We start from the raw sequence: 52,706 nt of genomic DNA on the forward strand, positions 1-52,706 counted from the left end.
CGGACTCTTCCTGTTCCTTCGCCGTCGTCAATGGCGGTGGCCTCGTTGGCCCGCTGGGCTTTCGACGATGCGGGACTCTTCCGGCTGGAGCTTGGGCACCGGGTGAACAATCCCGCCTCATGCGGAGTGGCTCGCGCTGCCGGCTTCGCGGTGGAGGGACAGCAACGACAGAAGCTCGAATACGACGGTGTCCGCGTCGACGTGGAACTCCATGCCGGCCTGGCAACGGATACGGAGCCCGTGTCGTGGTGAGGCTGGCTCTCTCCTGCGGCACCTGTTTGGTGGGGCTTAGACCGTGTCCTACACGGTCTAAGGGCGATGCCGATGCCGCAAACCGTCCATCACCACGGCCAGCAGTTGATCGGCCTGCTGTTCGCCGTCGGATTCGCCTTCGGCGACGAAGGCCACGGCGTTGACGAGCTTGAGTACCTGGCCCACTGTGACGTCGGTGCGGATCGTCTCGGCCTGCTGGGCCCGGTCGAGCAGGGCCGCCGCAGCGGCGTACATCCTCTCCCGGCACCAGGACACGTCGGAACCCTCATCGCGCAAGGCAATCACCAGTGCCGTGGCCAGGCTGCGTGACGTGCTCCCCTGCTTGACGAGTTCCCGAAGCCAGGTCGCCAGCCCCTCATCCGGGGACCGTGCGGCGAGCAGTTCTTGCGACCGTGCGTACAGGGCCTCGATCTGGTCTCGGTGCACGGCCTGCAGCAACGCCTCTCGGGTGGGGAAGCGGCGGTAGAGAGTGGCGTTCCCGACGCCAGCGTGGCGGGCGATGTCGTCCATGGGGACGTCGACTCCCCGCGCGGCGAAGACTTCACGAGCGGCGCTGACCAGTCGTTCGTAGTTGCGCCGTGCGTCGGCTCGTAGCGCGGGCTGGGGCGGAGGTGTGGTCATGGCACCCTCTGTTTACGAACTGGGGAGACTCCCCATATAGTACCAACACGTAACTGGGGAGACTCCCCAGTTGAAGCGGCTCTCGCTTCCGAGCCTGGCAACGCCCGGCGCTCTTCCGGAGGTAGAAGTGACGACATCGAATCCCACAGTGCTGGTGACCGGGGCTACCGGCCTGCAGGGCGGCGCTACGGCGCGGCAATTGCTGGCCGCCGGCTGGCAGGTGCGAGCCCTCGTCCGCGACCCGGCCGCCCCCCGGGCCCAGGCGCTGGTGCAGGCTGGCGCCGAGATCGTCCCGGGGGACATGGGAAACCGCCCTTCGCTCGATTCAGCGATGCGGGGCGTGCACGGGGTCTTCAGCGTTCAACCGACCGCCGGCTATCCCGGCACCCCGGCCGGCTTCACTGTGGAAGATGAGATCCATTTGGGCATGAATGTGATCGAAGCGGCAATCGACGCTGACGTCCGGCACCTCGTCTACTCCTCGGTCGCCGGCGCCGAGCGCTCAACGGGTATCCGCCGCTGGGAGAGTAAATGGCACATCGAGGGGCGCATCGGTGCCCTGGGCCTGCCCGCCACCATCCTGCGTCCCGTCCGGTTCATGGAAAACCACTCCGACCCGACTCTGGGGATTCGCGATGGCGTACTCACCGATGTGATCAAGCCGGAGGTGCCCGTCCAACTCATCGCCAGCACGGATATCGGTGCCTTCGCGGCCCTCGCATTCACCCACCCTGACCAGTACATCGGCCAGGCACTCGAGATCGCCGGCGATGAACTGACGCTCCCGCAGGTCGTCGACGCGATCAGCCGCACTACCGGAGTCGCCATCACTTACCGGGCGATCCCTCGCGAGGCCCTCACGGGGCTCGATCCGGACGCCCGCGCCGGCTACGACTTCACCAATTGCAGGGGCGGCTGGCAGGCTGACATTCCCAAGCTGCGAAGCCTGCACCCGGCCCTGATGGACTTCGACACCTGGCTGCGCAAGGAAGGCAAGACGCAGTTCGACGTGCTGTTGCGTGATCGGCCCGCCTGATGTGACCTGCTGCCGCCGAACGGCCTTCCATCTTCACGCACCGATGATCAGCGGCTCTGCGTACTGGGCACTGACGGCCGTTGCCGACCCGGGAGTTGAGCGCTGACACCGTGTCCTACATGGTCAGTTTGAGGAGGCGCTTGCAGCGGCAGAGGGCGGCGGCGAGGCCGAGGAAGGCCAGGTAGTTGCGGGGATGTCGCTCGTAGCGAGGTGGCAGACGCCGGTAACCAGTCAGCCAGGAGATCGTGCGCTCGATGCCCCCCGACGACGGCCCAACCGTATCGGCTTCAGCCCGAGGCTCTCGTGGGTGTTGGCGGCGGAGACTCCGACGCGAAGGGGCAGTCCGTTCGCGTCGGACAGTACGTGCATCTTGGAACCCGGCTTGCCCCGGTCCACGGGCGACGGACCTGCAAGTTCGCCCCCTTTTTTCTTGACGCGGACGTGGGCGGAGTCGAGTACCGCCCGGGACAGGTCGACCAGGCCCTGGCCGGCGAGCGTCTCAAGCACCTTCTGGTGCAGCCGTCCCCAGACGCCCGCCCGGGACCAGATCAGGAACCGTCGGTGCACTGTTGACTTCGATTCCTCGAAACAGAGCGGCAGAGCCCGCCAGGCACAGCGGCTGACCAGCACGTAGACGATCGCTGCGAACACCGCCTCGTCATCGATGTCGGCCACCCCGCCACCCTGCGGCCGCACCCGCGCCGGCGACCGCTACGACTCCTGGCCGGGCCGGGACGGTGAGAGCGCCAACGACGGGCCCCTGGGCGCTGACCCCGCTGCATTCCTGGACTTCGCTGCCGGGCCCGTGGACAGCCAGCGTTTGGCCTGCGCGCTCGCGGACGCCCCGGTCGACGCACAGGACATGGACGTCGACGGCGAACCGGGCTACGTCTGGGCCCAGGCCCTGCACTGGGACGTGCTGCGCGCGCTCAGTCACCCGGAGCAAGCGATCCGCCGCGCGCACTGGGACTACTTCCACATGAGCGGTGCGCCGCAGGTGCTCACGGAGGTGCTGGGCAGCACCGAACTCGTCGTCCTGGGCACGCCGGATCACCCGTTCTGAAGCCCCACCGATCCGCGCACGCCAAAGGCTCTCACCAGGCATCACGTACGCTGTCAGCCAGCCGGGGTCAGAGGCGGGACGGATTCTCCAAGGTGGCCGGAGACCGGCGTGGAGCGCCACCGCAGGCGCCCGGCGCTGGCTGAAACCCCCGCCCCGGCGCCGGCCTGGGCCGCCCGTGCGACCACCCGGATACCGCCGTGTCCCCAGATCCGCGCGTCGGCTCCCGTCAGCAGCCGCCGCTGCCGCTCTTGAATCTCTGCGAGCCCTGAGCCCTTCATCTACCACGGGGCGGCCCTCACACAAACGGTGGCTCGAAGGTGAGTACGGACGGGACGTGCGTCCGTGCCGCGAGCCGGAGCAGCCCGTGACCGATTCCGGCGATGCCGGTCAGCAAACCTGGGGTGCTCAGTCCCTCGGGAACGCCACAGACCGGGCCCCGTTCGTCGAGCGTCGCGCAGACGGCGTGGGCCATGCGGTCGGCCAGACTGCGTCCGGCCGCGCTGTCCAGGATGCCCGCGGCCGTGGCCACGAACTCCAGGTTGCCGAGTTCGCCGTGGCAGAGCGACAGGTTGCGCACTGTCATGCTCTCGGAGACCGGGTAGGCGGCCCGGGTGTCGTCCAGGGCAGTGGCCAGGTCGTCGAGAGCGGGTTCGGACAAGCGGAGATGGTCCACAGCGGACAGCACTGCACGGGCCAGGCCGATGCCCGGGGCTCCGTGGCACCAAGCCGTCATCGTGGTATTGCGGCTGCGCGGTCGCAGGTCGGGCCAGCGCCGCAGCTCGGGGTCATGGAGAGCTGCTTCGTAGCGGAGGGCTTCACGGAGGGTTTCGCGGTACCGCAACGTGTGCAGGGCCTGCGAACACCGTGCGAGCGCGAGGACGATACCGGATGCGCCGTGTGCCATCCCGCACAGCGGGCGGTCCCCACCGGCGGGCGAATGCCACCCCACGCCCGTGTCCTGTGGAATCCCTGCGGACGCGATGGCGTCGGCACAGCGAGTCATCAGCTCGGCGAGTGTGCCGCTGCCCAGTACGCTGTGCGCGCTGGTCAGGCCGAGCAGCGTGCCGGCGAGTCCGTCGACGAGGTCTGGGTCGCTCGTCTGGTCGATGGTGCTCTCCAGGCGCGGGGCGAGGTCGGTGAGCAGCTGAGTGAGGTCATCGTGCTCTCCGGTGGCGGCGGCCCAGTGTGCGGCGAAGTAGAGCCCTCCGCCGACCTCGCCGGACAGCCCGAGCGCGGGGACACCGGGAGGGGGCGGCGGGAGACGACGGCCCAGTCCGGCCCGGTGGGCGAGCGAGCGCGCCACGAGAGCGGCCGCCTCCTGATATCGGGCCGTGCCGGTCACGAGGCCGAGCTGGAGGAGGAACAGCGCGATGCCGGGCGCGCCCGAGTACAGGCCGCTGGCTGTCGGCGTCAGTCGCCATGCCGATGTTCCGACCGGTGTGATGCCCAGCCAGCCGATCTCGTCACCGGCCCTCAGTGCGGTGGCCAGGAGCTTGTCCCCGATCGCCCGGGCATGGTCGATGGCGGTGTGCGGGGCCGGGGCGCCGTCGCGGCCGGCAACGAGGTGAACGGGCCAGGAGGCGTTGAGGTCGTCGGTGGCCGCACAGGCGAAGGCCGATTCGATCACCCATCGCTGGTGCAGCAGATCGGCGGTCGAGAGCGCGTGCAACCGGTCGCGGGCGGCCTCAAGGCCACTGGCCTCCAGGGCGTCTCCGATCACCGTGCCGTCCGCGCCCCGCAGTTCGCACCCGCCGACCCGGCTGGTAAACAGGGGGATATCGCCATCGGCCAGCTGGCGTCGCTCGCTGACCGCGATGTCGTGACCGCGATGGTAGTTCCGGTAACGGCCCAGCGTGCGGTCGAGGTAGCAGTCACGGTGGACGGCGTTGCGCAGGAGCTTGGGATGGTAACTGTCCCACAACACCGTGCCGTACGTCTGGGTCGCCTCCAGCACGCGCCGCACGGTGTCGTTCTCGAAGCGCTCCAACAGCCCTCGTTTTCCGGTGAGTTCCGCCTTCCGGTCGAGCAGGATGCGGTAGAGGTCGGTGAAGCCGTCAACGATCTCGGACACGAAGTGGGCAGGGTCGATCGGACTGCCCTTCAGCAGGGGTGCGTTGGGAGACGCCCCCATCGGCACGCGCCGGTGCACGATCCGCATCGTGTCCGAGCCGGGATCGGCCCACGTCGGCACCTGGTCGGAGGACAGCTGACCGGCACGGTAACTGATTCCGGACAGGTCCGTGGTGCTGTGTTCGGCTGCGTGGAACCGGACGACCGGATTCGGCAGCAGGCCGGTGGCGAGCACGGTGGACATCATCAGCCGTCCGGCCACCTCGTCGTCCGCCCCCGCAGCGCGGCGCAATTCCGCTCCGAACAGCGCTTCGAGATCGACCAGGTACGGGTGTTCGCCTGCGGCGATGACGTTCTCGAAGTGGAGGTCGGTAGCGCGGAGCACGTACGCCAGGGCGAGGTACCCGCCATGGCGGCGGTAGAAGCGGGCTGCCTGGCCGCGGTCCGAGCAGCCCGACGACGCCACGAACTGTGACCATCCATGATCGTCGCGGCTGACGATGTCCAACGTCGCGAAGCCCGGCTCGAAACCGGCGGCGTTCGCCCACCGCAGCAACTGCTGGAAATGCCGGTCGACATGGAGCGAGCGTGGCTTGTAGACGACCCGGTGCCCTCCGGCGAATGTGACGATACCGACCGAGCGACCGCCGCGATGCCCATCCCCCGCATCGAACCGCACAGCGGTCGGTTGCCGGTCCGCCGCCTCCGGCACGAGGTGGCCGATCGCGGACAGATCGGCGCACAGGTGGGCGCAGAACTCCAGCCGGGCAGCAACCCAGTTGTCCAGGAGCACCGCGCATTCCCGGAGCAGGACTGGGTACGCCCGCCACAGCGCCGACGCGTGCCGGGGATTGGACAACCTGGCTGCGAAGTCAGCGAAGCGTCCGGCACTGTCCGCTCCGGCGAGGGTGCCGCGCAGGCGCGCGATGTTCAGTTCGAGCAGGAGCACCCGGATCACCAAGCGGGTCAGCGCTCGCCGCGGCCAAGTCCCGGCCAGTAGCAAGCCCAGATGCTCGCCGTCCAGCGATGAGCCCGTCGATCGAACAGTGTCCAACACCCCTGCGACCAGGGCATCGGTTGCACGGTCGAGGAACGGCCGGATGAAGTCCAGCAGCCCCTCCAACTGCTGCTGCCGCGGGTCCCGCGGCAACTCCGGCCGTTCGGACGCCCCGGCCGCGCGAGCGGCGCCCGGGCCGCCGGCCAGCGGCAGGCCGTGCAAGTGTTGCAACCACCCGGGCGGACTCGTGAAACGCTCGCGGACCTGCTCCGCCTCCTCCTCGCACAGGCGGGTGAACTCGTCGGACGTCAGCTGCCGCCGGTGCAGGATCTCCGCGAACAGCTCGTCGTCCGAGTAGGGGTAACGGGCCCGCCACCTGGCCGTGGTCGATCCAGATCGCGCCGTCGAGCGCGTCGGCTCGCTGGCCGGCACCGGTTTTCCAGCGGCGATCCGCTCGTCCAGGTAGGCGGCCAGGAACCAGATACTGGCGTTGCTGTCGACATGAACGGCCGAGTAGGGGTGGGTTTCGAGAGTCATCGAAGTGTCCCTGTAGCTGCGACGATGTGTACGGCGGTGCGGGGGATGTGCCGTGCTGTGCGGGGGACGTGCCGTGCGGTCCGCCGACGGCAGGCGGGCCGCACGGCCACGGTCTGTCCCTAGGCGCAGCAGGCGTCGGAGCTGTCCCCGAATGTGAAGAAGCACGAGCCGATGCAGACGACCGAGACGGTGCTCGCCTCGATGGCGTGGGTGCCGTTGAACGCGATGATCTCCTGGAACTCCCCGGCCGGGTTGGCGGGGATCTGCTGCAGCTGCTCCTCGGACAGCGAGTCGTGGAACGTCTCGTCGGTCCAAGCTCGGATTATGATGTCGGTAGAGATGGGCATGATGCTCCTCTTTTGTTTACTTGAATTACCTTTTCGGGCTTTACGAGCGCCGGCACTCCGGCATTCCCTGGTGAACGAGTGCCTGCGGCCCCGACTCACCGGTTGATCGACCGCAAACGGGGTCAGTTGACCAGTGCGAGCCAGGTGTTGCGCCCCACGGTGCCGTCCGGGGTCAACCGGTTGCGGGTCTGGAAGGCGACCACGGCGTCATGCGTGGCCGCACCGAAAGAGCCGTCGACCGACAGGGCCGCGCCATGGGCCTTCAGTTCCGCCTGCACCGCGCTGACGGCCGGGCCGTGGTCACCTTCTTTGACGGTGGTGACGAGGGCTTGCCAGGTGTTGGGGCCGACGATTCCGTCGGGGGTGAGCTGATTGCGGGTCTGGAAGGCGACCACGGCGTCATGCGTGGCCGCACCGAAAGAGCCGTCGACCGACGAGGCCGCGCCATGGGCTTTGAGGAGGTACTGGATGGTGGTCACCTGGCGGCCGCTGTAGCCCTGCTGGACAACCGGCCATGCCCCGGCCGGTGGTGGCGGTGGGGGCGCGTAGGTGCCGTTGGTGGCGAGGTTCCGCAGGTCCTGCTGGGTGCCGTTGAAGACGTCCTGGTCACCGGGAAGGGTGCCGGAGTCGGAGGTCTGCCAGATGGCGTACGTGGACCAGCCGTTGGGCAGGGGGTGCGGAGTACCGGTCCAGCTGCCGATCCAGATCAGGTTGGTGGCGGCGAAGGCGGAGGAGTTGCCGGTGCACTGCGACCACCACGACGTGTTGGTGTTGATCACCGGGTGGCGGCCGGTGCGACGCCGGTATTCGATGTCGAACGAGGCGATCCAGTGGACGGTCGCGCTGGGGCTGATCCCGTAGCAGGTGGGCAGGCCCGGCGTGGCTTCGATGTCCAGGACGCCGGGGAGGGTCTTGCCGTCGGGTTGCCAGGCGCCTCCGTGGTCGACGAAGTAGTCGGCTTGGGCCCTGCCGGAGGCTTTGTCCGGCCTGGCGAAGTGATAGGCGCCGCGGATCAGGCCGACCGCTGCTGCACCGTCGTACTGCTGGGAGAAGCGGGAACTGATGTAGGAGGTGCCCTCGGTCGCCTTGACGTAGGCGAAGGAGGCTCCGGCGGCGGCGACCGCGGCCCAGTCCACGGTCTCCTGGTAGGCGCTGACGTCGAGCCCGCGCACGGCAGCATCCGCGGCCTGCCGCGGCGCGGCTTTCTGGACCGTCGCCGATGCCGCGACCGGGGCGACGAGCAGTGCCGTCGCGACGGTCACCGCGGTCAGCCCGCTGAGTAACCCCGCCCGCACACCGCGTCTTGGGGCAACCCCTCGGAGATGGTGAGGAGTTCTGGGAAGAAGCGTCATACATGGACTCCTTTCACTCATTTCGCATCCTGCGCCGCTGACCGCTGCACCGGCTCGATGGAGCCTCTGCGACGGCTTCGTTCGCCCGCCCTCCAGTCCGCACGCCGAGGGCAGCAACGGGCCGTTGCGAACGATTGACGTACTGCTTTGTTGGTCTGGCCGGGCCGATCCCGCGAGCGGTCGTCGAGGCGTGGGCGGTACCGGTCACAAATGCCGGCCACCACGCCCGCGGTGGCCACGGCAATTCGAGCCCTCGCGCGATGGCCTCGATCCCTGTCGCATGAATCTCTTTCTCCTTTGCCGCAGCCGCAGCCGCAGCCGCAGCCGCATGAGCCGACCGCGATCGGGTTGGGACGTCAGCACCGCCGTCGACCTGCCGGCCGCCGTCCCGCCCATGCTTGTGGTCCGGCCCGTTGTTGCGCATGCCTGCATCGCCGAGTGCAACAAACGTCGAGGCAGGCCGGCCGTCGGCGCCGATCGGCTGAAACAAGCTGGTCAGGGATGCGGCGGTGACGAAGAAGGTGCCACTGTTGTCTCTCACCGTCGGTGTTGACCATGGGGGACGGCATGGGGCGTCGTGAGGGACCGCTGGATCCGTCGGCCGGCCCGGTCCAGCGTTTGGCGTTCGACTTACGCAAGCTGCGCCAAGAGGCCGGAGGCTTGACCTACCGGGCCATGGCGCAGTGCACCGGCTATTCGGTCGCCACCTTGTCGAGGGCGGCCGCAGGGGGCCAACTGCCCTCGCTGGAGGTGGTACTGGCCTATGTGCGGGCTTGCGGGGCGGATCCCGAGGAATGGGAGCCGCGCTGGCGGGCGGTGGCTCGGGAAGTGGCCGCCGAGCCGGAGGATGCCGATGACACGGACGCCCCGTACCGAGGGCTGACCCGCTTCGAACCCGGCGATCGGCATCTGTTCTTCGGGCGCGACCAGCTCGTGGCCCGACTGACCGAGCGGGTGCGGACCTGCCGCATGGTCGCGGTGGTGGGCGCGTCCGGCAGCGGCAAGTCCTCCCTGCTGCGCGCGGGGCTCCTCCCGTCCCTCCAAGACCAGCAGTCATCGCAGTGTCGACTGGCGGCAATACGCATCCTCACCCCAGGGCCGCGGCCGGCCTCCACCCACGCGCGAGCGTTCACGGCAAGCCAGGGTGCCGGCGACACGGTGGTCGTGGTCGACCAGTTCGAGGAGCTCTTCACCCTGTGCTCGGATCCGGCGGAGCGTGCGGCTTTTCTCGACCTGCTGGTGAGCGCGGTGGAACCGGAGAGCAGACTGCGGGTGGTGATCGCGGTAAGGGCGGACTTCCTCAGTCGCTGCGCCGACCATCGCCCGCTCGCCGCCGCCCTCACCGACGCCACCTTCCTGCTCGGCCCCATGGGGCCGGCCGAACTGCGCGACGCGATTGTCAAACCCGCAGTGGCCGCGGGGCTGATCGTGGAGCGCACGTTGACGGCGCGGATCCTGCAGGACGTCGCCGATGAGCCCGGCGGACTGCCGCTCATGTCCCACGCCCTGCTGGAGACGTGGCGCCGCCGCAGAGGCCGCACCCTCACGCTGGCTGCCTACGAGGCTGTCGGCGGTGTGCACGGTGCTCTCACCCGCACCGCCGAAGAGCTGTACACCCGCCTGTCGCCGGAACGGGCAGAGGTCGCCCGGCGTATCCTGCTGCGCCTGATCACGCCCGGTGAAGGTGCCCAGGACACCAGCCGTCCCGCCGAGCACGGCGAACTGCAGGCGCTGAGCACCACGGACCAGTCCGCCGACACGGCCTCGGTGCTGGAACAACTGGCTCGCGCGCGGCTGGTCACACTCGACGGCGACATGGTGCACCTGGCGCACGAAGCGTTGATCACCGCTTGGCCGCGACTGCAGTCCTGGATCGACGGTGCCCGCGAACAGCTTCGGGTCCACCGCCAGCTCACCGAGGCCGCCCGGGCCTGGGATGCGCTCGACCGGGACTCCGGGGCCTTGTACCGCGGCACCCGCCTGGTCACGGCAGAGGAGTGCCTGGCCGGGTATCGCGCGGACCTCACGCCGTCCGAGGCCGCGTTCCTCGACGCCAGCATCGCCGCCCGTGAACAGGAGCGCCGGGTGGCGGCTCGCACCACCCGGCGCATCCGGGCGCTGCTGGCCGCGGTGTCCGCCCTTCTCCTGCTCGCGTCGACGGTCGCTGTCATCGCCTTCCAGCAGCGCTCGCTGGCCCGCGACAGCCGTGACCGTGCGGTGGCCGCTCAGGTGGTGGCCGAGGCGGGCCAGTTGAATGCGACCGATCCGTCGCTGGCGGCGCGGATGTACGTGGCGGCGTACCGGCTGCGGGCGGACCGCGAAGCCGCCGCCGGCCTGCTGGACACGCAGAACATCGCGCTGTCCTCCGTACTGTCCGGACACTCCCAGCCGGTGTACGCGGTGGCGTTCTCACCGGACGGGCGCGTCCTCGCCACCGGGGCCGGTGACGACACCATCCGGCTGTGGAGCCTGGCCGATCCCGGGCACCCCGTCCCGCTCGGCAGGCCGCTGACCGGGCACACCGACTGGGTGTACTGGCTGCAGTTCTCCCCGGACGGCCACACCCTGGCCAGCGCAAGCCGGGATCACACGGCACGGCTGTGGGACGTCCGTGACCCGCTGCACCCGAGGGCCCGCGGCGGGCCGCTGACCGGGCACCGCGACATGGTCTTCTCCGTGTCGTTCAGCCGCGACGGGCGCACGCTGGCCACCGCCGGCCAAGACCACACCGTACGACTGTGGGACGTCTCCGACCCGGCACACGCGAAGGGCCTGGGCCCCCCGCTGACCGGGGCGAGCGCCGCCGTCGCCTCGGCCGCCTTCAGCCCGGACGGCCGGACGGTGGCGGCTCCCTGTCACGACCACCTCATCCGCCTCTGGAACGTCACCGACCGGAACCATCCGAAGCTGTGGTCGAAGCCGCTGAGCAACCCGGACGTCGTCTACGCGGTCGCCTTCCGCCGGGACAGCAAGCTCATGGCCAGCGTGGGCAACGACCGGAAGGTACGGCTGTGGGACGTATCCGACCCCGCGCACGCCAAGCCGCTGGGCAAACCGCTGACCGGTCACACCGACACCCTGCTCGCGGTGGCGTTCTCACCCGACGGCCGAACGCTCGCCACCGGCGGCGCGGACCACACCATCCGGCTGTGGGACGTCTCCGACCCCCAGCATCCAGCTCTGCTCGGACAGCCGCTGATCGGGCACACCGGATTCGTCAACTGGCTGGCGTTCAGCCCCGACGGGCAGTCGCTGGCCAGCGTGAGCGACGACCACAGCGTACGTCTCTGGCATCTGCCGCGCGCTGTCCTGGCCGGCCGTCTCGGCAGCATCACCGGCATCGCGTTCAACCCAGACGGCCGTATATTGGCCAGCGCGAGCGCCGGAAGGGTACGGCTGTGGGACGTCCGCGATCCAGCGCGCGGCAGGCAGCTGAGCGAACTGCCGGATCAGCATCTCGCCATCCGGACGGTGTTCCAGCCGCGGGGCCGGTTGCTCGCGAGCGCCGACAGTGACGGCACCGTGTGGCTATGGGACGTCTCCACCCCAGGCCGGCCCCGGCAGGTCGGCCTGATCCACACCGACGGCGCCGACCAGAACGATGGCCTGCTGGCGTTCACTCCTGACGGGCATGTACTGGTCACAGGCGGCCCCAAACACAGCCTCCGGCTGTGGAACGTCACCGACCCCGCACACCCCGCCGCCCTCGGCAGCCCGTTGACCGGCCACATCAGCTTCGTCCACTGGGCGGGCGTCAGCCCGGACGGCCACACGCTCGCGAGCACGAGCGAGGACGACAAGGTCCGCCTGTGGGACATCCGCGACCCGGTCCGTCCCAGGCCGCTGCCGGCCATCCGCACAGGCGACACAGGCGGCACCCAGTGGGGCGCCTTCAGCCCTGACGGACGGCTGCTGGCCACCGCCGGCGTCGGCCACGACATACGCATGTGGAACGTCACCGACCCCGCGCGCGCCTCGGCCATCGGCAACGCGCTGACCGGGCACACCGGCCGGGTGACCTGGGTGGGCTTCAGCGCGGACGGCCGCACGCTGGCCTCCGCCGGCGAGGACCGAACCGTCCTGCTGTGGGACCTGACCGACCCCACCCGGCCGACCCCCTGGGGCAAGGCGCTCGCCGCAGGGCACACCGAAGCGATAGAGACGGCCGCGTACCGCCCGGACGGGCAGCTCCTGGCCACAGCAGGACCAGACGGCACCATCGAGCTCACGCCCCTCGGACTCGGCCATGCGATCCGGCGGATCTGCGCCAGTACCGCCGGCCAACTCACCAAGGAGCAATGGCGGGTCTACATACGGGAACTCCCCTACGCTCAGTCGTGCCATACCTGACGAGTCCTCCCCCCACACCGCCGTCGCCCCGCGCTCCCGCGCCGGGCCGTCAGCCGAGCGGCTCACAAACGTCCTCACCTGACGCGCACGCGCGGACGTACGCAGCGCGTCTCGACGGCGGGGAGATGCACGACACGGATGCCGTCTTCCAGCAGTTCTACGACGGGCTCAGGCTGCCTGATTACCTCGGGTGGAACTGGGATGCGCTCTCCGGCTGTCTGCGCAATCTGAAGTGGCTGTCTGCCGACCACCACGTACTGATCTTCAAGGCTGCGGATGAAGCACTATCGGGCAATGCTTCCGGACGACGGCTGCTCTTCAAGACCCTGCTGCGGGCAGGACGACACTGGTCCTTCACACAACGGCCTGCGGGCGTCGAACTCAGCAGACTCGCGATTGTCATGGCGTGCGATGCCGAGTCCGTCCCGTTGGTTCAGGGGCAGTTGAGATCATGCTGGGAGGAGATGGCCTTGCCGTAGCGTCGGCCTCATCCGGCGGACCAATAGGCGGCTGCCCGGCGCAGGATCTCGCGCTTCCTTCTCGGCCTTGAGTGGCCGGGCGTTGTCCGCCTCCAGCCGGGCCAGCTCCTCCGCCTCACTCCCGCCCCCGCGTCACGGCGTCCGGGCACGGCCTGGGCCTCGTCCTTGCCCTGGACTTTCTTCCTGGCTCCACAGACTGGAAGCACCACAACGCCCGCCTGATCGAGCAGCGCGTGCCGGCTCGTGTGCGACCCGGCGCGATCGTCGTTCTGCAGGGCGCACCCGGCCCGCGGTGGGACAGGACGGCAGCCATCCGGGTGATTCTCCAGGCCGCACCCGGGCGGGCTTGCATCACCTGCTGGGTAGCAGGTGCAGGGCCGTCTGGTTGGTCACCGGCGCCTGCTTCTGGCGCATCCGCCACCACACGGACTGGCCAGTCTGGGGCAACAGCGGGGCGGTCGAAGCCGTTGACGCCGGCTTCGACCGCCCCACGGGAGTCCGCGGACATGCCCGGGCTGTCACAGGCGGCCCCAACCGCCTGTGCGGTCTGTCAGCCCATGTCCGTCAGGAGGGCGTTCAGTTCCTTCTCCTGCTGCGCGGGTGACATCGGCGGGTTCGAGTGGTCGATGCCGAAGGTCTTGAGCATCTTGTCCATCTGGGCGTCGATGGAGTCCCAGCCGGTCTGGTCCAGCGGCTGCAGCGAGGCCTGGTCGGCGTCCCACAGGTCACGCAGCTTCTGTGCGGCCGCGTGGGCACCGGTCGCGTTCCCCGAGCGCGCGTCCTTGAGCGAGGTGGAGGCGAGGGTCTTCAGTGCGGCGACCTTGGCGGGCGGGAACTTCTTCACCGCCTGGCCGGGAGCCATCTGGACGGCGGAGGTGTTGTCCTCCTCCGGCGCCGGGCCGACGTGCGGCTGGCCGTGGGCCCAGACCAGCAGGCCCGCGGTGGCGACGGCGAGCAGTCCGAAGCCGGCCAGCGCGGTGCGCTCCTTGCGCGGGTTACTGGTGGCCGGTGCGGCGTGGGTCGCCTCGTGGGTCTCGGTCACGTCCGAGCGCGTCACCGTCAGGTAGACCACCGTCGCCAGGATCAGGCCGAGGAAGATCAGGCTGGTGGTGAACGTGCCCAGGTCGAGACCGGTGGGGTCGCCCGGGTTCTGGGCGACCTTGGGGGAGGCGAGCCAGTCGCCGATGTTCGCGCCCAGCGGGCGGGTCAGGATGTAGGCGAGCCAGAAGGACAGCACCGGGTTGGCGCCGAACTTCCACAGCAGCGTGATCGCCGCGATGAGGCCGAGCGGCAGCAGGACCGAGACTCCCGGGCTCCAGCCGGTGAGCTCCAGAGTCCAGTCGCCGGTCGCGGTGCCGAGCGCGAAGGTGACGAGAACGGCGAGCCAGTAGAACGACTCTCGCGGGAGCGTGGTGACCGAGTGGATCGACAGGGTGCGCTCACGCGCCCACCACACGCCGAAGACCACCGCGAGCAGCACCGAGAAGACCGCGGAACTGATCCACAGCGGCACGTTCAGCTGGTCGGTCAGGATGTCGGTGTACAGGGTGCCCGTGACGCTGACAACGACCACGGTCAGCCAGTAGGGGAACGGGACGTACCGCTTCAGCCGCAGCTGGACGGCCAGGACCACCACGAACACCGCGGTGAAGATCCAGGCCGTGTTCACCAGGCCGACGCCCAGCTTCATGTTGATCCAGTCGGCGAAGCTCTCACCGACGGTCGTGCACAAGACCTTGATCACCCAGAACCAGACGGTGACCTCGGGAACCTTGTTGAGCATGAGACGCCCGCTGCGCGTGCGTGCTTCCGTTGTCGTTGTCATGCGGGGAGGTTTACGCGGGGAATCTGCACATAACCTGACTACGCGGTTGCACGGGCGGCCGGGAGTGTCACTTCGACGTGCCCGCGGCCGTCCGCGATCGCGCGGACCTCCACACCGGCCGAGGCGGCGATGCGCCGGACCACCGGCAGCCCCAGCCCGTACCCGTCGCCGCCGGTCACCCCCGCTTCGAAGACCCGGTCGACGTCCGCGGGATCGAATCCGGGGCCGTCGTCCAGGACATCGACCACGATGGTCTCGCCCTGGTCACGGGCGGTGATCCACACCCGGGACTTCGCATGCCGCAGGCCGTTGTCCAGCAGGGGTGACAGCAGCGACACGGCGACGTCGGCCGCCACGGCCACCTCGACCTTCGCCGGGAAGGCGACCTCGACCGCGCGGCCGGCGATCGCCTGTAGTGCGGCGGAGCGCAGGTCGCACCGGGTCCCCTTGTCCGTCCGTGCGCGCGCGGCGCGCAGAAGCGTCGTGATCGCCGTATCGAGGCGGTCGACCTCGCTCAGCACCGCCTCCGTCGGCACCGGCTCGCCGGACAGCTGCGCCAGCTGCGCCTCGGCCCGCAGGACCGTGAGCGGTGTCCGCAGCTCGTGGGCGATCTCGTCGGTGAGCCGGCGCTCGTCCGCCAGCGCGTTGTCGACGCGCTCCAGGAGGTGGTCCAGGGTCCGCCCCAGTTCCCCGAACTCGTCGCGGGGGACGCCGAGGTTGAAGCGGCGCCCGGGTTCGTGCTGGCCCCAGTCGTCGGCGAGGGCGGCCATCTCGTGCACGACCCGCAGCGCGCGGCGCACCACGAGGTGTGCGACCCCGCCGGCGAGGAGGACCGTGAGGCCGCCCAGTATCAGGGACAAGGTCAGGCTGCGCTGCTCGGATGTCTCGTAGGGAGTGAGGTCCACCCGGACGATCACCATGACGTGGTGGCTGGGGATCGGGACCTTCCGCGCGTACAGGAGGTAATCGCCGACCGACGCGGTCTGCGATCGCCCCGAGTCCGCGAGCTCCTCGACGCGATCGACCAGGCTCGGCGGGACGTTTCCGTCGATCAGCCGGCCGTCGGCATACACCCAGGCGACCTCGTCGAGCGCCTCGCTGTTGTTCTCCGTGAGTACGGCATGGCCGCCTTTGGAGGTGACGTTCGCCGCGACCGCCTCGGCGCGAGTACGTGCCAGATCGTGGGCGTCGGCGTCGGTCACCCGGCTCAGCAGCACGTGCGAGACGACGACCAGGATGGCGACCACGGCGGTGGCGATCAGCACGGTGAGTGCGACGACCCTCCTCCGGAATCCCGTCACTGCCATCGGTAGCCCACACCGCGGACGGTCGCCAGCCGCTCGGCCACCCCCAGCGGACCGAGCTTGGCCCGCAGCCGGCGCACATAGGAGTCGAGGGTGTTGTCGCTGACCTGCGCTCCGTGCGGCCAGCCGGCGGCGATGAGGGCGTGGCGGCGTACCGCGTCGCCCTGCGAGGCGATCAGGCGGCCCAGCAGCCGGAACTCGGTCGGGGTCAGGCTCTCGCTCACCGAGCCGTAGGTCACCATGTGCTTCGCCGGATCGAGGACGACCTCGCGCGGTGCGGGCGCCACGGTGGCCCGGCGCAGCAGCGCCCGGACGCGGACCAGCAGTTCCGGGATGTCAAAGGGTTTGGTCATGTAGTCGTCGGCGCCGGCTTCGAAGCCGCCCACCTTGTGATGCAGGCCGTCCAAGGCGGTGAGCATCAGCACCGGCACGTCGACGCCACGAGCCCGCAGGGCCACGCAGACGTCGCGGCCGTCGGCGTCCGGGAGCCCGAGATCGAGGACGACCAGATGGGGCGCCGGTGCGAGCTGGCGCAGCAGGCTGTCGGCCGTGGCGGCGACGGAGACGGTGTGCCCGTCGTGCTCCAGGGCGCGCTTGAGGACGCCGCGAACCGCCGCGTCGTCTTCGCACACCATGATGAAGGCCACGCGCTGACCCTAGACACTCCCGTTTCAGTTCTCCATCTGCCCTGGTCAGCCGCCTGACGGTCGGGCATGACCGGCCGAGCCGCAGCCACGGGGGTTCGCAGGAAGACGCCCTCAATCCAGGGGGTCGAGGAACGTCAGGACTGAGGCGTCCTCCTCGATCAGCGGGGCGAGGGCGGCGTTGAACGGGCCGCCGTACGGGGCCTTCAGGTGTGTGTGGAAGGCGTCCTCGTCGCGGTAGACCTCGAAGATCCAGAAGGCGCCCGGACGGGACTCCTTCGTGTACACGTCGAAGGTGAGGTTGCCGTCCTCCTCGCGTACTTTCTGGGCGTACTCCCGTATCAGGCGGGCGACCTCGCCCTCCGCTCCCTCGCGGGCGGTGAACTCGGCGAGCAGGGTTTTCTTCATGGTCTCGTGTCCTTGTCAGTTGTGAGCGGAGCCGAGGTGCCAGACGACGGCCCGGTCCAGGCTCGCCGAGCCGTTCTCGGCGAAGACCCGCACTCCCCGGCTGCCGGGACCGGGGAAGATCTGGTCGGTGATCACGGCCTCGCCGCTGCCGCCGAAGACCTCGACGGACGACCAGTCGACCAGGATCCGCAGTCTCACCTTGCCGTTCGTGGGCTTGAGCGGCGCGGTCTGGACGCCGGGGAAGGCGCTGCTGAAGTCGACGGCACCGGAGCGGGTGCGGTCGACGTACAGCTCCTGTGCGGTGGTGTCGTATCCGATGACGGTCTCCTCTCCCCCGGCGCCGGTGCGCACCTTCAGGCCGAAGCGTTCGGCGTCGTGCGGGGTGAACGTCGCCTCGATGTCGAGTGCCCTGCCCTCGGCCGCGGGGCCGATCAGGGGCTGCGAGGTGTTCGTGACGGTGACCCCGGCCGCCGTCGCCGCGGAGCCCTCTCGCAGCGAGGCCAGGCTCGGCACCGGTTCGCTGGTCAGCCGTATGCGGCCGTCGATGGTGCGCAGGGCCGTCTGGCGGGGGATGCTCTGCGCGCCGCGCCAGGGCGACGTGGGGATGGACGACCCGTACTCCCAGTCGTTCATCCAGCCGATCATGTACCGCTTGTCTCCGGGCGCGTCCTCCCAGGACACCGCCGCGTAGTAGTCTTTGCCGTAGTCGGTCCAGTCGGCGCGTTGTACGGCGGACTCGGCGGGGGCGTCGGCGGTGGTGAACCGGTCGGCGAGGATGTGGCCCCAGCCGCCGGTGTTCCTGTCGACGATCTGGATCTGCGCCTCCTTGCCCGCGAAGGGACGCATGTCGAAGGAGGCCCAGTCCAGCGTCTCGCTGTCGGAGCCGGTGGCGCTGCGGACGACCTCGCCGTCGACGAGCAGGTTGACGGATGTCTCCTGGGAGACCGGCTGGGCCTGGGTGTCGGACAGTGTGATCTGGTCGACGTTGATGTGACCCCAGCCGCCGGTGTTGTCGTCGACGATCCGGATCCGCGCCTTCTGGCCGGCGAGGTCGCGGACGTCCCAGGAGGCCCAGTCGAGTGCCTCGGTGTCCTGTCCGGTGGCGCTGCGGACCACCTTGCCGTCGACGAGGAGTTCGACGGCGGTGGGGTTGTCGTAGCCGGCGGGGTGGTGGCCGCCGCCGATGAGGAAGTCGACGTAGTCCTTGTCGATGGTGAACTCGGGCGAGGTGAGGGTGCCGGTGGTGGAGTCGCCGTTCCGGTAGGTGTCGGCCAGGCCGGCGCCGAGGGAGCCGGAGACCTCCTGCTGGCCGGGGAGGGTGCCGGTGGCCGGTGCGGTGCCGAAGGCGTCGCCGGTGGTCGCCCAGTCGCCGTAGGTGCCGCCCTCGAAGTCGGCGAGGACCGTGCCCGCGGGCGGCGGCCCCTGTTCCAGGGCGGTGCCGGCCCGGTGTGGGTGCCGGCCGCCGCCGATCTTGAAGTTGAGGAACTCGCTGTCCACGGTGAAGGGGGGTGAGGTGAGGGTGCCGGTAGCGGCGTCGCCCGAGTGGAAGCTGTTGGCCAGGCCCTTGCCGTCGTAGCCGTCGACCGTGCTCTGGCCGTCCAGCGCCCCGGCCGCCGGACCGTCGCCGAAGGCGGCGCCGGTGGTCGTCCAGGTGCCGTAGTCGGCTCCGTCGAAGCCCTGTACGACCCGGCCGGCGGGCGGGGTGTAGGTGCCCTTGTCGTCCGCGGTGAACGTCTTTCCGTCGAAGTCGCCGATGAAGTACTGGGCGCCCGAACCGCCGGCGATCCCGCCGGGGTTGATGTTGACGACCAGGACCCACTTGATGTGCTTGCCGTCGCCGTCGACCGCGAGGGGGAAGAGGTCCGGGCACTCCCACACACCGCCCGTCGCGCCGGCCGGTCCGAACTCGCTGAGCAGCCGCCAGTCCTTGAGGTTCTTGGACGAGTAGAACCGCACCTTGTGCTCGGCGGACAGCGACACGGTCATCAGCCAGCTCCCGGTGGGGGCGTACCACTGGACCTTGGGGTCGCGGAAGTCCTTGGAGCCGATGTCGAGGACGGGATTGCCCCGGTACTTGGTCCAGGTGCGGCCGCGGTCGGTGCTGTAGGCGAGCGACTGGGACTGTGTGCCACTGGACTTGGAGTAGCTGGTGTAGACCGCCACCATCGGCGGGTTCTGCCTGCTGCCGAAGCCGGCGGTGTTGTTCCGGTCGACGACCGCGCTGCCCGAGAAGACCATCTCCTTGTCGTCGTACGACAGGGCGAGCGGCAGTTGCTTCCAGTGCACGAGGTCCGTGCTCACCGCGTGGCCCCAGGACATGTCGCCCCAGGTGTTGCCGTTGGGGTTGTACTGGTAGAAGAGGTGGTATTCGCCCTTGTAGTACACAAGGCCGTTGGGGTCGTTCATCCAGTTCTGCTGCGGGGTGAAGTGGAACTGGGGGCGGTAGGTCTCGGTGTACGGCGGGGTGTCGGCGGCTGCGGCCTGGGGGGCGAGCGGGGCAGCGGACAGGGCGCAGGCGGTCGCCACGGCCGCCATCGTCCGCACACGGGCATGTCGTAACACATGTCGAGAGTTCATCGGGTCTCCTGTGCCGCGGCCGTCCGCGCAGCGGGGAGTGCGACTCTGACGCGGACGGACCGAAGGTGGCGCCCCGGTCGGCGCCGTCGTCCGGTCGTCGACCAAGGGTGTCATCGTTGACTTGTGTCATCGATGACATCGAGTGGCCCGATGATGAGCGCAATGCGGTCAACGCGTCAACAGTTCGGGCGGGATTGACCGTGCGGACCCCGGTCGCGTCAGTGGCCGCCGACTGCCGTCAACCGGTCCAGCTCGTTCCGCCAGGGCGGGTTGGGACCGGCGACCGAGCAGGTCAGGGCCGCGACCCGGCATGCCTGTGCCACCTCGCCGAGATCGAGGCCCGTCAGCCGGCCGCCGAGGTGTCCGCGGGTGCCGAGGTGGTGCAGCAGGCCGGCGGTGAAGGAGTCCCCCGCCCCGACCGTGTCCACCACCCGCGTCGCAACTGCCGGCACGTGCAGCCGTTCACCGTCGAGGGAGGCCAGGGCGCCGTCGGCCCCGCGTGTGATCACGACGAGCCGGGCTCCGGCGGCGTGCCAGATGTCGCAGGCCCGCTCGGGTGAGGTTCCGGGCAGGAGCAGTTCCAGGTCGTCCTCGCTCAGGCGCAGTATGTCGGCGAGGGCGCACCAGTGCGCCAGGCGGGCGCGATAGACCTCGGGGCGCACCAGTAGCGGCCGTACGTTCGGGTCGATGCTGACGGTGGCCCGGGCGGAGGCCACCGCCAGGAACTCCTCCACCACCGCCGCACCGGGCTCGCGGACGAGCGCGAGGGAGCCGGTGTGCACACAGGCGGTACCGGACAGATCCACCCCTGCCAGTTCCTCCGCCGTCCACTGCCAGTCGGCCGTGTTCTGCGCGTGGAAGGAGAACGCGGCCTGCCCCTGGGTGTCCAGCTCTGCCACGGCAAGCGTGCTGGGCTCGGCGGCTGCGACGGCGTACGACAGGTCCACCCCGGATTCCTCCAGGTGAGCCCGGAACAGCCGGCCGAACACATCGCCGGACAGGCGCGCGAGGAAGCGGGCGGACGTGCCGAGCCTGGCCAGGGACACGGCCGTGTTCGCAGGTCCGCCGCCGGGCAGCACCCGCAGCGTGAGTTCGTTCGAGGCGCTGGCGGGTTCGGTGAAGGCGTCGGCGACGCACTCTCCCAGGACGGTTGTCTGACGCGGGCTCATGGGCGGCTCTTCTCTGCGAGCGTACGGACGAAAGCGGGCACGAAACGGGCAGCCGCCGGGCACGTTACGGACTTGTGTCCCGTGCAAGGCATTGACGTTGCCGGGACGCGGAGTCCATCATCCTCGCCATGCAGTGTCAACGATGACATAAGTCAACGATGACATTCCGGGGACGGCATGCTCCGATGCCGACCGCGCCGCTCGTGATCCCGCAGGAGTCGTTCATGTCGCGCACCACTCGTCTGACCCCGTCCCTCCTCAGAGCCGCCGCCTGCACGGGCATCGCGGCCCTCACCCTGACGGCCTGCGGATCCGGCGCCGGATCGGGCTCCGCCGGGTCCGGCTCGGGCGGCGTCAAGGTCGGTCTGATCACCAAGACCGACACGAACCCGTTCTTCGTGAAGATGAAGGAGGGCGCGGAGAAGGCCGCCAAGGCGGATGGTGCCCAGCTGATGACCGCCGCGGGCAAGTTCGACGGGGACAACGCCGGTCAGGTCACCGCCATCGAGAACATGGTCGCCGCCGGGGTCAAGGGCATCCTGATCACGCCGAGTGACTCCAAGGCGATCGTGCCCGCGATCGCGAAGGCCCGTGCCAAGGGTGTCCTGGTCATCGCGCTGGACACCCCCACCGAGCCGCAGAGCGCGGTCGACGCCCTCTTCGCCACGAACAACCTCACGGCCGGCCAGCTGATCGGTGGGTACGCCAAGGCCGCGATGAAGGGCAAGACGGCGAAGATAGCCACCCTCGACCTGGCGCCGGGAGTCTCCGTCGGCGTCCAGCGCCACGACGGCTTCCTGAAGGGCTTCGGCGCCACCGACAAGGACGTCGTCTGCGCCCAGGACACGGGCGGAGACCAGGCCAAGGGCCAGACCGCGATGGAGAACTGCCTGCAGAAGTCGCCCGACATCAACCTCGTCTACACCATCAACGAGCCGGCCGCCCTGGGCGCGTACACCGCGCTGAAGGCCAAGGGCCGGGAGAAGGACGTCCTGATCGTCTCCGTCGACGGCGGCTGCACCGGGACCCAGGCGGTGAAGGACGGCAAGATCGCCGCCACTTCGCAGCAGTACCCGCTGAAGATGGCCGCCGAGGGCGTAAAGGCGGTGGTGACGTACGCCAAGAGCGGCAAGAAGGCGTCCGGTTACACCGACACCGGCGTCACCCTGATCACCGACAAGGCGCAGGCGGGCGTCACGTCCAAGGACACCGGCTACGGCCTGCAGAACTGCTGGGGCTGAGCCGCCCCCGAGGACCGTACTTCCGCCGCCTCTCCCCTGAGCGGGCGGCCGGCCCCGTACCTCCCCGACCAGGGACGGCCGCCCCCTTGTCCCGATCACAAGGGACATCTGTCTTCCGACAAGGACTTCGCATGACAGCCACGACGACGCCGTACGCAGAGCTCAAGGCACCGACGACGGCCCGCAGACTGCTCACGGCACCGACCACCGGCCCGCTGGCCGCCCTCCTTCTGGCCTGTGTCTACTTCTCCCTCTCCACCGACCAGTTCCTCACCGGCGGGAACTTCTCCCTGATCGTGCAGCAGGTCATGGTCGTCGGCACACTCGCCATCGGCCAGACCCTGATCATCCTCACCGCCGGCATCGATCTGTCGTGCGGTGCCGTGATGGCGTTCGGCAGCATCATGATGGCCAAGATGGCGGCCGAGGGGACCCTGCCACCGCTCCTCGCCATCGCGCTGGGCCTGGTCGTCTGCGGCGGCTTCGGCCTGCTCAACGGGCTGCTGGTGCAGAAGATCCCGTTGCCGCCGTTCATCGTCACCCTCGGCATGCTCAACGTCGCGTTCGCGCTCACGCACATCTACTCCAAGGAGCAGACCGTCACCGGCCTGCCCGGCCCGCTGACGGCCCTCGGGCAGACCTTCCCGCTCGGCCGCACCGACATCACCTACGGCTCGCTGGTCACCGTCGCCCTGTTCCTCCTCCTCGCGTACGCGCTGAGCAGCACCGGCTGGGGCCGGCACGTCTACGCCCTCGGCAACAGCCAGGAGGCGGCGCGGCTCAACGGCATCCGCACCTCCCGCCTGACCATCGGTATCTACACCGTGGCCGGCCTGCTCTACGGCATCGCCGCACTGCTGCTCATCTCCCGCACCGGAGTCGGCGACCCGCAGGCGGGGCAGACCGACAACCTCGACAGCATCACCGCCGTGGTCCTGGGCGGGACCAGCCTCTTCGGCGGACGCGGCTCGGTCCTCGGCACCTTCATCGGCGTCCTCATCGTCGGTGTGTTCCGCAACGGCCTGCAGCTGATGGGCGTCGCCTCCATCTACCAGACCCTGATCACCGGCGTCCTGGTGATCCTCGCGGTGACCGTCGACCAGATCTCCCGGAAGAAGGCCCGATGACCGCCACCACCTCCCCCACCCCTGTCCTGCAGGCCCGCGGTCTGGTCAAGCGCTACGGCCATGTCACCGCCATCGACGGCGCCGACTTCGACCTCCTGCCCGGTGAGGTCCTCGCCGTCATCGGCGACAACGGAGCCGGCAAGACCAGCCTCATCAAGGCGCTGACCGGCGCCCTGGTTCCCGACGCGGGCGAGATACGCCTGAACGGCGAACCCATCGCCTTCTCCGGCCCGCAGAGCGCCCGCGCCCACGGCATCGAGACGGTGTACCAGGACCTCGCGGTGGCCGCCTCCATGGACATCGCCTCGAACATGTTCCTCGGCCGGGAGCTGCGCCGCCCCGGTGTCCTCGGAAGTGTCTTCCGCATGCTCGACAAGAAGCGCATGCGGCAGGAGGCCGCCGAGCACATGGCCGACCTGAAGATCGGGCTGCGCTCGCTCACGCAGTCGGTCGAGACGCTCTCCGGTGGTCAGCGGCAGGCCGTGGCGGTGGCTCGTTCCGTCGCCTGGGCCCGCAGCGTCGTGGTCATGGACGAGCCCACGGCCGCCCTCGGCGTCAAGGAGTCCGGGCAGGTCCTGGACCTCATCCGCCGCGTCCGCGACAAGGGCATGCCGGTGGTCCTCATCAGCCACAACATGCCGCACGTCTTCGAGATCGCCGACCGGATCCACGTCCACCGGCTGGGCCGGCGCGCCGCCCTGATCAAGCCCTCCGACTACTCCATGGCAGAGGTCGTCGCCATCATGACCGGGGCGCTCACCCTGGACGAGGCCGGAGGTACTGTCGTAGCGGACTCCCAGGCGGCGAAGGCCGCAGGAGTCCAGGCCACCTGACCGCACGATCAGCTCTCGCATGTTCCGGCCGAGGCCGCGGCCGGAATCCGGGAGCGCCCCAGGAGACGGTTTTCTCCATGGCAGCGAGCCGCCGCCCCACCCTGGCCGACGTCGCCCGAGAGGTAGGGGTCAGCGCCAAGACGGTCTCCCGTGTCCTCAACGAGGACGGGCCCGTCTCCGCGCAGACCAGGGAACAGGTTCTCACCGCCGTAGCGAGGCTCGGCTTCCAGCCGAACCTCATGGCACGCAACATCCGCGTCGGTGGCCCGGACACCACCATCGGACTGGTCGTCCCCGACCTCGGCAACCCCTTCTTCGGAGCTGTGGCCGGCGGCATAGAGGCCACCGTCCACGACCGGGGCCTGACCCTGCTGATGGGCTCGTCCGGCGAAGACCCCGACCGGGAACGCGACCTGACGTCCAAGTTCCTCGCCCGCCGCGTCAGCATCCTGATGGTCGTGCCCTCCGTCGGCGCCGACCACTCCCACCTGAAGACCCATCGCGCCGCGGGGCTGCCCGTGGTCTTCATCGACCGTCCGGCCGTCGGCCTGTCCGCGGACAGCGTCGTCAGCTCCAACCGAGCCGGCGCCCACGACGGGGTGGCCCATCTCATCGCCCACGGCCACCGGCGCATCGGCTTCGTCGGCGACCTGCCCCTCAAGCTGTACACCCGCCGCGAACGCCTCGCCGGATACCGCGCGGCCCTGGAGGAAGCCGGCCTCCCCTACGACCGCTCCCTGGTCACCAGTGCCCACGACCAGCAGGGGGCCGCCGCAGGCACCGCCCAGCTGCTCGGCCTGGAGGACCCCCCGACCGCCCTGTTCGCCGGCAACAACATGGTCGCCCTGGGCATGGTCGCCGAACTCTCCCGCGCCAAACGGAAGGACGTCGCCTTCGTCGCCTTCGACGACGTGGCGCTCGCCGAGGCCCTCGAACCGGCCCTGACCGTCGTCGCCCAGGACCCCGAGGAAATCGGCAGGACAGCCGCCGCCACCGCCCTGTCCCGCCTCGACGGCGACCGCTCCCGCGCCCGCACCGTCACCGTCCCCACCCGCCTGATCGTCCGCGGCTCGGGCGAACGGCCCGCACCCGCCGCGCCGTAGGACCGCGCCGGGCTCGCGGCGACCGGTGGGGGCAGGGTCAGGCCGTCGGCCTCCGGTGTACCGGACGGCGCGGCAGGCCGGTAGGTCTCCCCGCCGCAGACGTACCGGCCTTGCCCTGGCACCGGAAGCGGTGGGCACGCAGGGGGTTGGCACGCCAGGCGGGGTGCGTGACGTGCTGGGTTGGACGGCACCGGCCTGCTCGGGCGGTCTGAGCCGTGATGGCGCCTGATCGTCGGCAAGGCCCCTATGGGAACACGCCCTGTGGCTCGGTAGTGCGTGACCCGCCATACCAGCAGTCCTCCGTCGACCATGGCATGCAGGGCTGAGGGGTGGCTGCGGGCGAAACGCGTGGTGGGGGCTACGGGGCAGGCGGCTTACTGGGCGGTTCCCAGCCGCGGATGAGGATGTCGAAGATTGCCTCGACGGCGGCTCGGCGGTCTGGCCGCCCGCCAGTGAGGGCCGGGCCATGAGCGAGGGGTGCGCGATGGCGTCGGTGCTGGGAATGCTACAGATCCGACGACATCCTGCGCTGGTCACACCGGCGACGACGACGCCAGCGTCAGGCTCGCATCAGCCACTACACACGACGCGGGCACAGCCCCTGAAAACTGCCCAGCACTCAGAACAAGCACCGTTGCAGTACTCGCCCCGACAGGGCCCAGGTCCTCCGATCCGTATGTCTCACCGATCACGGAAAGGACGTCATAGGCCTCGTCTCCTGAAGGCGATCACTACGGACACAAGCGAGGTCGTGGCAAAGCTGCCGATCATGACCAACCCGACGCCGACTGCGAACAGTCCGGTGGGGTCGTCGGACCAGGCCGCATAGGCCGCGAGAGTGACACCGGCGGTCGTCCCCAGCACACCGCCCGCGATGTATCCCCGGTACGCCACCCAGCACACCACTATCAGCAGAGTCAGTACCAGTCCGATCACCTGCCACGCCTCGTACGGGCCGGTCGTCGAGCCATCGGGGTGGACGGCCCGGTGCTGGTCCCAGCCCAGCCACACAGCCCACGCCACCAGTGACACCCCCGCCAGCACGGGGATCGAGAGGAGCTGGGGAACGGATTTCAGTAGTCCTTGACGCATGCGCCCAGCGTCGCGACCGGCGCCCTCCGCCCACCAGAGCGCACATACTCAGCTCCATCCGAGTACACGGGGGGTGCCGACTGGGTACCGGGGGCCTCGCCGCGTCTTCTACTGTAGGCAGCACTGCGAACACGGACGGGGCGCAGGACATGACGACGTGGGCTCTGGTTGTCGAGACGACCCTGGTCGGCGGCGAGCGCAAGCGGTGCGTGAGGACGAACGATCAGGCGGTGGCAGCAGGCGATAGCGCAGACGCCGCCCACTGGCAGGAGTCGTTCGAGGCCCTGATGGACCGGATCGCGGGCCGATTGCCCCGGGTCGACCCCGCCGCAGAATTACGACGGTTGGTCCCCCTTCCGGACGGCATGCAGCACCTGCTCAGCCGGGCCGAGGGGGATGCCGACCGGGTACGGGATGCACACCGTCGGCGGCCAGCACCAACACATCGACACCGCCGGGTGTTTCGAGAACGCCCAAGTCGCCGTCTACCCAGGGCCTGTCCGATGGATCGTACCTGGGTCGCGGTGGTCCACGGCGCATTCGTCAGGTGAGGGAGGAGAATGAGCGCATGCCCATGGTGACAGACATCGAGACCCGCGGTATGCAGCACTGCGAGACGACGGCGCTGGGCGTGCTGCTGCGGCACGAGGGACTCGACCTGTCTGAGCCCATGCTGTTCGGGCTCGGCTCCGGGCTGTCCTTCATCTACTGGGACAGCAAAGGCATGGGCTTCCCCTTCCTGGGAGGTCGCGTCAAGCCGTTCGAGCTCACCAGGAACCTGGCTGCCATACTCGGGCTTGAGCTGGTGATCGAGGAGACCACCTCCCCGCGCAAGGCTTGGCAGAACGTAGCAGCACCCATCGACGTCGGCCGGCCGGTTGGCCTTCAGCTCGACAGCTACCACCTGGACTACTTCAGCAGCAAGGTGCACTTCGGCGGCCACGTCGTGGCCATGTACGGCTACGACGAACAGGACGCCTACCTGGTGGACACCGACCCGCAGGGCGGAGCTGTCACCACCAGTCTCGCCAGCCTGGGCAGGGCCAGGGCCGAGCGCGGCCCCATGACCGCCAAGCACCGCTCCTTCACCATCACAGTGCCCAGTAGCCTGAAGTCACCGCAGGACCGGATCATCCCCGCGATCAAGACCTGCGCCGGCGCCTTCTTGAACCCGCCCATCGCGAACCTGGGCCACCGGGGCATCGAGAAGACCGCCAAGCAAGTGCCGAAGTGGCTGCAGCGCAGCGGCAATCCGCGGGAAGACCTGCCACGGGCCGCCGTCCTCATGGAGAGGGCTGGCACCGGCGGTGCCCTGTTCCGCAATCTCTACCGGGACTTCCTCGCAGAGTGCGCCCAGCTGATCGGCAGCAGCCACCTGCGCACCGGCCACAGCCTGTATACCGAGGCCGCCGCCCTCTGGACACAGGTGGCCGCGCTCATCGCGGCAGCAGGCGAATCCGGCGACGCGAAGAACCTCACGCAGGCCGGCTCGATCCTCCACGAGCTCTCGCGCATCGAACACGATGCGATGCAGGCGCTCAGTCTGCTTTAGGCCCTGTCCGGCAGGGCATGGGCGGAGCCAGAGTCTGATCGAGGCGACGGTGACGGTGCCGTGGAAAGGGTGGGCGCGTTTGTCGAACCTCGTCGCGACGACTCGGAAGTTCGTGAGGGTGTTGATCGTCCGCTCAACATCGTTCCTGCGCTTGTAGATCGTCTTGTGGAAGGCGACACGTCAGCCGCCCTTGCTGCCGCGGCACGGGTAGACCCTAGGGTCAGCGGCGCGTTGTCGATGTCCTTCGGTTTCCTCGGTGGGGCGCCGATCTGGTCGGGGAACTCGTTGGCCAGGCCCCGGTAGCCCTCGTCTACCTCGGCTTCGACGGTGGGGTGCCGGCGAAACTGCTCGGCTGTTTTTCTTACGTTTGCCGGAGATGAAGGCCGTCGGCCGGGGCAGTACGCCTTGGACCGGCGGACCTGGGCCTCGGCGCCGTCGATCCGCAGTGTGATGTTCTCGGCCGCGGCGTAGGCGAACACCTCCTCCAGGGTCCGCAGCCGCAGGCCGGGCCGGTCGGGTACCGCGAATGCGCGCTCGGCAAGCAGCGGGCGGATCTCCCTGATTGCACGGCCGATGGTGGAGGACCCCACCTCGTAGATCACTGCCCGTGCCTCGTGGGTCAGCCCGGTACGCAGATGGACCAGGGTTGCCAATACCCGGTCGGTGAAGACCAGTTCGTACTTCGGCCCGGCCCTGGCCTGCCGCCACCGCTTCCTTCACCGCTGCGTCCAGGTCTGCGACCGCCAGGGTGGCCGCCACGCCGGCAACTCGCTGCGCGGCCTCGTCGCCTCGTCCGGCCTGGCTTGGGTGCCATCCGTGCTCGTGCGTCGACTCTGCCGCGGACCAGGGTGCTACTCGACGAGATGTCAGCTGCTGTCGCGACCTGCGTACAAAATCAATCGCGGACCAGCCCGTTACCTCTTCCACGGCCTGAGCGCGGTACGCCGGGGAGCCTGATGGTCATCAGGAGGCTTTGGCGACGTCGGGTGGCGTACTACGCCGGTGGGTGCGTATGAACGCCGACAGCATGGCCGCGCCCGCCGTCGCGGCGGCGGTGTGTAGCACGGCCGCGAGGGCAAGGTTGTCCGGCAGCGAGACATCGGCGGGACGTGCCATCTGCAGATACAACGTGACCGCGAGCTTCCAGCCGCTCCATGCGAAGAGCGAGCCCGTCCCCAGCCAGCCCAGCACCAGGGGAATCCAGCGAGGAAGCCGGGCGGGCCGACCGCGGCTGACTGCCCACGTGGCAGCGGAGGCCGTGAGCGCCCATAGCCCGCATTCGCCCATCAGTAGGCGCCAGTTGGCGCTGCGGTGTGCCGGATGCGCGACACCAGCCGCGCCGCCGAAGGCCCAGTAGAGCCAGACCATGCCTATCGCCGCCCCGATACCAACCGCCCACAGCACAGGGCTCGGACGGTTCCCGCTGTCATCACCGATCCGGCCGGTGAACACGTCCGGCCAGCGCCGCCGAAGATAGGCGGGCAGGGCGATGGCCAGACCCAGTCCCATCCCCACAAAGCTGATCTGGATCAGCGCGGCCTCCCAGCCCGGCATGGACGGACCGTCGGCTTCCTGGCGCTGCGGCTCACCTCCCGACATTCCCCACAGTGAGTCCAATACGGCATAGGGCAGCATGGAGACAAGGAACCCCGTGCCCACCCAGGCGACAAACGCCACCAGCGACCCTGGTATCCGCATGCCCCAGGGCCGCACCAGGGCGAGAGCCATGGTGATCCCCATGCCCGCCATGCCGATGGTCACGGTATTGAGCACCACCCACCCGGCCAGGCCGAACCCGTCACCGATCGGCAGCAGCCCCGCTAGCGCGCCAACCACCCATGAGACCTTGATCAACGCGTAGGGCGCCATCGCCCCAGTCGCCCCATACGCCGCCCACCGCCCGGCCCGGTCGAATTGATCCACTGTGGCTCCCTGTTCCTTCCATCCCTGTTCAGGAACCCCACCCTCATCGTCAACCCCGCCACGTACATCACGCTCAGGTCGCATCCGCCTCCCCCATCCGGCGGATGCCGCCCTACAGTCCCGAATGCGGAACGCTCAGTCCGCCCGCCCCACCGGACACGCCCTGACGAGTTGGTGCGTAATAGCGGGTGGGCATGCGCTCACCTTCCTCTAGGACGCCCGCCGCCGCGGCGAGCTGTGCCAGCCGCTGGACCGGATCCCCGAAGTCCACCACCCCGTCGGGAACGGCGAGGCCGTCTTCCCCGACACGCTCCTGTACTACCGGCGCGCCCCGCCGACAGCGACGACTGGTCGATGCTCCGGGCGTTCGTCGAAGTCCACCAGGCCACCATGGGCCCCGAACGCCTCGCCGCCAAGCTGCCCGCATACGAGCACCTAGACCGCTACGTACCCGCGGTCCCGGGACGCCGGCCGCCCCTCCAGGAACCGGGCCCGGAGGAGTGGTGGCCGCGCTACCAACTCTTCCCCCGCGTCCTGTTCGTCCTCGACGGCACCGGAGCGGCCGGTGTCGAGAACCGGATCCACGCCCTACGCGCGGCCACCACGGCCCCTCCGCACCCGTGTGCCGCCCCGTCCACGACCCCGGCCAGCGACTCCCCTGGACCGTGCCCGTGCCTCGGCAGACATGACGTGGCTGCCGCACACGACGGCGCGGGTCTGTACCCCGCGCCTGTGCTGACCAGCCGTGGTCGGGCTGGGCGCGCCCGGCGGGAGGCGTGGTCGGCCTCATGGTCGGGGCGGGGGCCGGCGCGACTCAGCGGTCCACGGCGGGCAGGTGGGCCAGGCCGGTGTCGTTCATGATGCGGTCGACGGTTTCGTGCAGGGCGCTGTCGGCGCCGATGACGGTCTCGATGCCGCCGGGCAGCAGATCGCGCGCCCGGTACCAGTCGCGCAGCTGTGTCTCGCTGACGTCGTCGGCGATCGGCTTGGTGGCGTGCCGGGCGAGGGTTTCGCCGAACGGCACGTCCAGGTAGTAGCCGTGGGTCGGGCCGCGATGGTCGGCACGCAGCTGGGCCAGCATGTCGCCGTAGCGGCCGGCGTAGAGGATGCCTTCGACCACGACGTGGAATCCCGCGTCCAGGGCGTAGCGGGCGGTCAGGTCGATCAGGCCGATGTTCGCCGCTCCCGGCCGGTCGCGCTCTCGGAGCACGATGCGGCGGAGGTTGTCCTGGCCGACCAGGGCCAGGCCGCGGCCGAACCGCTCGCGCAGGCCCGCAGCGACGGACGACTTCCCGGAGGCGCTGTTGCCGCGGACCACGACCAGCCGGGTTTCTTCAGTACCCACCATCACGGCGGTCACGTTATCGACGGCCGGTGACAGCGCTGAGGAGGGCCTGCTTCGACGCCCGCACGGGTGACCTTTCCCTCACCTACGCGAGCAGGTATCTACTGTAATTGATGGTTTCACAAAGACATCGTCGGGACGGACTCCGTCGTGGTCCACGGCGGGTCAGACCCAGCGGTAGTTGGTGTCGTCGAGGGTCGGCAGGAGGGCCAGGGCTGCATCGGCCGGTGCGGTGGGAACAGTGCCTTGTCAGACGTGTCCTTGTAGTGGCTCCAGGTGAGGTGGCCGGCGCCAGCGGTGTCGTCGTGTTCGACGGTGCGCAGGTGAGCGCGGGTGGAGTTGTCGATGTGGACGTTTATTGAACCATCCCTGACTATTCAACAGGCCCACCTCATGGTTCGCCTTATCGTAGACGTGGATTCCCATGTCCACTCCTGTTTACCCGTTCCCGAAGTCCAGCGGATTCGGTACATAAGCGTGGTGATCCGGTGCTGGGAGGAGGCCCAGTGGATCTGCGCTGATGTATCACGCGGCTTCTGGGTCGTAGTATCGGTGCACGTTGTAGTGCAGACCAGTCTCAGGATCGGCGTGCTGTCCCGGGAACCGCAGCGGGCAGTCGACCGGCGGCTCCATGGCGGGCACGGCCTCGTCCAGGGCCGGGACGCGGGTGCCCCACAGGCCGGTACGGAGCTGCCAGGCCAGCTCTCCGCTTGCTGCCGCAGTTGCCTTGCGGCTCGTCCGGGCGATCGGGCGAGGGCTGTCCGGCGTGTAGTCCCAGGTGGTGACCCAGCCGTCGGAAGTGGTCTGCACGGCCAGGCACAGTGCGCCCCAGACGGAGTCTGTACGGTCGGCCACGGAGCCGTCGTCGGCGACCCGGCGGGCAACGTGGCATGTGTCAGGTAGCCGGCCGGAGCATACGCGTAGGTCTGGCTCCAGCCGTGCGCGCGCGTTCGAGTGACGTGGCCCATGCCATCCAGGTCGAAACGACGGGTGCCCGACGTCAGTTCCCGGATCTCGGTGAGGTAGCCGTCTGCCCGGTGCGCGTACGTCCGGTGCTGAAGGAGGGAGTTGGGGAGGCGGAAGTAAGGATCTGCGCGGTCAACAGACCCGTCGCGGTCCATGTCTGGGTGAGCGTCGCCTCCGTACCGAGGCTGCGCCGTGTCTCACGGCCCGCGGCATCGTGGGCGAACTCCAGTGCGCCGGCAAACGTACTTGGGGTCCAGACAGGCCAGGCCGATCTCGTTGAACCGGTGGATGAAGTCCCGGACGGTGTCCTCGCCGCCTGCACCAGCTGGGCGATCACCGGACCTGGTTTCCGCCGGCCGAGGCCGGCAGCATCATCGCGCGCCGATAGCGCACCTAAATGGTGCCGCCTCGGTGCACGACCTGCTGCAGTTTGTGCCCCTCCTGGTCGGTCAGTCCGCGCACACGGACAGGCTCGGCCACCGCGCCTCCAGCGGTCGGATCGGACATCACCGCACACCCAACCGACCCGACCACCGCCCCGGCGAACCTTCGCGGTCACAGCACCACTTGTCACAGAGGCTCGGTGCCTTTCGATCCCTCACCTCGTGGTCCGCCCGCGGCTCGGGCTTGACGACCGTACCGACACAGCGTGACGGCGCCGGTCACGAGGGCGCGCATGCGCCATCTCCCGGGGGTGACGCGAACCGGAAGCGCGTCACCAGGGCACCTCTCCCTCGTCGTCGAAGAAGCGGCCCGTCGGCCCGTCGTCCGACACGGTGGCCAGCCGGATCGCGGCGGCTGCGCCCTGCTGGGGGGTGCGCACTCCCCGGAAGCCGTTGAGGTCGGTCGCCGTGAAGCCGGGGCAGACGGCGTTGATCAGGACGTGGGTGTCGGCCAGTTCCCTGGCGTACTGCACGGTGACGGCGTTGAGGAACGTCTTCGACGGAGCGTAGGCGATGGAGATGGGGCCCATCTCGGCGCCAGGCGTGGTCTGGAGTGTGAGGGAGCCGACGCTGCTGGAGACGTTCACAATCCGCGGCGACGGCGAGCGGCGCAGCAGAGGGAGCAGGGCGTTGGTGACGCGGATGACGCCGATCACGTTGGTCTCCACGGCCGCCCGTACCCGGTGCACGTCGACCGTGGTGGGCTCCTGCGGTCCGCCACCGGTGATCCCCGCGTTGTTGACCAGCGCGTCGAGCCGCCCGGCCCGCTCCTCCATCAGCCGAGCCGCCGCTGTCACGCTGGCGTCGTCGGTCACATCCAGCGGCACGCCGAACGCGTCGGCTCCGGCCGCTCGCAGCTTGTCCACAGCGGCCACGCGCCGCTCCTCGTTCCGCGCGCCGATTCCGACGGACCAGCCGAGGGCGCCGAGCCCGGCGGCGATCTCGTACCCGATGCCCTTGTTGGCCCCGGTCACCAGCGCGACCTTGTGGTGGTTCACGGTGTTCGTCTCACTCATGACATCGATACTTCTCCCCCGCCGGGCAGGGCGTCCAAGACCGACTGGGTGGACGGCGATACCGCCCGGGTATCGCTCCTGGCCGTCCCGGTTAGGCTGGCGGGGTGGAGACACGTGAGCTGCGGTACTTCGTCGCGGTCGCCGAAGAGTTGCACTTCGGCCGGGCCGCGCAGCGGCTCGGAATCGCCCAACCCCCGCTGTCGCGGGCGATCGGCGGGCTCGAACGGCGCCTGGGCACCCTCCTGCTGGAGCGCGGCAGCCGGGGTGTCGCCCTGACCGGGCCAGGGGCGGTGCTGCTGCGGGAGGCGCGGGCGGCGCTGGACGCCGTCGAGGCCGCCGAACGGCGCACCCGCCGGGCCGCCCTCGCGGCGACCGGCCGCCCGGCCGTGGTCCTGGCCGCGAAGGCAGGCGCCTCCGGTGAACTGCTGGCGAAACTCCTCGACGCCTACGCCGCCGAGCCCGGCGCCGTCGCCGTGGACGTCGTGCTGTGCGGACCGGGCGAGCAGGCACGGTTGCTGCACGACGGCCGGGCCGACGTAGCCCTGCTGCATCGGCCATTCGACGACACTGCCGGCTTCGACACCGAGGACCTGCACTCCGAGGGTCAGGTCGCGATCCTCCCGGCGGGCCACCCTCTCAGCGCCCGCCCCCAGGTGCGGCTCGCCGAGGTCACCGACCTTCCCGACCTGCCCCTGCCCTGCTGGCCCCGCCCTGACGGCACCTTCCCGGACGGCCCCGGACCGCAAGTGCGCGACCACACGCAACTCACCCAGCTCATCGCCCTCGGCCGCGCCTGCGCGGTCGTGCCGGAGTCGGGCCGCACCGGCCTGCGTGAGGGCCTCACCGCCGTACCGGTCCTCGACGCCCCCCGCGTCACCACGGTCATCGCCTGGCCCCCACACAGCCGCTCAACGGCGGTCGCGGGGCTGGTCCGCGCCGCCACTGCCCTGTGACCGACGGCGGTGAACGCCTGGAGAGCGTGAAGGATTTCGGGGACGGCGTCCGGTCTGCCATCAGGTCCCGACACTTCGGGCGGTACGAGGTGACTGGCCTGCACCGGCGTTGCCGGAACCACGTCAGGCGTTCTCACTGATGGTTCGGGCAGGGTGCCGGGGTGCGTGGTCCTTCGCCGAGGCCGACGCGCGGCGGCCCGACCACGGGCGAAGGGAGAGACCGTGGACCGGTCGCAGACGCTGACATCATCCGCGACCTCGACACCGCATGGAGATCAGGGCCGGCTCCCGGAGATGGCGGCTCGGGTTCTGGCCCGCCGGCACCATCGCCGAGAGCAGCGGATTGGACTGCGGTGTGGCCTGGTTCGCCCACGTGCAGAGGGACGGCTCGATCGAGGCGGGCGCGCCGAGTAGGGGGGAGGAAGGGGGTGCCGTAAGAACCATGTCGCCAGCCGCAAACGGCGTTGATCAGCCCTTCGGCCGGCGGTTCCGCAGGGGTCGCCAACCAGGAGCAGTGGCCTGGACCTGGCGACCTGACTCATCCGACCGGACACGTCCCCGACGCGCGGTTCAGATCTTGACGGCGGTGAGCTTCTCCGGATTGCGGACGCAGTAGACGGCCGTCACAGCACTGCCGCGGACCTCGATCGAGGAAACCTGATCGAGTACGCCGTCGATGAGGACCGCGACGGAGTGCATCCCGTTGTAGGTGCCGAGACGGATGTCGAGTTCGCCCATGCGAGCGCCCTTTGCCAGGAGGCCGAGGAGCAGCCTGGCCACCTTGTCAGGCCCGACCACGGGACGCAGCGCCGTGGTCACGACCCCGCCGCCGTCGCCCAGGAACACCACGTCGGGTGCAAGAACATCCATCAGGCCTTGGACGTCGCCGGTGGCGGCCGCCGTCAAGAAACGTTCGGCGATCGGTCGTGCCTGCGCGGGGGTGGCGACCGCGGTGTGCCGCTTCGCGCGCACGCTGTTGCGGGCGCGTTGGTTCAACTGCCTCACTGCCGCCTCGGACTTTCCCACCGCGGCGGCGATCTCCGGGTAATCGAAGGCGAACACCTCCCGCAATACGAAGACCGCGCGCTGGGTCGGGGTGAGGGTGTCCAGCACCAGCAGCATCGCAGTGGTGACGGCCTCGCCGGTGAGCACATGGCCGAGGCCGTCGGGTGCGTCGCCGACAGCGTCGGTCACCAACGGCTCGGGCAGCCAAGGCCCCACGTACTGCTCCCGGCGGCGGACGGCCGACCGCAGGACGCCGAGCGCCTGCCGGGTGACGATCTTCGCGAGATAGGCCCGCGGGTTCGCCACCGAGGCGTGGCTCGCCGACCGCCACCGCAGGTACGTGTCCTGTAGCACGTCCTCCGCGTCGGCCACCGATCCGAGGATCTCGTAGGCGATCGAGAACAGCAGGGCCCGGTGCTCGGTGAACTCGTCCTCGGTGTTCGGCTGTTCGCTCACTTCGGCCCCGGCAACCAGGCGTAGCTGGCAGTGCGGGCGCCGAACTTCGCGTAGCGGCAGATTCGTTCCTTACCGACAGCGGCGGTGCGCCCGGCGAAGTAGAGCCGCCGCACGCTGTCGTCCCTGCGGGCGGTCTGGAGCAGCCCGTCGCGCCGGCCCAGGCTCACCCCCTGTCCGGTGTACCCCATGGAGTAGGGCTGGGGCGTACGGCCTTCGATCATCCGCGCCAGCGTATCCGCTGCGTGCGCGCCTTGCGGCATGGCCGTCGCGCAGGCCGCTCGTGCGCCGGGAACCGCCGCGCAGTCACCGACGACAAAGATCCGCGGGTCGTTCACGCTGCGCAGATACTCGTCGACCACGGCACGCCCGTCGGCATCCACCTCCAGCCCGCTGCGGGCGGCCAGGTCGGGCACGGCCCCGATGATCGCCCAGAGGGTGAGGTCGGAGGTGAACCGCGGGCCCGACTGGAGACACACCGTGTCGCCTCCTCCCTCCCCGGCGCCTGGGACGATCTGTGCGACGGCCCCCTCCACGATCTCCACGTTCAAGCGCTCCAGGCCGGTGTGCACACGCTTCTGCGCCCCCACCGACAGGCTCGCGGCGATCGTTTGCCCCACGAGCCGCACGCGCAGGTCGGGGCGACCGTAGGCGACTTCGGCTGCCGTCTCGATGCCCGTCAGTCCGCCGCCGATGACGGTGACCGTACTCCCGCCGGACAGCCTTGCCAGCGCGGCCCGTGCCCGCTCCGCGCCCTCCCAGATCCCCACCGGGACGGTGCCCGGCAGCGGTACGACGGTGCTGCCCACCGCGAGGAACAGGTACTCGAAGTCGAGGCGCGATCCGTCGCCCAGAGCGACCTCGCCGTCGCTGATCTTGTCGACGGTGTCCAACCGCGTTACGACCCCTTCGCGCAGCATCGACGTCAGCGGGGTCCTCGCGGTGCCGGTCCCCGCGATCTGCTCGTGCAGCCGCACCCGCTCGACGAAGTCCGGACGGGGATTGATCACCGTGATCTCCGCTGCCTTCACCTTCTTGGCCAGCCGATTCGCCGCGATCGTCCCTGCGTAGCCGGCGCCCACCACCACGACCCTCATATCTGCCTCCTGTTGTGGAATCAGCTCAGACACGGGATGCAGCGCACCTCGCGCCTGTGACGGGCGAGCCGAGTGATCTGCATCACTGTCTCACCGCATGGCGAACCTGCCGGGCGGCAGGAACGCCCTGTGCGTCCGTGGGCGCCAGTGCCTGTGTCATCCGCTCGGCTCGGGCCTGGTCCAGGACGCGGGGCAGAGCCTCGGCGGCGTCGTTGAGTTCGAGGTAGGACAGGTGGCCTCGCCTCGCAGCTGCTGGTAGCGACGGGACCCGGCCCCGTCCGGTGCCCGGTGGTGCTGGGCGACGATCGCCCGCCCGGCCGTGATCACATGCAGGATGTGCTCGCCGAGCCGGGTGCGAACGGTCACCTGGGCGCCGGCCAGTCCGGGCGGCACCGAGTAGAAGTTCCCGGCGAAGGAGACCAGTGCCTGCGGGCTGACGGTGCGGGACTGCTCCAACTCGGCCGGGAACGGCCGGGTCGGCAGCTCCAGCAGTGGCTCGGCTTCGGCGAGCTTGCCGACCGTGGTCGATAGTCCGTCGCTGGGTGACGCTGGGCTCGCCGCTGCAGCCGGACATCGAGCTTGCGCCGGCGGCCGTCCATCTGGACGGCGAGCTTGTCGATCCCGTTCTGTCCGGCCTCGATGCTGATGCCGTCCGGGACCGTGCGCCACCAGCGTTGGACAACGGAGTGATTCGCCTTCTCCACAACGCCCTTTCAATTGCCGCGAAGCGGAGGGCAGATATCAACGCCGACCCCGTATTCTCTGAACTTCGATCCTGAGTAATGAAGTTCAGCCCTATGGTGATCAGGGCAGCAGTTGGCGTGTCTCGATCCAGGGAAGAAGCCGATCACGCTTTGGGCCGGGCTGCAGATGGCCGATGAGCCACTTCAGGTGCCCTGTCAGGTTCTTGTGCCGCCGCAGCTCGCGGATCTGTTCGATGGGAAGCTGGTGCCAGTTGGTGGCGAGGGTCGCCGCATCTGATGGCGACATCGCCGGTGCGGCGAGTGTGTCGGCGGCCAACTCTTCTGGACGCCAGTCGGAGTTCTCGTCCTCGGGACCTAGGTGTGCGATCACCCACGTTCGCAGCATGAATTGCTGCTGGAGCTCGCGCGCTGATCCCTCTGCTCCGTCGCCGAGCATGCGCCGGTTCGCCAGCAGCGACAGCTCAGCCCAGTGCCGACGCACTTCGCGGGGCTCGCTGGAGTCGTAGGCGTGTTGCTGGGCAACAACGCGGACCAATTCGAGTTGCGACCAGCCGTGAGCGTCGGCAGCGAACGCTTGGAGGCGTTCGACTGGCCAAGTACTCAGGTCACGCTCTGGTTCCCTTTGATCTGAATCGGTGCTCACTGGGCGTCGCTCCTGGTCGTGGGGATGCCGAGACCGACGACGGTTCGTTGCTGGGAACGCCGGTCGATTTGTGCGAGCTTATCCTCAGCGCCGGCGAGTCCGGCCTTGAGTCCTTCGACCTCGCCGAGCCGGCTTTCACGCTCTGCTTCGGCGATGGGGGCAAGGAGGTTGTCGCGGATCTCGACGAGGAGAGCGCGTTGGGCGGGGTCGGGCCAGAGCATCGGGCAGCGGACGCAGGCGTGTTCGTGGATGCAGGGGGTGCTGAACGAGCGGCGGCAGGTGCCGATCGAGACCTTGCGCCGCTCGAAGTGGCCCAGGAACCCGGTCCACTCCTCGTCGGTGTGCCGGGTGGTGCAGCCGCCGGCGGGTGGACCAGGTGTTCGAACTCGTCGTGGGGAGTCACGGGCACACCCGCCCAGCTGACAGTCCGGGCAGAAAGGCCGCCCGCTCATCCTGGGTGAGATCGCGGCCCAGGTTCTGGCAGACGGCGCGGACAGCCGCCCCGGGCTTCGGGAGGTCCGTGTCCCACAGACGTACGGTTCGGTCGTCCCCCGCGGAGGCGAGCACGCGTCCGCCGCGCCGGAACGCGACGGGCCACACCGGACCCGTGTGGCCGGCGAATGTGGCGCGGACCTGTCCCGTGCCCACGTCCCACAATCGCACCGTCTGGTCGTTGCTTCCGGTGGCCAGGGTGTGACCGTCCGGGCTGAACGCCACCGAATGCACCGGACCGGTGTGACCTGTCAGCGTGTCACGGGTCCTGGCGGTGGCCACGTCCCACAAGCGGGCGGTCAGGTCCTCGCTTCCCGTGGCAAGAGTGCGACCGTCCGGACTGAACGCCATCGACCACACCACGTTCGTGTGGCCGGTGAACGTGGCGCCATGCCTGCCCGTGGCCACGTCCCACAAGCGCACGGTGGTGTCGCCGAGGGCTGTGGCGAGTGTCCGTCCGTTCGGGCTGAACGCCACCGAGTGCACCACGAAGCCCGCCCCTGGAGTGACGGTGATCGAGCGGCGGACCTTGCGTGCGGCCACTTCCCACAGCTGCGCGACGTTGTAGGCGGTGCCGGTGGCGAGGGTGCGGCCATCAGGACTGAACGCCACCGCCAACACGGCTCCGGAGTTCCCAGGAAGCATGCCGACGGCTTTTCCCGAGGCCACGTCCCACAACCGTACGTTCTGGTCATCGCCACCAGCGGCTAGCAGACGCCCGTCCGGACTGAACGCGACCGTGTTCACCGCTCGGGTTGTCCCAGGAAGGGTGCCGCGGTCCAGGCCCGAGGCCGCGTCCCACAACCGCACCGTCCGATCGCTGCTGCCGGTGGCGAGCAGGTGCCCGTCCGGACTGAACACGACGGCCTCGACCACGCCGGTATGACCAGTGATGACTCTGCGCGTCCTGCCGCTGCGGAGGTTCCACAACCGGACGGTCTTGTCGTCGCTTCCGGTGGCGAGCGTGTGCCCGTTCGGGCCGAACACGACTGCCTCCACCGCTCCTGTGTGCCCGGCGAGGACGTCGCGGTCGGTGCCGGTGGCCACATCCCACAGCCGTGCGGTCTGGTCCGCGCTTCCGGTGGCGAGCGTGCGGCCGTCCTGACTGAACGCCAGCGCCCATGCGGCATCTGTATGGCCGTTCAGGATTTTACGGGTGGTCCGGGTGGTCACGTCCCACAGCCGCACGCTGGTGTCCTCGCTACCGGTGGCAAGGGTGCGCCCGTCGGGGCTGAACTTGGCGGTCCAAACGGGCGCCGTGTGGCCTGTGAGGACGGCCGCGGTCTTATGAGTGGCCGTATCCCACAGACGGGCCGTGTCGTCTTTGGCAGCGGTGGCAAGAGTGCGGCCGTCCGGGTTGAACGATACCGAGTACACCCAGTCGCTGTGCCCCCGCAAGACGGCCCGGGGCCTGCCGGTGGCCACGTCCCACAGACGGGCGGTGTCGTCGTTGGCGCCGGTGGCGAGTGTGTGCCCGTCTGGGCTGAAAGACACGGAGTTGAGACCGTCCGTGTGGCCGGTGAGGGTTCTGCGGGTGTGTCCCGTCGCCACGTCCCACAGACGGGCCGTGCGGTCGGCGCTGCCGGTGGCGAGGGTGCGTCCGTCCGGGGAGAAGGCGACCGACCACACCTCGCTCCTGTGGCCCCGCAGAACGAGTCGGGTTGTGCCGGTGGAGACGTCCCACAGTCGTGCCGTGCCGTCCGTGCTGCCGGTGGCGAGCGTGCGGCCGTCCGGGCTGTATGCGACCGAGTACACCGGCCGCGTGTGGCCGACAAGGCTGCGGTGCAGCGGCAGAGCCGCAGCATCCTGCAGACTCGCCAAGGCTTCGGGGGTGTGACTCGTACGGTAGGCCTGGACGGCCAGCAGAGACGCCAAATCGGGATCGGTGTGGATCAGTTGACCGGACTTCGCGGCGGTCTGTCGCGACAGGTCGGCCCGCTGCTCGGTCCTGGCTGTCCGCCCCTGCCACACCGCTACTCCCGCCGCGACCAGGGCCAGGGCCAGCACCGTGGCCAGGACCACATTAAGTCGTCTGCTGCGTCGGATGACCTCCTGCTGGCGTTGCCGGCTCGCGGTGAGGTAGTCGGTGAGCTCCGTCGGCAGATGGCGTTTCTGCGCCCACTCGAGGCCCTCTGCGAGTGCCGTCCCGGTGAGCAGGTCGCCGGGATCGGACGTCTCGGCCCAGCGGGCCCGCGCGACACGGGCGTGTTCCAGCCATCCCTGGAAGCGGTGGTCCTGGCGGACCCACTCGTGCAGCGTGCCCCAGTCGCGGATGAGTGCGTCGTGGATCAGTTCGGCCATGGGCTGCGCCGACGGTGCGTCGGCGTCCTGCGGTGCTCCAGGCGTGTGTGTGGTAACGATGCGGTGCGCGGTCAGCGCGGCGAGGACCTCCTCGAAGGTGCTATCGCTCTCCGGCTCGGTGCCGGGGTCGCTCGCCAGGTCGCGCAGTTCCCGCAGGGGGACCTGCGCGCGGACGGCGGGAATGTGGTGGACGGGGTCCGCGGGGCGCACCAATGAGGTCAGGATGCGCTGGGCGACGGGGCGTTGGTGCGGTGCCAGCTCGTCCAGAGCGTTGTCCGCCCAGGTGGCGAGGCTGCCGGTCACCCCGCCGATTCGCTCATAGGCGTCGTGGGTGAGAAAGCCCTCGTGGCGTCTCGCCCACAGCTGGTGCAACGTGACTTCCACGAGAGGGAGCATGGTGGCCGGTGCCTGGCCGGCGGCCGTGCCTTCGGGAGTGGCAGCCAGCACTTGGGTGACGATGTGCCCGGGCAGCCCCGGCTCGAAGTGCGCTCCCGCGTCGCCCGCGGGCAACGTGATGATGTCGTGCAGTTCATGCCGGCTGAGCACCGCCGGCACGTTGAGGAGCCCCGGCATCGCAGCCTCCAGGAGGCGAGGGGCTGCGGCGGCGAGCCGGGGATAGAAGTCGTCGCGCATGATGAGGAGCACGGACAACCGGTGGTGGTCCTCCAGCGCCGCAGTCATCTGCTCCGTGACGCTCTGGGCGTGGTCCGGTGTGCCGGTGCTCCGTTGGGTGAGCAGTTCCTCAAGCTGGTCCACGACGAGCAGGAGGCGCTGTCGCGTGGGATGGGCCGCGAGCGTACGGTCGACGGCTGCGGAGAGCCCGTCGGAGCCGGCCCCGGACAGTCCGGCGCGCTCCCATTCCGCCGACAGGTCCTGCCTGGGACGGACGACCAGGGGAAGCCAGCTGTCGCTGCCCGGCAGCTCGCCCGCGGCCAGCGCGGGCAGCACACCGGCTTGGATCAGAGATGTCTTGCCCGAACCGGAGGGCCCCAGCAGCAGCGTCAGCCGCCGTCCGCGCGCCAGGCTCGCCAGCACCTGCCGTACCGCGTCCTGCCTGCCATGGAACCAGCGGGTGTGTTCGGCTTCGAACGACTCCAGCCCCCGGTACGGGGACGCTTCCTGCTCGATCAGCTGGGGCCGGATCTCCCGGAGGGTCTGCGCGGGGGTGACGTAGGCGATGCCCTGGCCCCGCGCATGGGCGTCCGGGGCGGTGATCTCGGTGAGCATGCCGATGACCAGACCAGTCACCTCGTCGAGTACGGGCGCGCCGCTGAACCCGGTGGTCAGGTCGTTGGCACCGGTCAGTTGTAGATGGCTTCCCCTGCCCCCGGTAGCGCCCAACAGGTCACCGCACACGCCGAAGCCGAAATGGCCGCCGGGTGGGGCCTGAGCGGGGAAGCCGAACGAGCGCACCTGGTGGCCGCGGCAGCCTTCAGCGGAGCCCAGGGGCAGCGCGGTCACGCCTGGCGGTGTGCTGGCCAGGCGCACCATGGCCACGTCGTCCTCGTCCAGGGGACGCCATGTTTCCTCCAGGACTTGTCCCGGCACCTCAGGAGCGCCTTCAGCGTGTGGGAAGAGCAGTTGCAGCGTCTCGCCCGGGGCGGACCCGGCGGCTTGCACGACGTGTGCGCAGGTCACCAAGAGATCTTGAGCGACCAGGAACCCGGCGCCGGCCACTTGCCCACGTCGGCCCAGCACCTGTGCCACGGCAGTGGGCAGCTGTTGTGCGCGTCTGCTCTCCCAGCCAGGTCCCGGCGCGTTCATCGGGTCACCCTGCGTTCCCGTCATCGCTGGGTGGCGGAAACTCGTCCTTCTCCCACCGTACGGTTACGTGGAGGTGCGCATGGGCTCCTGCTCTGGTGATCACGGCCCCGGCTTCCACCGCAAGGTCGACACCGAACTCGACGGTGATCTCATGAGGGCCCGCCTTGCGCAACTGATTCACCGCGGCGCGAGCCGCCGTGCCGACCGGTGCCAACGCCGCCTGAAGACTCTCCGGAAGGTCACGGACGGCCTCCTCAACGCGGCCCGCCTTGACAGGGCCATCCGCTGTGGACGACGCCTCTACCAGGATGGAGCCCCCGCCCTCCAGCGGAACCCGAGCCAGATGGACCAAGGAACCTCCTCCCTCCTGCTCCGGCCAACCACCTCGCCATGAAAGAAGCGCAAGTCCAGCTCTGGCTGCGTGGGCGGAACTCGCACACAGTCACCCTGATCATCATCGAAGCCGGTACAGGTCGCATCTCCGGTGCGTCGTCCGAGTGCCACGTCTGAGGAACCGAGCCCTCTGGCAGCATCTGCTGCCGCCGCTTCCTCAACTCGGGTGACACCCCGACGTCGGCTCCATGATGATGAGCGGCGTGCCTGCATCCGAGACGCCCGAAGCCGTGGTGGACCGCCTCTTCCGACAGATCCGGAACGAGACATGGCCCGCCCATCTCAACACAGCCGAGCGGGCAGGCATCGACCTCGTGATGCTCGATGCCGATATCGCCGGGTGCGTGACGACCTGGCTGAGCAACAACGGTTGCCTCGACGCATGGCGTCTCACAATCCTGCGCCGGAAGCTCTCCGACCTGGAACAGGTCCTGCCAGAGCTCGACGAAGCAGACAACCTTCGCTTGTGGCAGTTGTGGCAGCAGGTCGCTCAGCTCGTCTCCGAGACCGCTCCCTAATCGACCAACTGAGACGACGTCCTGCTGGCGTCGATCGGCGCTGCGGCAGCTCGCCCCGCTGCTGGGGATGTCGAAGTCGGCCGCCAACCGCATGGTCTCAGACCGTCGCGTGCGCTTCGGCCCCGTCAGCGGTTCGGTAGGGACGCCGTGCTGATCGTCGACGGCACACCAGTGCCCGCGCGGGATCACACGGTTGCCGAGCAGTCGAAGAGCTACCGGTACTCGGCCAACCACCAGGTCGTCACCGACGCCGATACCCGAATCGTCGTCGCCGTCGGCCGGGCCACGGTCATCGCGGCCGGCGGCCGGCGGCCGGCGACGCTCCTTCGTGACTGCCGTCTGAGGCGACGGCGTTGGCGACAGCGTTCACACCGCCATGCTCGGCATCGCCCGGCTGTACAACCTGGCCCTCACGGTGTGACTGCCCGCTCCATACAGGGGAGCGGCCTAGGGGAGGCGGCTCCCCGCCTCCCCGGCTCGGAGAATGTTCAGTCGATACAGAATTCGTTGCCCTCGATGTCCAGCATGGGGATGCACGACTCGTTTTCCTCATCGGCATACAGCGTTTGCACGTGGGTCGCACCAAGCGCGACCAGTCGTGCGCACTCGGCTTCGAGCGCGGCGAGGCGCTCGTCCCCCACGAGCCCGGTGCCGACCCGGACGTCGAGATGCACCCGGTTCTTGACGATCTTGCCTTCGGGAACGCGCTGGAAGTACAGGCGCGGACCCACACCTGAGGGATCACTGCAGGCGAACCATGATCCCCGCTTCTCAGGGGGCAGGGTGCGGTTGAAGTCCTCCCAGGTGGTGAATCCCTCCGGTGGCGGCGGTGTGACGTACCCCAACACCTCGCACCAGAAACGAGCGAGGCGCTCAGGTTCTGCGCAGTCAAAGGTGACTTGGAACTTCTTGATCGCTGACATCGGCGCACCGTATCGCGTACCAGGGGGACCCTGCCGCTCTTTTCCCCAGGCGGATCCGGCCGCCAGAGGTTCGGCGTCGCGCGGGCGCTGCAACTGGCGGGGGCAGGCCTTCGCGCGACCAGACTGAGGCGGTGAAGCCACCGCCGCCGCGCGCGGCGATGCGCAGCGTCGGGAAACGTCCCTGATCGCCGACTTGGCGCTGTGCCACGGGGCTGCGGTCGGTGCCGGGGTGTGGGAGGCAGCCTTGATGCTCGACAGTGAGCCGGTTCAAACGGCATCAAGGAGGCCGCGCGGCAGGCGACATCGGCCGCCCGCCTGGCTGACTCGCCACCATGGGCGCGCCCTTCGGCGAGATCACTGCTACCCCAATCGCCGCCGTCCCGGTCACCACCGCCGCGTCGAGCACCGCGGCTCCTGTCATCACCGCTTCGTGTCACCAGCCGCAATCACGGGCGATCTTGCGGCTCTACCAGGTGCTGCCGGTGAAGGTGGGTTTCACGACGCACAGCTGAAGGAGTCCGATGGCAGGCGACTTCACAGCGGTGGCCGTCTCGCCTCCGGCCGGCGACCGGGCCGGTGCTCCGTGGGGACGTGTGTCGTGGCGGTTGTTCCGCGGCTGGGCCAGGCGACGTCGTCAACGGCGAGGAACGGCTCGCCGGCCACGGTCGCGGGGGTTGCCCCGGTGAACGCCATGACGTCCCGATGCAGGTGGGACTGGTCGGCGTAGCCGGTGTCGGCGGCAACGTGGGCCGCGCCCTCACCCGCGACCAGGCGGTGGGCGGCATGGTCGAAACGGACCAGCTTCACGGCGCGTTTGGGCGGCAGGCCGAGCTGTGACCGGAACCGGGACCACAGCCGCTTACGGCTCCACCCGACCTCGGCCGCGAGTCCATCCACCCGGATCAGGCCACGGCTGACAACGATCCGGTGCCAGGCCCAGGACACCTCCGGGTCCACCGGCGGCCCCGCCTCATGCCGCCGGGCGAGCAGCGCGTCCGTCAACACGAAGCGATCCTGCCAGGACGAGACATCGCCGAGTTGCTCGCGGATCCGTGACGCCTCCCGGCCCCACAGGTCGCCCAGCGACACGACGCCGCCGTCGAGGTCGGCGGGGGAGGTGCCCAGAATCGCGCGTGCGATCACCGGGGACAGGCGCACCTGTACGCACTCGACGTTCTCTCCCCGTGCCCGGACCGCGCCCGCGGAGCCGAGCCCGGGCCCGGCGACGAGGCTTCCCCGCTGCTGCCGCCCTGCGGCACAGTCAAGGACGGGCGAACCGGCGCCGAACTCCAGGAGCAGCGTCACAGCCGGGTGCGGGACTATCCGGAGCGCGTCCAGGTCACGGACACTGAACCCGGCCATGGTGACACCGGCCACCCGGCTGGGCAGCCGCGGGCACTCCACGCCCCACACAGCCGCGTCGTGCACAAAAGCCTGCATCATCCCATGCTACGCGGGCCGGCTGAGGGGAACATTCGTCCAATCCACCGGTACGTACTGGCGGAGACAGTGGGCTCATGACTGTTTCTGACGGCGGACCGCACGTGAACGGCGGCGCCGAGGCCACCGAGAGTGGGACCCTGTCGCTGGACGACGGCGACATCCACGTGTGCCAGGACGGCCCCCGCGACGCCCCCGCGCTCCTACTCATCCACGGGTCCGCATCCTCGACCCGCTCGTGGAACCCGATGGTTCCGCTGCTGACCACATCTCACCGCGTCGTCCGGATCGACCTGCTCGGGCACGGCCGGTCGGCCAAACCGGCCGACCGGAGCTACGCGATCCCGGACCAGGCACGCCGGGCCGGAGCGGTACTGGACCGGCTCGGCGTCGACCACGCCGTGGTCGTCGGTCATTCCAGCGGCGGCGTGGTCGCCACCGCCCTCGCCGAACAGCGGCCCGACCTGGTGACCGCGCTCGCGCTGGTCAACACCGGCCCCAGCCTGGACGCCTTCATCGCATCGAAGTCCGCCGCAATCGGCCTCTCGCAGTGGCCGCCTACCGACGAGCAACTCCGGCAGTTCGCGAGCACGGGCTTCAGCCGCGCGGGCTATCAGATCCCGGAAGAACTCCTGGACGATGTGCGCGGTATGACGTACCACTCGCTCACCACGTCGATGGGGGCCACCCGCTCCTATCTGGAGCAGCGGACGCTTCCGGATCGGCTGACGGTTCTGGGAAAGCCGCTCCTGGTGGTCTTCGGCGAGGACGACCGCAGATGGCGATCCGCATCTGCCTCCGACTACCGCGCCGCTCCGGGCGCAAAGGTCGAGCTGCTGTCCGGTCTCGGGCACTCACCCATACTCGAGGATCCCCCGCGGACCGCCGCCGCCCTGCTGGCCTTCACCGCGATCCACGCCGTACGGGCGGACTGAATGAGAACGAGGAGTGCCATGCGGATTCTCGTCTCCGGCGCCAGTGTTGCCGGTCCGGTGCTGGCCTACTGGCTCACCAGGCACGGCTTCTCCGTCACCGTCGTCGAGCGTGCGCCGGCTCTGCGCAGGACCGGCGGCCACGCGGTCGACCTGTTCCGGCCCGCGATGAACATCTCGGAGAAGATGGGCGTGCTCCCGCGTATCGAGGAGCAGGCCACCGGCACGAACCGGATGACCGTCTACCGGGAGGGCGCACGGCGTCCCGTCCGGGCGGACCTCTCCAAGATCTTCAGCGCCGCATCCGACCGGCACGTCGAGATCATGCGCGACGACCTGAGCGAGACCTACTACGACGCCACACGCGACGACGTCGAGTACATCTTCGGCGACTCGATCACCGCGATCTCGCCCGATGGCGAGGTGCGGTTCGAAGAGGCCGCGCCGCGCCGCTTCGACCTGGTCGTCGGCGCGGACGGGCTGCACTCCAACGTGCGCCGCCACGTCTTCGGCGACGAGTCCCGCTTCAGCGCCTTCACCGGGGCCTACTTCGGGGTGCTGACCCTGCCGAACATCTCCGACCTCGACGGCGAGCTCCTCATCCACGTCGGCGTCGGCCGCACCGCCGGCATGTACGGCGCGCGGCACCTCGGCGAAGCGCGGGCGTTGTTCCTGTTCCGCAGCGAGCGTGAACTCGACTGCCACCACCACGACGTGCCCCGGCACAAGGAGCTGCTGCGCGGTGCGTTCGCCGGCATGCACGCCCACGTGGACCGCTGGCTGGACGAACTCGACCGTACCCCGGCGTTCTACTTCGACTCGATCACCCAGCTCCGCATGGACACCTGGTCGCGGGGGAGGGTGACGCTCGTCGGCGACGCGGGCTACTGCCCCGGTCCGGCTGTCGGCGGCAGCACCACCCTGGCCGTCGTCGGCGCGTACGTCCTCGCCGGAGAGCTGGCGCGCGCGGGCGGCGATCACGAGCGCGCCTTCCCCGCCTACGAGCGCGTGATGGCGGAGCACGTGCGTGGCAGCCGTGCGGTCGCGCTGAGCGCGGCGAAGACCCTGATCCCCACCTCACGTCTCGGCGTGCAGGGACTGGCCCAGGGCGCCCGCCTGATCTCCGCCCTGCCCGCGGGCCCCAGCCGCGCCCTCCTCCGCCTCACCACCAAGAGCGCACGCCTCTACAACTCCATGACCGTCGACGACTACCGGCCGTCAGCAGGCCACGCGACCGTGCCAGCGGAGGACGTCCTACGGCCTCGTTGAAGACCGCCGCAGCGGCGGCACCGCGCGCAGCAATGCCCACAATGGGCCTGAGCCTGTTGGTCACGTGGGCAAGGATCTGCTGGTCAACAAGGCGCAGGTGCTGCTCTTGAGCAGTGACAGGGCCAGCCGGGCCGCGGACGTTGATGACCAAGGCGATGACGTCACCGTGGTACTGGTCAGTCGGTGCCGTCGAGAGCCCTCGCGCAACGGCACCCCTCCCCCGGCCTGGCGCCGATGGCCCTCATCGTCTTCGGTAGACCGGCTTTGGGACTGCTATGGGCATTCCGTGGAGGTCGTCGTCTGCGACCTTGGGTCGGAACGGCGCGAGGCTGTGCCCGACCTGCGAGTTCTCGTTGTAGACCCCGGTCCGCGCAGTGCCAGTTGGGCCTATGTGACCGCCGGGTGTTGGGCCGCGATGGAGAAGGACGGTCACGGGCTTGAGTTCGTCATGACCGCACGCGTCCGCGACCGGCGGTTCATCGACCTCATGGCCATGATCGCCTGCTACCACTGCGGAGGGCATCAGCTCGATCTGGAGCACAGCATGCCGATCGGTGAACCATGGGTGCCCGGCTCGACCTGCGACCACCTGCTGATCAGCCTGCCCTATCTCCACGGGCCTGGCCTTGAGCACTGTCCGCTGCCCGGGGGCACGCCCGCCTTCTGTGGGCCCTGCCCGTGACGGCCGCCGAAATCGACTTCCGCAGGCACGAGGGTCATGAGGCGTTGGAGCAACTCTTCGATGACGTGGAGATCATTCCCACTGATCCTTTCCGGGCATCGGTGGTGTAAGGCGTCGGCCGAACGGTTCCTGGCACCAAGCCAGGTTAGATCGTGGGGTGCGGCTCCACGGCGGCCGCGGATCTGCCACGACGCGCGCCGTTCTCGGTGGCACAAGGATTCCGTCATCGGTGCGGCACGGGTACGCCCGCGGCGCGGAGCTTGGCCTCGGTGAGCGCGGTCAGCCGCGCCGCGACCGGTGTCTGGTCCTCGCGATGGTTGTTGATCAGCTTGTACTGGGCCGAAGCCCTGGCCCATGCCCGCAGGCTGGCGTGATCCCCCAGCAGCGCGGGATTGGCGAGGTAGCGGTCGGCCATCGCGGTCGCGAGTTCCTCGATCCTCGGGTCGTCCAGTTCCCAGGTCTCCGCCTCCCAGCCGCGCCTGGCCAGGTCGACGTACTCGGGGTCGTCGAGGCCGTGTTCGAGCTGGGTCAGGAAGCCGTCGAAGCCCTCCGGCACCAGCGCCCGGGCCAGGACCAGGGCCTCGCGTTGCGCGGCCACGTAGTCGGGGCCGAAGCCGAGGCCGGACATCCGGTCCAGGACTGCGCAGGCACGGTCGGGCAGCAGGGCCCGGTCGCCGTCGGCGAGCCGGTGCAGTGTGTCACGGCGGGCGACCAGCTCATCGATGCGTTCGGTGAGCTGTTGCTCGACGTCTGCAAGCGCGGCTCCGAACCGCGTGGCGTCGGCGTCGAGCATCGGCCCGATCTCGGCGAGCGGCACGCCTGCGGCGGCCAGCGTGCGTACCTGCACCAGTTGCAGCAGCTCGCCGGATCCGTATCGCCGGTAGCCGGAGCTGTCACGTTCCGGCTCCGCGACCAGCCCGAGCTTGTGATAGTGCCGCACCGTCTTCACCGTGACGCCGACGAACGCCGCCGCCTGCCCGATCGTGACTCCATTCCTCATCGGCCCAGCTTGCCGCAGAACACCTCGGCGAGGAAGCGCTGTTGGGCGCTCTGGAATGCCGGTGCTATCGACATCTCGGCGTCGTCCACCCAGGTCAGCCCGGCGGTCAGGGTCGTGCTGCCGTCGGAGTTGCTGTACATCAGCGCCGCCGAGCCCATGGTGGCGCCGTTGTGGTGGAAGACGGTGCCGCTCTCCGTTTCCTGCGCGAACATCCCCAGGCCGTAGCCGGCGGTCGCCTCCGGTGTGCGCATCTCGGCCAGCAGCTCGGCCGGCAGTAGCTTGCCGCCCATCAGCGCGGAAAAGTACGTGTGCAGGTCCCGGGTGGTCGAGATCATGTCACCACCGGCTCCGACCCAGGACGGGTTCTGACGGGTGACATCGACGGTCCGCTCCTGCCCGGCGTCCTCGTAGCGGTAGTAGCCGTGGTTGTGCGGTGCGGGGATCGCCGGCGAGGCGCCCGGCGCCACGGTGCCGGTCATCCCCAGCGGCCCGAGGATCAGCCGCCGCAACTCCTCGGCGAACGCACGGCCCGTCACCTTCTCGACCACCAGGCGGGCCAGCACGTAGTTGGTGTTGGCGTAGCTCCAGCCCGTCCCTGGCGCGAACCGCGCCGGCTTGGACAACGACAGCCGCACCAGCTCCTCGGGCAGGTAGGTCTTGAACCGGTTGTCCACCCACTCCTTGCCCCGCCAGGGGACCCCCAGCACGATCGTCCCGTCCTCGTAGAGCTCGCCGGTTTGGTTGAAGATCCCGCTGGTGTGCTGCAGCAGCATCCGCACCGTGATCCGCCGGTCAACCGCGAACTCGGGCAGGTAGTCATCGACCGGGGCGTCCAGGCCTATTCTGCCCTCGGCCACCAGCAGCAGCACCGAGGTCGCGACGAAGCTCTTGGTGCTGCTGCCGATGCGGAAATGCCCGTCCGTCAGCGCCTTGGCGCTCTGACCCAGCTCGCGCACACCGGCGCTGCCGGCCCACTCGCCCTGCTCGTCGTTCACCCGCAGCTGGATCCCGAGAAAACCGGACCCGGCCAACTCCTCGATCGCCTCCTGCAGTTCCGGACGATCGTGGCCCTTCCCGGAGATGTTGGTGAACATGTTTGCCCCTTCAGATCGGTGGTGCCCGGATCGGCGTCGTGCCGATGCGATGAGCCTCCACCCTGACCCGAGGTCAACCTCAACGGTGATCCAGCCCACACCCGCTCCTGGCGGCACGTTCATGAGGTGTTGCATGGCTGGATGCCTGAAACGCCCTCATGAAACGGTCGTCGGTCGTGAGCGTCGACTTCAAGCGCGTGGAATCGCATGGCTGCCCGATGTCCCCCTGCGCGACCAGTCGATGAGCCTCCGCGACATCGCCAAGCGGCTCGTCATCACGACGGGCGCGACGAGGGGCCAGCACCCCTCGCCCGCCACCGTCATGCGGATGCTCCGCGACCACGACGAGCAGACCGCCACCGCGGCGGGCACGTGATCGTCTGACTACTTTGCGGCTGGGGTCAGGGGTAGGACTACGGGGCCAGGTCGGCCGAGCGGAGGAAGTCGGCGGCCTTGCGCGGCATATCGGGGTGACCGGAAGCTCCGGGGCGGGGGCGTCCTCCTCGATGGCGGTGTGGTCGGGCAGGAGGTCGGCGATTGCCGTGCGGATCGCGCCGCGGCCGACGCCGTGGTCGCGGGCGAGGGCGGCGATGGAGCGGCCTTCCAGGTACGCGGTGCGTACGACGTCGGTTGCCGGCCGGGACGGCGGGGCCGCGTCCGCCCTTGCTGCCGTTGGCCTCGGCGGCCCGCAGTCCGTCGTAGGTCGGCTCCCGCTGGAGTTCGCCGGCGGCGGCGAGGGTCCGCACCGTGAACTTCACGGTGGACAGCAGTTCTCCGGTGCGCGGATGGCGGGCGGTGAGGTCCATCGTGGAGAACGCGCCGTCGTGGATACGCAGGGCGAGGCGGTCGCGGTGGAGGGCGTCGAGCACGTCGAGGATGCGCCCGGTGCCGCGTACGAGGCGGAACATCTCGGAGACGTGCACGGTGTCGTCCGGCCGCGCGTGGTCGAGGAGCACGCGGAACTTCGGGCGCTGGAGGAGGCGGAGGCGGCTGGAGGGGCCGCCGTCCTCCTCGAAGACGACCGGGTCCTCGATCCGGGCCTAGGTTCTGTCTCCTTGGTCAGTGCCGGGTCCAGATGAGAATGCCTGCGAGGTGCAGTGCGGCTTGGTAGGCGATCGCGAGCTTGTCGGTTCGTGTGGCCAGGCCGCGCCACTGCTTGAGGCGGTTGATGCACCGCTCGACGGTGTTGCGCTGCTTGTAAGCCTCCGCGTCGAAGCCGGGTGGGCGGCCGCCGAGTCGGCCTCGCCGCAGGCGATGGCCGACCTGGTCGGACGGCTGGGGGATGACGGCACGGATGCCCCGGCGTCGCAGGTGGCTGCGGATGGCGCGGGAGGAATACGCGCGGTCGGC

The 52,706-nt window shown here is 69.5% G+C and carries 45 protein-coding genes and 5 pseudogenes; 18 read left to right on the forward strand and 32 right to left on the reverse strand.

Translation table 11 applies throughout. From position 1 onward, the window contains the following. Positions 1-309 precede the first annotated feature (309 nt). A complete protein-coding gene (locus tag ABT171_RS28510; protein WP_351248659.1) occupies positions 310-894 on the reverse strand; it encodes a TetR/AcrR family transcriptional regulator in 585 nt (194 codons plus the stop codon). Positions 895-1,021: 127 nt separating this feature from the next. Here ABT171_RS28510 and ABT171_RS28515 point away from each other — a divergent pair, with 127 nt between their 5' ends. Beyond that, positions 1,022-1,930, forward strand: a complete 909-nt coding sequence (locus tag ABT171_RS28515) for an NmrA/HSCARG family protein (RefSeq protein ID WP_351248661.1) — start codon at positions 1,022-1,024, stop codon at positions 1,928-1,930. 115 nt (positions 1,931-2,045) lie between these two features. Here ABT171_RS28515 and ABT171_RS28520 read toward each other — a convergent pair. Then, positions 2,046-2,635: pseudogene (locus tag ABT171_RS28520) on the reverse strand (transposase); the annotation flags it as partial. Here ABT171_RS28520 and ABT171_RS28525 point away from each other — a divergent pair. Next, positions 2,595-2,993, forward strand: coding sequence for a hypothetical protein (locus ABT171_RS28525; protein WP_351248663.1), 399 nt, complete (start codon positions 2,595-2,597; stop codon positions 2,991-2,993). The pseudogene ABT171_RS28520 and the gene ABT171_RS28525 overlap by 41 nt on opposite strands. Before the next feature lie 295 nt (positions 2,994-3,288). Here ABT171_RS28525 and ABT171_RS28530 read toward each other — a convergent pair whose 3' ends face one another. From ABT171_RS28530 to ABT171_RS28540, 3 genes are all read right to left on the reverse strand, one after another. Continuing rightward, positions 3,289-6,282, reverse strand: coding sequence for a type 2 lanthipeptide synthetase LanM family protein (locus ABT171_RS28530; RefSeq protein ID WP_351248665.1), 2,994 nt, complete (start codon positions 6,280-6,282; stop codon positions 3,289-3,291). A 434-nt stretch (positions 6,283-6,716) separates the two neighbouring features. Next, the gene (locus ABT171_RS28535) at positions 6,717-6,944 is read right to left on the reverse strand and encodes a mersacidin/lichenicidin family type 2 lantibiotic (protein WP_351248667.1); all 228 of its coding nucleotides are present in this window, start codon (positions 6,942-6,944) and stop codon (positions 6,717-6,719) included. Between the two features lie 122 nt (positions 6,945-7,066). Beyond that, on the reverse strand, positions 7,067-8,206 hold the full coding sequence (locus tag ABT171_RS28540; protein WP_351248669.1) for a GH25 family lysozyme: 1,140 nt from the start codon (positions 8,204-8,206) through the stop codon (positions 7,067-7,069). Positions 8,207-8,863: 657 nt separating this feature from the next. Between ABT171_RS28540 and ABT171_RS28545 the strand changes: the two genes are divergently transcribed. Both ABT171_RS28545 and ABT171_RS28550 read left to right on the forward strand, forming a co-directional pair. Next, the gene (locus ABT171_RS28545; RefSeq protein WP_351248671.1) at positions 8,864-12,646 is read left to right on the forward strand and encodes an nSTAND1 domain-containing NTPase; all 3,783 of its coding nucleotides are present in this window, start codon (positions 8,864-8,866) and stop codon (positions 12,644-12,646) included. Next, positions 12,595-13,125 (forward strand): barstar family protein, encoded by a 531-nt coding sequence (locus ABT171_RS28550; RefSeq protein ID WP_351248673.1) that lies wholly within the window; start codon positions 12,595-12,597, stop codon positions 13,123-13,125. The genes ABT171_RS28545 and ABT171_RS28550 overlap by 52 nt, the downstream gene beginning before the upstream one ends. 550 nt (positions 13,126-13,675) lie before the next feature. Here the strand turns inward: ABT171_RS28550 and ABT171_RS28555 are convergent. From ABT171_RS28555 to ABT171_RS28580, 6 genes are all read right to left on the reverse strand, one after another. Beyond that, the gene (locus tag ABT171_RS28555) at positions 13,676-14,950 is read right to left on the reverse strand and encodes a COG4705 family protein (RefSeq protein ID WP_351248675.1); all 1,275 of its coding nucleotides are present in this window, start codon (positions 14,948-14,950) and stop codon (positions 13,676-13,678) included. Positions 14,951-14,988: 38 nt separating this feature from the next. After that, positions 14,989-16,257, reverse strand: coding sequence for an ATP-binding protein (locus ABT171_RS28560; protein WP_351248677.1), 1,269 nt, complete (start codon positions 16,255-16,257; stop codon positions 14,989-14,991). Then, a complete protein-coding gene (locus tag ABT171_RS28565) occupies positions 16,248-16,901 on the reverse strand; it encodes a response regulator transcription factor (RefSeq protein ID WP_351248679.1) in 654 nt (217 codons plus the stop codon). Before ABT171_RS28565 ends, ABT171_RS28560 begins: the two co-directional genes overlap by 10 nt. Before the next feature lie 111 nt (positions 16,902-17,012). After that, positions 17,013-17,306 (reverse strand): putative quinol monooxygenase, encoded by a 294-nt coding sequence (locus ABT171_RS28570; protein WP_351248681.1) that lies wholly within the window; start codon positions 17,304-17,306, stop codon positions 17,013-17,015. Between the two features lie 15 nt (positions 17,307-17,321). Then, positions 17,322-19,883 carry a GH32 C-terminal domain-containing protein gene (locus ABT171_RS28575; RefSeq protein ID WP_351248683.1) on the reverse strand — a complete coding sequence of 854 codons (2,562 nt, stop codon included), beginning with the start codon at positions 19,881-19,883 and terminating at the stop codon, positions 17,322-17,324. Between the two features lie 218 nt (positions 19,884-20,101). Next, a complete protein-coding gene (locus tag ABT171_RS28580) occupies positions 20,102-21,052 on the reverse strand; it encodes a carbohydrate kinase family protein (RefSeq protein ID WP_351248685.1) in 951 nt (316 codons plus the stop codon). 224 nt (positions 21,053-21,276) lie between these two features. On the opposite strand from ABT171_RS28580, the gene ABT171_RS28585 reads away from it, so the two are divergent. The 4 genes from ABT171_RS28585 to ABT171_RS28600 all read left to right on the forward strand — a co-directional run bounded on the left by ABT171_RS28585 (position 21,277) and on the right by ABT171_RS28600 (position 25,356). Continuing rightward, on the forward strand, positions 21,277-22,293 hold the full coding sequence (locus ABT171_RS28585; protein WP_351248687.1) for a sugar ABC transporter substrate-binding protein: 1,017 nt from the start codon (positions 21,277-21,279) through the stop codon (positions 22,291-22,293). Positions 22,294-22,424: 131 nt separating this feature from the next. After that, on the forward strand, positions 22,425-23,420 hold the full coding sequence (locus tag ABT171_RS28590) for an ABC transporter permease (RefSeq protein ID WP_351248689.1): 996 nt from the start codon (positions 22,425-22,427) through the stop codon (positions 23,418-23,420). After that, entirely contained in the window at positions 23,417-24,253 is an 837-nt protein-coding gene (locus ABT171_RS28595; protein WP_351248691.1) for an ATP-binding cassette domain-containing protein, read from the forward strand. The genes ABT171_RS28590 and ABT171_RS28595 overlap by 4 nt, the downstream gene beginning before the upstream one ends. Before the next feature lie 77 nt (positions 24,254-24,330). Continuing rightward, entirely contained in the window at positions 24,331-25,356 is a 1,026-nt protein-coding gene (locus ABT171_RS28600) for a LacI family DNA-binding transcriptional regulator (protein ID WP_351248693.1), read from the forward strand. A gap of 702 nt (positions 25,357-26,058) precedes the next feature. On the opposite strand, the gene ABT171_RS28605 is transcribed toward ABT171_RS28600, so the two are convergent. After that, positions 26,059-26,448: a hypothetical protein gene (locus tag ABT171_RS28605; protein WP_351248695.1), complete on the reverse strand. Its 390-nt coding sequence runs from the start codon at positions 26,446-26,448 to the stop codon at positions 26,059-26,061. A 568-nt stretch (positions 26,449-27,016) separates the two neighbouring features. On the opposite strand from ABT171_RS28605, the gene ABT171_RS28610 reads away from it, so the two are divergent. Beyond that, positions 27,017-28,000: a BtrH N-terminal domain-containing protein gene (locus ABT171_RS28610; RefSeq protein WP_351248697.1), complete on the forward strand. Its 984-nt coding sequence runs from the start codon at positions 27,017-27,019 to the stop codon at positions 27,998-28,000. A 21-nt stretch (positions 28,001-28,021) separates the two neighbouring features. On the opposite strand, the pseudogene ABT171_RS28615 reads toward ABT171_RS28610, so the two are convergent. The 7 genes and pseudogenes from ABT171_RS28615 to ABT171_RS28645 all read right to left on the reverse strand — a co-directional run. Next, a pseudogene (locus tag ABT171_RS28615) lies at positions 28,022-28,171 on the reverse strand (IS5/IS1182 family transposase); the annotation flags it as partial. A gap of 368 nt (positions 28,172-28,539) precedes the next feature. Next, positions 28,540-28,674, reverse strand: a pseudogene (locus tag ABT171_RS41975) (transposase family protein); the annotation flags it as partial. Between the two features lie 289 nt (positions 28,675-28,963). Beyond that, positions 28,964-29,923 carry a hypothetical protein gene (locus ABT171_RS28625; RefSeq protein ID WP_351248699.1) on the reverse strand — a complete coding sequence of 320 codons (960 nt, stop codon included), beginning with the start codon at positions 29,921-29,923 and terminating at the stop codon, positions 28,964-28,966. 814 nt (positions 29,924-30,737) lie between these two features. Beyond that, entirely contained in the window at positions 30,738-31,271 is a 534-nt protein-coding gene (locus ABT171_RS28630) for a P-loop NTPase family protein (RefSeq protein ID WP_351248760.1), read from the reverse strand. 522 nt (positions 31,272-31,793) lie between these two features. Then, positions 31,794-32,123, reverse strand: a complete 330-nt coding sequence (locus tag ABT171_RS28635) for an RHS repeat-associated core domain-containing protein (RefSeq protein WP_351248701.1) — start codon at positions 32,121-32,123, stop codon at positions 31,794-31,796. 311 nt (positions 32,124-32,434) lie between these two features. After that, positions 32,435-32,714: pseudogene (locus tag ABT171_RS28640) on the reverse strand (helix-turn-helix domain-containing protein); the annotation flags it as partial. 235 nt (positions 32,715-32,949) lie between these two features. Continuing rightward, positions 32,950-33,693 (reverse strand): SDR family oxidoreductase, encoded by a 744-nt coding sequence (locus tag ABT171_RS28645; RefSeq protein ID WP_351248703.1) that lies wholly within the window; start codon positions 33,691-33,693, stop codon positions 32,950-32,952. 104 nt (positions 33,694-33,797) lie between these two features. Here ABT171_RS28645 and ABT171_RS28650 point away from each other — a divergent pair, with 104 nt between their 5' ends. Next, positions 33,798-34,646, forward strand: coding sequence for a LysR family transcriptional regulator (locus ABT171_RS28650; protein WP_351248705.1), 849 nt, complete (start codon positions 33,798-33,800; stop codon positions 34,644-34,646). A 570-nt stretch (positions 34,647-35,216) separates the two neighbouring features. Here the strand turns inward: ABT171_RS28650 and ABT171_RS28655 are convergent. The 3 genes from ABT171_RS28655 to ABT171_RS28665 form a co-directional block, all read right to left on the reverse strand. Continuing rightward, positions 35,217-36,107 carry an RNA polymerase sigma-70 factor gene (locus ABT171_RS28655; RefSeq protein ID WP_351248707.1) on the reverse strand — a complete coding sequence of 297 codons (891 nt, stop codon included), beginning with the start codon at positions 36,105-36,107 and terminating at the stop codon, positions 35,217-35,219. Next, positions 36,104-37,201, reverse strand: coding sequence for an NAD(P)/FAD-dependent oxidoreductase (locus ABT171_RS28660; RefSeq protein WP_351248709.1), 1,098 nt, complete (start codon positions 37,199-37,201; stop codon positions 36,104-36,106). The genes ABT171_RS28655 and ABT171_RS28660 overlap by 4 nt, the downstream gene beginning before the upstream one ends. Positions 37,202-37,357: 156 nt before the next feature. Then, complete coding sequence (locus tag ABT171_RS28665; RefSeq protein WP_351248711.1) at positions 37,358-37,657, reverse strand: Mu transposase domain-containing protein; 300 nt, start codon at positions 37,655-37,657, stop codon at positions 37,358-37,360. Between the two features lie 86 nt (positions 37,658-37,743). Between ABT171_RS28665 and ABT171_RS28670 the strand changes: the two genes are divergently transcribed. Then, positions 37,744-37,980 (forward strand): hypothetical protein, encoded by a 237-nt coding sequence (locus tag ABT171_RS28670; RefSeq protein ID WP_351248713.1) that lies wholly within the window; start codon positions 37,744-37,746, stop codon positions 37,978-37,980. A gap of 25 nt (positions 37,981-38,005) precedes the next feature. Here the strand turns inward: ABT171_RS28670 and ABT171_RS28675 are convergent, their stop codons facing one another. The 4 genes from ABT171_RS28675 to ABT171_RS28690 are packed head-to-tail and all read right to left on the reverse strand — an operon-like array spanning position 38,006 to position 43,457. Next, entirely contained in the window at positions 38,006-38,548 is a 543-nt protein-coding gene (locus ABT171_RS28675) for a hypothetical protein (RefSeq protein ID WP_351248715.1), read from the reverse strand. After that, complete coding sequence (locus tag ABT171_RS28680) at positions 38,545-39,000, reverse strand: hypothetical protein (RefSeq protein WP_351248717.1); 456 nt, start codon at positions 38,998-39,000, stop codon at positions 38,545-38,547. The genes ABT171_RS28675 and ABT171_RS28680 overlap by 4 nt, the downstream gene beginning before the upstream one ends. Further along, a complete protein-coding gene (locus ABT171_RS28685; protein ID WP_351248719.1) occupies positions 38,948-43,129 on the reverse strand; it encodes an nSTAND1 domain-containing NTPase in 4,182 nt (1,393 codons plus the stop codon). The genes ABT171_RS28680 and ABT171_RS28685 overlap by 53 nt, the downstream gene beginning before the upstream one ends. Then, positions 43,110-43,457: a CU044_2847 family protein gene (locus ABT171_RS28690; protein ID WP_351248721.1), complete on the reverse strand. Its 348-nt coding sequence runs from the start codon at positions 43,455-43,457 to the stop codon at positions 43,110-43,112. The genes ABT171_RS28685 and ABT171_RS28690 overlap by 20 nt, the downstream gene beginning before the upstream one ends. A 244-nt stretch (positions 43,458-43,701) precedes the next feature. Here ABT171_RS28690 and ABT171_RS28695 point away from each other — a divergent pair, with 244 nt between their 5' ends. Both ABT171_RS28695 and ABT171_RS41980 read left to right on the forward strand, forming a co-directional pair. Continuing rightward, positions 43,702-44,016, forward strand: a complete 315-nt coding sequence (locus ABT171_RS28695) for a hypothetical protein (protein ID WP_351248722.1) — start codon at positions 43,702-43,704, stop codon at positions 44,014-44,016. Next, positions 44,006-44,437, forward strand: a pseudogene (locus ABT171_RS41980) (IS5/IS1182 family transposase); the annotation flags it as partial. The gene ABT171_RS28695 and the pseudogene ABT171_RS41980, both read left to right, overlap by 11 nt. Positions 44,438-44,504: 67 nt before the next feature. Here the strand turns inward: ABT171_RS41980 and ABT171_RS28705 are convergent. Beyond that, complete coding sequence (locus tag ABT171_RS28705) at positions 44,505-44,939, reverse strand: VOC family protein (RefSeq protein ID WP_351248724.1); 435 nt, start codon at positions 44,937-44,939, stop codon at positions 44,505-44,507. Positions 44,940-45,271: 332 nt separating this feature from the next. Between ABT171_RS28705 and ABT171_RS28710 the strand changes: the two genes are divergently transcribed. Next, positions 45,272-45,451 carry a hypothetical protein gene (locus ABT171_RS28710; RefSeq protein ID WP_351248726.1) on the forward strand — a complete coding sequence of 60 codons (180 nt, stop codon included), beginning with the start codon at positions 45,272-45,274 and terminating at the stop codon, positions 45,449-45,451. 22 nt (positions 45,452-45,473) lie between these two features. Here ABT171_RS28710 and ABT171_RS28715 read toward each other — a convergent pair whose 3' ends face one another. Continuing rightward, positions 45,474-46,379 carry a helix-turn-helix domain-containing protein gene (locus tag ABT171_RS28715; protein ID WP_351248728.1) on the reverse strand — a complete coding sequence of 302 codons (906 nt, stop codon included), beginning with the start codon at positions 46,377-46,379 and terminating at the stop codon, positions 45,474-45,476. 77 nt (positions 46,380-46,456) lie between these two features. On the opposite strand from ABT171_RS28715, the gene ABT171_RS28720 reads away from it, so the two are divergent. The 3 genes from ABT171_RS28720 to ABT171_RS28730 all read left to right on the forward strand — a co-directional run bounded on the left by ABT171_RS28720 (position 46,457) and on the right by ABT171_RS28730 (position 49,262). After that, the gene (locus ABT171_RS28720) at positions 46,457-47,314 is read left to right on the forward strand and encodes an alpha/beta fold hydrolase (RefSeq protein ID WP_351248730.1); all 858 of its coding nucleotides are present in this window, start codon (positions 46,457-46,459) and stop codon (positions 47,312-47,314) included. 18 nt (positions 47,315-47,332) lie between these two features. Then, complete coding sequence (locus ABT171_RS28725) at positions 47,333-48,580, forward strand: FAD-dependent monooxygenase (RefSeq protein ID WP_351248732.1); 1,248 nt, start codon at positions 47,333-47,335, stop codon at positions 48,578-48,580. 64 nt (positions 48,581-48,644) lie between these two features. Then, positions 48,645-49,262 carry a suppressor of fused domain protein gene (locus ABT171_RS28730; RefSeq protein WP_351248734.1) on the forward strand — a complete coding sequence of 206 codons (618 nt, stop codon included), beginning with the start codon at positions 48,645-48,647 and terminating at the stop codon, positions 49,260-49,262. Between the two features lie 223 nt (positions 49,263-49,485). Here the strand turns inward: ABT171_RS28730 and ABT171_RS28735 are convergent, their stop codons facing one another. Together ABT171_RS28735 and ABT171_RS28740 are read right to left on the reverse strand one after the other, a co-directional pair. Next, complete coding sequence (locus ABT171_RS28735) at positions 49,486-50,262, reverse strand: MerR family transcriptional regulator (protein ID WP_351248736.1); 777 nt, start codon at positions 50,260-50,262, stop codon at positions 49,486-49,488. Next, complete coding sequence (locus ABT171_RS28740) at positions 50,259-51,356, reverse strand: serine hydrolase domain-containing protein (protein ID WP_351248738.1); 1,098 nt, start codon at positions 51,354-51,356, stop codon at positions 50,259-50,261. Before ABT171_RS28740 ends, ABT171_RS28735 begins: the two co-directional genes overlap by 4 nt. A gap of 241 nt (positions 51,357-51,597) precedes the next feature. On the opposite strand from ABT171_RS28740, the gene ABT171_RS28745 reads away from it, so the two are divergent. Then, entirely contained in the window at positions 51,598-51,732 is a 135-nt protein-coding gene (locus tag ABT171_RS28745) for a hypothetical protein (RefSeq protein ID WP_351248740.1), read from the forward strand. A 37-nt stretch (positions 51,733-51,769) separates the two neighbouring features. On the opposite strand, the gene ABT171_RS28750 is transcribed toward ABT171_RS28745, so the two are convergent. Both ABT171_RS28750 and ABT171_RS28755 read right to left on the reverse strand, forming a co-directional pair. Then, positions 51,770-52,390, reverse strand: coding sequence for a recombinase family protein (locus ABT171_RS28750; protein WP_351248762.1), 621 nt, complete (start codon positions 52,388-52,390; stop codon positions 51,770-51,772). A gap of 25 nt (positions 52,391-52,415) precedes the next feature. After that, positions 52,416-52,706 (reverse strand): transposase (locus ABT171_RS28755; RefSeq protein ID WP_351248742.1); only part of this gene is annotated, 291 nt, incomplete at its 5' end.

It is taken from the genome of Streptomyces sp. NPDC001851 (assembly GCF_040297165.1).
GTDB lineage: Bacteria > Actinomycetota > Actinomycetes > Streptomycetales > Streptomycetaceae > Streptomyces.

What these genes read in the sequence shown, in the direction of transcription:
- ABT171_RS28510 (WP_351248659.1), bottom strand. Translation starts at nt 894, where the DNA reads ATGACCACACCTCCGCCCCAGCCCGCGCTACGAGCCGACGCACGGCGC.
- ABT171_RS28525 (WP_351248663.1), top strand. Translation starts at nt 2,595, where the DNA reads ATGTCGGCCACCCCGCCACCCTGCGGCCGCACCCGCGCCGGCGACCGC.
- ABT171_RS28535 (WP_351248667.1), bottom strand. Translation starts at nt 6,944, where the DNA reads ATGCCCATCTCTACCGACATCATAATCCGAGCTTGGACCGACGAGACG.
- ABT171_RS28545 (WP_351248671.1), top strand. Translation starts at nt 8,864, where the DNA reads ATGGGGCGTCGTGAGGGACCGCTGGATCCGTCGGCCGGCCCGGTCCAG.
- ABT171_RS28550 (WP_351248673.1), top strand. Translation starts at nt 12,595, where the DNA reads ATGGCGGGTCTACATACGGGAACTCCCCTACGCTCAGTCGTGCCATAC.
- ABT171_RS28555 (WP_351248675.1), bottom strand. Translation starts at nt 14,950, where the DNA reads ATGACAACGACAACGGAAGCACGCACGCGCAGCGGGCGTCTCATGCTC.
- ABT171_RS28560 (WP_351248677.1), bottom strand. Translation starts at nt 16,257, where the DNA reads ATGGCAGTGACGGGATTCCGGAGGAGGGTCGTCGCACTCACCGTGCTG.
- ABT171_RS28570 (WP_351248681.1), bottom strand. Translation starts at nt 17,306, where the DNA reads ATGAAGAAAACCCTGCTCGCCGAGTTCACCGCCCGCGAGGGAGCGGAG.
- ABT171_RS28575 (WP_351248683.1), bottom strand. Translation starts at nt 19,883, where the DNA reads ATGAACTCTCGACATGTGTTACGACATGCCCGTGTGCGGACGATGGCG.
- ABT171_RS28580 (WP_351248685.1), bottom strand. Translation starts at nt 21,052, where the DNA reads ATGAGCCCGCGTCAGACAACCGTCCTGGGAGAGTGCGTCGCCGACGCC.
- ABT171_RS28585 (WP_351248687.1), top strand. Translation starts at nt 21,277, where the DNA reads ATGTCGCGCACCACTCGTCTGACCCCGTCCCTCCTCAGAGCCGCCGCC.
- ABT171_RS28590 (WP_351248689.1), top strand. Translation starts at nt 22,425, where the DNA reads ATGACAGCCACGACGACGCCGTACGCAGAGCTCAAGGCACCGACGACG.
- ABT171_RS28595 (WP_351248691.1), top strand. Translation starts at nt 23,417, where the DNA reads ATGACCGCCACCACCTCCCCCACCCCTGTCCTGCAGGCCCGCGGTCTG.
- ABT171_RS28600 (WP_351248693.1), top strand. Translation starts at nt 24,331, where the DNA reads ATGGCAGCGAGCCGCCGCCCCACCCTGGCCGACGTCGCCCGAGAGGTA.
- ABT171_RS28605 (WP_351248695.1), bottom strand. Translation starts at nt 26,448, where the DNA reads ATGCGTCAAGGACTACTGAAATCCGTTCCCCAGCTCCTCTCGATCCCC.
- ABT171_RS28610 (WP_351248697.1), top strand. Translation starts at nt 27,017, where the DNA reads ATGCCCATGGTGACAGACATCGAGACCCGCGGTATGCAGCACTGCGAG.
- ABT171_RS28630 (WP_351248760.1), bottom strand. Translation starts at nt 31,271, where the DNA reads ATGGTGGGTACTGAAGAAACCCGGCTGGTCGTGGTCCGCGGCAACAGC.
- ABT171_RS28645 (WP_351248703.1), bottom strand. Translation starts at nt 33,693, where the DNA reads ATGAGTGAGACGAACACCGTGAACCACCACAAGGTCGCGCTGGTGACC.
- ABT171_RS28660 (WP_351248709.1), bottom strand. Translation starts at nt 37,201, where the DNA reads ATGAGGGTCGTGGTGGTGGGCGCCGGCTACGCAGGGACGATCGCGGCG.
- ABT171_RS28680 (WP_351248717.1), bottom strand. Translation starts at nt 39,000, where the DNA reads ATGAGCGGGCGGCCTTTCTGCCCGGACTGTCAGCTGGGCGGGTGTGCC.
- ABT171_RS28685 (WP_351248719.1), bottom strand. Translation starts at nt 43,129, where the DNA reads ATGACGGGAACGCAGGGTGACCCGATGAACGCGCCGGGACCTGGCTGG.
- ABT171_RS28705 (WP_351248724.1), bottom strand. Translation starts at nt 44,939, where the DNA reads ATGTCAGCGATCAAGAAGTTCCAAGTCACCTTTGACTGCGCAGAACCT.
- ABT171_RS28710 (WP_351248726.1), top strand. Translation starts at nt 45,272, where the DNA reads ATGGGCGCGCCCTTCGGCGAGATCACTGCTACCCCAATCGCCGCCGTC.
- ABT171_RS28715 (WP_351248728.1), bottom strand. Translation starts at nt 46,379, where the DNA reads ATGCAGGCTTTTGTGCACGACGCGGCTGTGTGGGGCGTGGAGTGCCCG.
- ABT171_RS28720 (WP_351248730.1), top strand. Translation starts at nt 46,457, where the DNA reads ATGACTGTTTCTGACGGCGGACCGCACGTGAACGGCGGCGCCGAGGCC.
- ABT171_RS28725 (WP_351248732.1), top strand. Translation starts at nt 47,333, where the DNA reads ATGCGGATTCTCGTCTCCGGCGCCAGTGTTGCCGGTCCGGTGCTGGCC.
- ABT171_RS28735 (WP_351248736.1), bottom strand. Translation starts at nt 50,262, where the DNA reads ATGAGGAATGGAGTCACGATCGGGCAGGCGGCGGCGTTCGTCGGCGTC.
- ABT171_RS28740 (WP_351248738.1), bottom strand. Translation starts at nt 51,356, where the DNA reads ATGTTCACCAACATCTCCGGGAAGGGCCACGATCGTCCGGAACTGCAG.
- ABT171_RS28745 (WP_351248740.1), top strand. Translation starts at nt 51,598, where the DNA reads ATGAGCCTCCGCGACATCGCCAAGCGGCTCGTCATCACGACGGGCGCG.